The sequence below is a fragment of the Flintibacter sp. genome (assembly GCF_046973065.1).
This window is the reverse complement of record NZ_JBKVXZ010000011.1, coordinates 1-56,940: the sequence shown is the minus strand read 5'-3', so window position 1 is coordinate 56,940 and position 56,940 is coordinate 1. Positions and strand designations below refer to the sequence as shown.

Below are 56,940 nucleotides of genomic sequence, written 5' to 3'. Positions count from 1 at the left end.
TCCTTGGCAATGAGGCCGGTGACAGTGGCCACAGTAGCCTGCCAGGTGCCGAAGCCCAGGGGAGCGAAGATGAAGGCAACTGTCTTGCCGATGGAGGCCAGCAGGGAATCGTTGTTGTCGGCTACCATGCCAAAGCCGTCAGCGGTGAAGCCAAAGCCCTGAAGGAACCAGAGAATGATGGAGCTGAGCAGGATGACGGTGCCGGCCCGCTTAATGAAGGACCAGCCGCGCTCCCAGGTGGCGCGAAGGACATTGCCACGGGTGGGGACATGATAAGCGGGCAGCTCCATGACAAAGGGAGCGGGCTCGCCGGCGAAGGCTTTGAACTTCTTCAGCATGACGCCGGAGATAATGACTGCTGCCACACCGATAAAGTAGGCGGAGGTAGCGACCCAAGAGGAGCCGCCGAACAGAGCGCCGGCAAACAGGGCGATGATGGGCATCTTGGCGCCGCAGGGGATAAATGCGGTGGTCATAATGGTCATCTTCCGGTCGCGGTCCTGTTCAATGGTCCGGGAGGCCATGATGCCGGGGACGCCGCAGCCGGTGGCCACCAGCATGGGAATAAAACTCTTGCCGGACAGGCCGAAGCGGCGGAAGATCCGGTCCATGATAAAGGCGATACGAGCCATGTAGCCGCAATCCTCCAGCAGAGCCAGCAGGAAGAAAAGCACCAGCATCTGAGGCACAAAGCCCAGAACAGCGCCCACACCGCCCACAATGCCGTCCAGCACCAGGCCGGAGACGACCTCGTTGCAGCCGATGCTGTTGAGGAGGTTCTCGACCAAGACAGGGATGCCAGGTACCCAGGTGCCATACTCCGTGGGATCGGGCTCCTCAACGGTAAGGGCCTCTTCAAAGTGGGAGAGGTCCACGGCCTCGGTGGTGGTGACGCCGGTCTCATCGTCATAGAAGTAGACGTCGGTGGTGAGATCAGCGGTCTGAGCGGCAAAGGCCTGGATCATAGCATCGTCCAAGGTGCCATCTTCCCGGGCGGCAGTAAACTCACTGGTGTCCACGCCGGCCTTTTCCGCCGCGGCCAGGAATCCCTCGATCACAGTATTGGCTTCCTCGTGAGCACCAGAGGCTTCTTCCCAGGCCTCCGTGTCTGCGGTGAAGGGGACAAACCAGCCGTCTCCAAACAGACCGTCGTTGGCCCAGTCGGTGGCGTGAGTGCCAATGGAGACTGTCCAACTGCCCATGGAGATAGCGTAAACCAGAGCCATGACCACCACAAAAATGGGCAGGGCCAGGATACGGTTGGTGACGATCTGGTCAATACGGTCGGAGGGAGTCAGGCCGGTGCGGGCCTTTTTTACTACGCTGCCAATGATGGAGGTGATGTACTGATAGCGCTCATTGGTGATGATGGATTCACCGTCATCGTCCAATTCTTCTTCGCAGGCAGCGATAGTTTCCTGAATCTCAGTGGGCAGCTTCATGCGTCCCTCAAGGGAAGCCAAGACCTTTTCATCTTTCTCAAACAGTTTGATAGCGTACCAGCGCAGCTGGCTGGCATCCACATGGCCGGAGATATTATTTTCAATCACTTCCAGTGCCTGCTCCACCCGCTTCTGGAACGAATGAACCGGACGGAAGGGCTCCTTTAGAGAGGCCACCTCAATCGCCTTGTTATACAGCTCCTTCAGTCCGGAGCCCCGCAGCGCAGAGACCTCAATGACCGGGCAGCCCAGCTTTTCTGACAGCTTGATGCTGTTGATCTGGTCGCCACGCTTTTTGATGACATCCATCATGTTCAGCGCGACCACCACAGGGATCCCCAACTCCAGGACCTGAGTGGTGAGGTAGAGGTTGCGCTCAATGTTGGTAGCGTCCACCAGATTGATGATCACATCAGGATGTTCATTGAGCAGGTAGTTTCGGCTGACCACCTCTTCCAAGGTGTAAGGGGAGAGGGAGTAGATGCCGGGCAGATCAGTGACAGTGACATCGGGATGTCCTTTCAGTTTGCCTTCCTTCTTTTCTACTGTAACGCCAGGCCAGTTGCCCACATATTGGTTGGCTCCGGTCATGGCGTTGAACATGGTGGTTTTGCCGCAGTTTGGGTTGCCCACCAGTGCCATGCGAATGGACATGATTGCTTCCTCCTTTTAATTAGCTTATGCTAATCCATAGACAAAAATAAAAGCGGTCAAACAGAACCGGTGGAATTACTCCACCAGGATCATATCTGCATCCGCCTTGCGCAGAGAAAGCTCGTAGCCTCGGACGGTCACTTCGACCGGATCGCCCAGAGGAGCCACCTTGCGCACAAAAATGCTGGTACCTTTGGTGATTCCCATGTCCATGATCCGGCGCTTGACGGGGCCTTCTCCCTGCAGCTTTTGTACGGTGACGGTTTCACCGCACTTGACCTGCTTGAGTGTCTTACTCATCGCTGTGTTCTCCTTTCCAACCACATCCAAAGCACGTCATACCATAATGCGGTTTGCCATGCTCTGGCTGATAGCCACCCGGCTATCCTTTACATTAACGATCAGATTTCCATTGAGCTGAGCGATTACTGTAACGGGCTGCCCAACGGTAAAACCCAGATTCTCCAGAAATCGACGGGTCTCATCCTTGCCGCGAATGGCCTTGATATTGGCCACGCAGCCAGTTTGCGAGAGGGAGAGGGGCATAATAGGAATCACTCCTTTCTCAGTATAGATATTTTAGAGTTTGCAATGTCTAACCAATTAACAGGGTAAGTTTACCACCGCTAACCATGGTTGTCAATAGCTAACTGAATTTTAAGTATCTGTTTTCATTGACTTTTTTTCTGCAGTTGGGTATGATTATATGTGCTGAGTATAGGGGTCAGCAGCTGTAGAATATCATCCAAAGGAAAAGTTGATATGCGGGTATGGCGGACTTGGCAGATGCGCAGGATTTCGGTGCTGTCACCTCAGTGGAGAATTACCGTTCCATTTCTGGTGCCCGCGATCTTTAAACTGAATATGCGCCTGTGATGGAATTGGTAGACATGCGAGATTTAGGTTCTCGTGCAGCGATGCGTGTGGGTTCGAGTCCCTTCAGGCGCACCATGACGAGTGTTCTTATAGCATTTGAAGCGCTGTAAGAACGCTTGTCTTTTTTTGTTATTTTTATTCAGCAACTTTGGCTAGGATGTAGTTAACGAATGCGTCTTTTCAGACCGGATTTTAGAGAGAACTTGGTTTACAGTACGTCTGAGAAATGTTTTGGCTGGTCAATCAATGTGAATATCCATTTCAGTCTAATCGTACCGAGACGGGTGTCTGCATTCGTAGTAAGTCAATTTTAAGCTCTATTTTATGGCCCTATTTTTCCAAATAATATCAAGAAAAATTATTTCGCGCTGTATGGTAGGAAGTTTCTCCAAAGCTTTTTGGATAGAAACGGCATCAAGAACTATGTCGTCAAGCTATGGAGAGAAATTGCTTTGCTCGTTTGATATGGTATCAACCGATAGAGTTCGGTTGTGAAATCTAAAGTCGCCCATACACTTATTGTGTGCGATCGTAAAAATATTGCTATTGAATTTTTCCAAGGATGATAGCTTCCTATGTTTTGTATCACAGCAACAAACACATCTTGGATGATATCATAAGCATCTTGTTCATGCCCAATCATTTTAAAAGTATATCCGTAGATACGGGAATACCAACGCCGTATCAAAATATCCAGTGCACTTCTGTCACCAGATTTGATGCCACGTATTAAATCAAAGTCGCTGTATTCCATCGACTCACCACCTTGTACATAAGTATAACGAAATGGTGCTAAGAAAAGGATGAACACTTTTCAGAGAAATCCAAAATAGAAGGTGACCGTAGGACAAGGGCAAATTACCTACAACACGCCTTTGCAAAGTTGATTCTGTCATGGCGTTTGTGGTATAGTGAGACAATAGGACGGCCTGCGGGTCGAACTGTCAGACCAATGGATGGGCGGGATCATGAAGATGAGCGCAGAGATCATGATTGTGGACGATGAGGCAGCCATTGCCGACTTGGTAGATGTCTATTTGAAAAATGAAGGATACACAGTCCACAAATTTTATACTGCCACACAGGCGCTGGAATGTGTGGAGCAGAAGCGGCTGGATCTGGCCATTCTGGATGTGATGCTTCCGGATATGGACGGATTTACGCTCTGCCAGAAGATCCGAGAGAGTCATCTCTTTCCTATCTTGATGCTCACCGCGAAGGTGGAGGATATGGACAAAATCACCGGCCTCACCCTGGGGGCAGATGACTATATTACAAAGCCCTTCAATCCTTTGGAGTTGGTAGCGCGGGTCAAGACCCAGCTGCGGCGCTACACCCGCTACAACCCAAGTAGTGGCTGTGGAGAGGAGGTCCCCCAGGAGTACGACATTCGGGGACTGCAGATTTCCAAAGCCAATCATAAGTGCTTTCTTTTTGAGGAAGAGCTTTCCCTTACACCTTTGGAATTTTCTATCCTTTGGTACCTGTGCAGCCGGCAGGGCCAGGTGGTGTCAAGCGAGGAGCTTTTTGAGGCAGCTTGGGGCGAAAAGTTTATGGACAGCAACAATACTGTTATGAGCCACATCGCCCGCTTGCGGGAAAAGATGCACGAGAACAGCCGCAAGCCGAAATTTATCAAGACGGTTTGGGGGGTGGGATATACCATTGAGTAAACAGCGGATTCAAAAAGAGCGGGAAGAGCGGGGAAAACGGGCTGGCCTGCGTACCTGGGCGCTTTACCTGCTGGCTCTGGCTGCCTGGGTGACGGCGGTGATCGCCCTGGCTTTGCTGGGCTTCTTGGTGTGCTCCCGATTTACCTGGTATGAGAACAATCCCCTCTATCAATTTCTTGACTGGGTGCGGGATTATATCATGTTCGTCTGCATCGTGGTGGTATTGGCGGGTTGGGTGGTCATCAGCTATTATTTTATTGCACGCTCTGCCCGGGATTTGGAGTGGCTGCTCTCCGGGGCGGAGGAACTGGCCCATCCTACAGATGCTCCGATCCGTCTGCCGCAAGGACTAAAAAATGCCGAGGACCAGCTGAATCTGGCCCGGGAACAGGCTCTGCGGGCCGCTCAGGCGGCCATAGATGCCGAGCAGCGGAAAAGCGACCTGGTGGTCTACCTAGCCCACGACCTAAAAACGCCCCTTACCAGCGTCATCGGTTACCTCACCCTTCTGCGGGACGAGCCAGAGCTCTCCCCGGCCATGCGGGCGCGCTATACCGGTGTGGCTCTGGAGAAGGCCGAGCGGCTGGAGGACCTCATCAATGAATTCTTTGATATTACCCGCTTCAGCCTTACCCATTTGGAACTGGAGAAGGGAGACACCGATCTGAAGCGGATGCTGGAGCAGATGTGCAGCGAGTTTGGACCGGTCCTGGCCCAGAGGGGGATGACCTGCCAGCTGGACCTGCCTGGGGAGCTGCGGGCGGTCTGTGATCCGGACAAAATAGCCCGGGTTTTCGACAATCTGCTCAACAACGCCTGCCACTATGCCTACTCCGATTCAGTTCTTCGAGTGGCAGCCCGGGCAGAAGAGACAAAAATCGTGATGACTTTCTGCAACGCCGGCCCTACTATTCCCCCGGAAAAGCTTGCCCGGATGTTTGAGCAGTTTTTCCGTCTGGATACCTCAAGGGGCACCCGCACCGGAAACGCCGGACTGGGTTTGGCTATTGCCAAAGAGATCGTGGAGGCTCACGGTGGCACCATTACCGCCCGGAGTGAGGGAGAAGAGATGCTCTTCACGGTTACTTTGCCTCGGTAAGAAAATCGTAAGAATTTCCACAAGAAATTGCAGTAATTTTAAAAGAGAGTGTTCATACACGCGGCGCCTTGTTTTGTTACCATTTTGGTAGCGAAACAAGGCGCTTTTTGATAGGAGGTTTTTGTGTATGAACCGTATTTTGATTTTCTTTGGCGGTTGCTCCACCGAATACGGTGTGTCTCTCCAGTCGGCCCATGCGGTACTGACCCACCTGGATCGGAGTAGATTTGAGCCCCTGCTGGTGGGCATCACTCAGAGCGGCGGCTGGCTCTATTACACTGGCGCACCCGATGCCATCCCCGCTGATCGCTGGCAGGGAACTGAATGTGTCCCTTGTACCCTGGTCCTCAGCCGAGGAGTGTCCCACCTGCTCCTGTTGGACGGCAGTGGCACCCAACTATCTTTTGACGCAGCTTTTCCGGTGCTCCACGGCAAGAACGGGGAGGATGGCACCCTCCAGGGGCTGCTGGAGTTGGCAGGGATCCCGGTTATCGGCTGCGGCGCGCTGTCCTCTGCCTTGTGTATGGACAAGGACCGGGCCCACAAGCTGGCCGCTCTAGCCGGAGTGAAAGTGCCCCGAAGTGTAGTCTTCCGCCGAAGTGCGGGGATGGATGAAATCAAAGCGGCAGCAGCGAAACTGGGCTATCCCCTTTTCGTGAAGCCCGTCCGGGCTGGGTCCTCTTTTGGTATCACCCGGGTCACCGGCCCAGAGGGGCTGCCCGGGGCGGCCGCCGCCGCTTTTGCCAACGACCGGGAACTGCTGCTGGAGGAGGCTATCCCAGGTTTCGAGGTAGGCTGTGCCGTACTGGGTACCGATGAGCTCACTGTGGGCGCGGTGGATGAGATCGAACTCTCCCAGGGCTTCTTCGACTTTGAAGAAAAGTACACCCTGAAAACCTCCGCCATCCACTGCCCCGCTCGCATTCACCCCCTAAAGGCGGCGGAGATCCAGGCGGCGGCCAAGGCCATCTACCGTGCACTGGACTGCAAGGACTTTGCACGGGTGGACCTGTTTCTTACACCGGCAGGGGAGATCGTATTCAATGAGGTGAATACGATTCCCGGCTTCACCGCCCACAGCCGCTATCCCAACATGATGAAAGCGGCGGGGCTGGATTTCACCACCCTCATCACCCGCATCATCGAGGCGGAGGTGGGCGTATGAGAACTCTTACACGGACCACCGGTGCTCTGTTGCTGGTAAACGCTGCCCACTCCATGGTAACCTCCGCCTCGCCGGACTTGGTCTGCGTGGATCCTCGTTGGCCGGAGGTTCAGCTGGAGCGGCGGGCGGCGGGGTTCCTCAACGCCTGCATCCGGGCCGTGGGAGGAGAAAAAGACATCGTCCCTGTTTCCGGTTGGCGCAGCCAAGAGGAGCAGCAGGCCATCTGGGATGATACTCTGGTCAAGGAAGGAGAGGCGTTTACTCGGCAGTATGTGGCCCTCCCCAGGTGCAGCGAACATCAAACCGGTCTGGCCATCGATCTGGGCTTGGCATCGGAGGAGATCGACGTTATCCGCCCCAATTTCCCCTATAGCGGTGTGTGCGCTGCCTTTCGGAAGCAGGCGGCAGATTATGGCTTCATTCTGCGTTATCCCGCCGGAAAAGAGGCGGTCACCGGTATTGCCTACGAGCCATGGCATTTCCGCTATGTGGGCGTGCCCCATGCGAGGTTCATGGCTGAACAGGGGATCGTTCTGGAGGAATACATGGAGATACTGCGTCGGGATTATTCCCAGCGGCCTCTGACTGTCTGCGCAGCCTCCCACATGTTCCATATCTGGTATTGTAACGAGGCAGTCCGTGAGGATCTGCTCTCAGAACTCGGAAGCTACTGTCAGGTGTCGGAGGACAACTGCGGCGGCTTTGTGGTTACCACTTGGAGGTGAGAGGTCGTGTCTTTGCGGGAATTTTTTACTGACTGGTCCAAAGGAGACCGAATGACGGGCTTCTGGTGCCTTTACCGCCTGCGGAACCGGGCAAAGCGGAAGATGATCCGGGATATTTTAACTTTTTTCTACAACCGCAGCGCCCGACGGCACGGAGGCTATGTGGGGCCCGGCGCTGTGATTTTGGGAGAACCGCTGCTGCCACACGGACTCCACGGAGTCTATATTTCCCGTTTCGCCACCATAGGCGCGGGATGTCGGATCTATCAGAATGTCACCATCGGGGAGGTAAAGCGTCGTGCCCCTGTTGTGGGAAATGGGTGTCTCATCGGAGCGGGTGCAGTGCTGGTGGGGAATATCCGTATCGGCGACGGAGTAAAGATCGGCGCAGGAGCGGTAGTGTGTCAGGATATTCCGGCGGGATGCACCGTAGTGGCCCAGCCGCCCCGGATTTTGGAAGGGGGAGCGGGATATGCGTGAGGAAACAAGTCGGGCCTGGCGGGAAGTGGATCTGAACGCTCTGGCCCACAATGCCCGGGTGCTTCAGGGTGCACTGGCCCCTGGCTGCCGTTTAATGTCGGTAGTGAAGGCTGATGCATATGGACATGGGTCAATCCCTGTGGCCCGGCGGTTGGAAGCAGAGGGAGTGAAAGCATTTGCAGTGGCCTGCCTGGAGGAAGAAATCGCTCTGCGGAGGTCGGGTATCCAGGGAAAAATCCTGATTCTGGGCTACACTCCGCCGGGTATGGCATTCCAGATTTGCCGGTGGAAGCTCGTCCAGACGGTAGCAGATGAGGATCACGGCCGAGCGCTGGCCGCCCAAGGTGTGCCGCTCTCAGTCCACTTGGCTTTGGATACCGGTATGCATCGCCTGGGGATTCCGGCGGAGGACCATAAGGCTTTGCAACATTTATATGAATTGCCAAATCTGAATATCGAGGGGGTATTTTCCCATTTGTGTGTGTCGGACAGCCTGGAAGCGGAGGATATGTCCTTTACCTGCACGCAATTAGAACGATTTTACGCAACAGTTCGATGGCTCAAGACCCACGGCCTGGACACGGGAGCAATCCACATCCAGGCAAGCTACGGCATCTGGAATCTGCCGCCTCAGCCATGTTCCTGGGCACGGGCAGGAATCGCCCTTTACGGTGTCTTCAGCAATGATGCCCACACAGAACGAAAGCTGGATCTGAACCCAGTGCTTTCCCTGCGCGCCCGGGTAGCTTCGGTGCGCACCCTCCTGCCCGGCGAGGGAGCAGGATACGGCTTGGCCTTTTGGGCGGATCAAATGCGGAGGTTGGCAGTGGTTACCATCGGCTATGCCGACGGCCTGCCTCGCAGCCTGTCCCAGCAAGGGGGAGAGGTACTGCTTCACGGAACGCGCTGTCCTATGGTGGGGCGAATGTGCATGGATCAGCTGATGGTGGATGTGACCGATGTGCCTTGCGTGAAGCCCGATGATGTGGCAACAATCATTGGAACAGATGGAGGAGAAGTGATTCGGGCAGAAGATGTGGCTGGGCAATGCGGTACGATCACTAACGAACTCCTTTCCCGACTGGGACAACGTCTGCCGATTGTTGCAGACTGACGGAACCATATCGGTTCATAGAATTGTTGTTTGTCACTGGGGTGACATCACCTTTAGGTTCCTGTGAAGCGATTCGTGTGGGTTCGACCCCCACTACCCGTACCACGTCGGAGCAAGCTTTATAGCGCTTGCTCCGACTTTTGTTACAAAAGTCAGAGCGCGCTCATGCCGTTGCTCTTCCTTTCCAAATCGAACCCGCTTCGCTGGGCTTCAATTTAGTTTTGGGTGCAAACTTGGAAACTGCGGCATCTATACTGTTTCAATATTCCAAAAAGAGAGACACACCAAGCGGTGTGTCTCTCTTTTTGGTGATGCAGATCCCAACGGGATCTGCATCACCTGCGGACAGGTTTTGTCGAATGTGAGAGAGACTTTGGAGGAAGGTGAACTGGAGCCGCAAATATATTGACACAGGTACAGGTTTCTGTTACAATATCGTGCGTTAGGGATAGCTAACCGCGTTGCGGTTAGCTATTATTATGATTATCAGTTAGCTATCGCTAATGAAATGAGGTCTAAACGGATGATTAACAACCGGCTGATACACATCATGGGTAAGAGCAGAAAATATGTGTCGGCACAGGTGCTTTTCCAGTGGATTTCTTTACTTTGCAATATTGTATTGATGTCTGGAATTGCGCTTTTCTTAAGCCAGCTTTCTGCTGGGGGAAACCCGGAAGTGTGGAAAAAAATGATATGGATTCTTCTGTCTGCCCTGGTCATACGGTACGCATGTACAACCCTGGCAAGCCGGATGAGTCATCGCGCCGCAAAGCAAGTAAAAGAACAGCTGCGTATCCCTATATGATCTTTGCCAATATGCAGAAGCTGGGTGTTACCTCAGTTCGAACTGTGGTGAAGGTGGGAGATACCATCTCCGACGTGAAAGAGGGCGTCAACGCCGGTGTTTGGACGGTGGGCGTCGTTGAGGGCAGCTCGGAGCTGGGGCTGAGCCAGGAGGAATTTGAGGCTCTGACTCCCCAGGAGCGGGAGGCTGCCTGCCGGAAGGTCGAGGAGAGCTTCCGGGAAGCGGGAGCCCAGTTTGTGATCAAAAATTTGTCTCAGCTGCCGGAGCTGATCTGTGCGCTGGGAAATTAAAAAACAGAAGTAAGGGCCGCATTGCAGTCGGAATGTTCCGGCTGCAATACGGCCCTTTCGGCATTTGCATGGGATAACGTTTAAAGACTATTTCAAATTGACACGGAACCCAATCAAGCCCTCTTTTTTATAGGCGGTAATAGTTCCACGATGGCTTTTGACAATGGATTGGGCGATGGACAGACCGACCCCAAAGCTGCCGGAAAAAGTACGTACCCGATCGGCGCGATAGAATCGGTCAAACAGTCGCTCCAGCTCCAGATTGTCTACCTCAGCGTAGGTATTCTCCACCGTCAGGATGGGGTGCCGCCGCTGGTAGAGCCGGACTTGGATTTTGCCGCCGGCGTCGCAGTATTTTATTGCGTTGTCCAGCAGAATGGCAGCCAGCTTGCGAATGAGCGCTTCATCTCCGTGGTAAGAGAGGGAGGGGGCAATGTCGCTGAAAAGGATATGGCCCCGCTCCTCAGCCAGATATTGAAATTCAGAGACGGTATCATTGATGGCACCACTCAGATCAAAATCAGCATAGAGAAGGCGGGCGTCGCTCTCATCCATACGGGACAGAGTAACCAGTTGGTTGATGAGCAGGCCCATACGCTCCCCCTCGCTGCGGATATCATCCAACCATTCATTTTTTCCATATTCCGCTTCCAGAATATCCAGATTGGATAAGATCAGCGTAAGAGGAGTTTTCAGCTCGTGGTTGGCATCAGTGATAAACTGCTTTTGTTTTTCATAGCCTTCCGCCACCGGACGTACTACCCGCTTGGAGATGATGACCGTCAAAGTCAGGATCAATACGGCACTTCCCAGCAGGATAAGAAATATCGTGAACAACATAAGGTTTGTTGTATTCTTGTACATGGTCCCGTTGACGAATACCAGAATCGCTCCATCTTCCGTAGAGGTGATTTTATAGCGGTATTCTGATACCCAGCCCCGCTCTTTTGTGCTGTTCATTGCCTGCGATGCGTAGTGCTCCACTTCCGACTGGGAAATCGTAGAAACGGAATCTATATTGACGTCGGTTACTTCATGCTGCTCGTTGAGCCAAACCGTAAAAAAGCGGGTGCTGAACCGGGTCTCTTCCGTAATGGCGTCGGTATAGAAAAATCGGGAAGGAGTATGCGGTTTAGAGGAATCAAACTCTGGGAAAAAACCGTTGTTTGCTGCGATGGTATCGGTGAGCGTGTCCAAAGTCTGGTTCATCTGGACCCGGGTAAGCACTAAAAGCAGAGAAAGGATGATGGAAAACACCGCGAAAATGGAGATGGTGCTGATGCATATGAATTTTTTGCGCAGACCTCCAATCACGGCTTGACCTCCAGTACATAGCCGGCGTTGCGTATAAAGCGGATCTCCATGGGCGCTCCAATGGCGCTGATTTTCTTGCGCAAATTAGAGATGTGGACCCATACAACGCTGGTGTCGACATTCGTATCCCATCCCCAGAGATGGGTGATAAAACGATCTGTTGGAATAATGGTCCCGGGAGCCTGCATCATCATTCCCAGGATTTGAAATTCCTTGCCGCTGAGCGTCTGGATCTTGTCCTGAAAGACCAGCTGGTAGGTGGAGCGGTTCAGGATAACGGAACCAATAGCAAGCAGATCGGGCAGATAGGTGTCCTTTCGACGGAGCATGGCCCGGATCCGGGCCAAAAGCTCGGCGGTGGAAAAAGGTTTGGGCAGGTAGTCGTCTGCTCCAGCATCCAGACCCTCTACCCGCTGCGAAATTTCTGTGCGGGCGGTCAGAAACAGAGCTGGGGTTTTGATTCCGTTCCGACGCAGAGTTTGCAGTACCTGCAGCCCGTCCAAGCCGGGCATCATAATGTCTAAAATCAGTCCGTCATACTCGCCGGTCTGTCCGTACTCCAGGGCGTCTTCTCCGTTAGATACGCCGTCTACACTGAAGCGATTGTGTTCCAAAATATGGACCAGCGATTTCAAAAGCTTGGGATCGTCTTCTGCTACCAGCAACTTCATGTTCTTCACCTCCGGTTGATAATGACATATAAACATACTCCGCTAAAGACAAACTAAAGATGGGCACGGAGAGGAAGCTCCCAGGACAAAAATCATGCAGCACCCGAGGCAAAAATTTGAGGGAATCTTTAGCGGCACTTTAGGTTCATTTGATATTTTGAATAAGCGGAAATGGGCACCCTGGCCGGAAAGACATAAGGCGGGGGCGGTAAAACTTATGCCTATTATATCTGCAAACGCGGCGGCTGTGCAACCAGGAACGAAACGTTGATGCCATATCTTCTGTATGAAGCGGACATGCATCGGAAGAGGAAAATAATTGGCCCCTGCCGCGGCAGAAGGGAGAACCGTGATTTGAGTGAGGTCTGTTTTGAAATTCTGATCTGTTTTTTGGCCGGAGCAGGCGCAGGGTTGGGAACCGGATTTGCCGGACTGAGTGCCGCCACAGTAATCACCCCGATGCTGGTGGCTTTTTTGCATCTTCCCGCTTACCAGGCCATTGGAATTGCGCTGGCCAGCGATGTGCTGGCCAGTGCGGCAAGTGCCCGAACCTATGCAAAAAACGGCTGTGTTGACATAAAAAACGGAATGGTCATGATGGCTGGGGTGCTGAGCATGACAGTAGTGGGAAGCTGGTTGTCCTCCTATGTGGAGAGCGGTACTCTGGGGGGCTTCTCCATTTTATGACCTGGATTCTGGGAATAAGATTTTTGTTCTTTCCCATCTTGGAGCCAAAAAATACCATGCTCCGGCGTTCCAGTATGCAGAAAGTATGTGCGGGGGCAGCCGGAGGGGCGTTGGTGGGATTGATTTGCGGCTTCTTCGGAGCGGGCGGCGGAATGATGATGCTCATGGTCCTAACCATGCTGTTGGGATATGAACTGAAAACAGCGGTGGGGACCAGTGTGTTTGTCATGACATTCTCTGCGCTGACAGGAGCAATCAGCCATTTTGCACTGGGGGATACTCCGCCAATCAGATTGCTGATTTTATGTATGATTTTTACCTTGATCTGGGCGCAGGCATCTGCTAAAATTGCGGCCCGGTCCAGTCCTCTTGCACTGAACCGGTGGACGGGAATGATCCTGACCTCGTTGGGAACGCTCCTTCTGGTAGTCAATGTTCTTTAGAGTGAAGCGAAAGGTGAAGCTTATGTTGACAAAGAAAAAGAGAACCATCTTTCTGGTGGTCATTGCAGCTGTGGCATTACTGGTCGTTTTGATTCCTTTTTTGGTCATGAAGATCTCCAAGGCCTTTACCGCACAGGAACAGGCGGTGCGTACAGACTGGTCCTTTGATACCGGCAATGTGGTCGACCAGAGCGCAGAGTGGAATGTTGACATTACGCAAGCCAATCTTGGAGACGGGCTAAACGCCCTTCAGCTGGTGCCTCAGGATATCCAGTCCGAAGGATTTACTTACTATGACCTGGGGGTGCAGCAGCGTCTGCACCAGGTAATTGAAGAACTGAAATCTTTGAACGATGTCACCTGGTCAGCTTCCCAGCCCTTGACCATCTTAAATCCCTATGGAACTGGGAGCAATGGCCTGTATTTCTATTTTGAAACGGAAGTGGAGGCGAAAATCAACTATACCATTCACGTGCCGGACAGTGATGTCCCGGACTATACGGCTCAGGCGGCCGATATATCCGGTGAGGAATACTCCAAGACCCATGAGTTTCAGATGATTGGGCTTGTGCCCGGAGAGATCAACGAGGTTACTCCCAGGCCCAGGAACAGTTGGGATGGCAGATGGAGCAGTTTGAACAATACCAGCAGATGTTCCCGGATGAGTTTCCAAATCAGCAGACACAGCCGGATGAGGACAGGCCGCAGGAGAATGACACAGCCCAGGACGGTGCAATGGGAGAGAGACCGTTTATGCCCTTCCAGGGAACGGAGAATCTGCCGTAATACACCTTTGGCAGAGGACAAAATCAAAGGACAAAGGAGCACAGTAATATGGCTAGAATCATCGGGATAGATCTGGGCACCACCAACTCTTGCGTGGCGGTATGTGAGGGAACCGAGCCGGTCATTATCCCCAATGCACAGGGAGGACGGACTACACCTTCCATCGTTGCCTTTTCCAAGACGGGAGAGCGGCTGATCGGTGATCCGGCAAAGCGGCAGGCAGTAACCAATCCGGAACGGACCATCCAGTCCATCAAACGGGACATGGGAACCGACCGAAAAATCTATGTGGACGGGAAATGCTATACACCGGAACAGATCTCTGCCATGATCCTGCAGCAGTTGAAGGCAGATGCGGAAAGCTATCTTGGCGAGCCGGTGACAGACGCTGTCATCACAGTGCCCGCTTATTTTACCGATTCACAGCGGCAAGCGACAAAAGACGCCGGGACAATTGCCGGACTCAATGTGCAGAGAATCATCAATGAGCCCACTGCCGCCGCGCTTGCCTATGGGATCGATAAGGAAGAACCCCAGATTATCATGGTATATGACCTGGGAGGCGGGACCTTTGATGTATCCATTCTGGACATCGACGGCGGAGTTATCGAGGTCCTTGCCACTTCAGGCAACAATCATCTGGGCGGCGATGATTTTGACCAGTGTATCAGTGACTGGCTGGTAAAAGAGTTCAAGAAAGAACATAAAATCGATCTCTCAAAGGATATGCTTGCCATGCAGCGCATCCGGGAAGGGGCAGAGAAAGCAAAGATTGAGCTGTCCAGCATGGTAACCACACAAATCAGCATTCCCTTTATCGCCACGGGAAAACAGGGACCGGTCCATCTGGAGCAGACTCTGAGCCGGACAAAATTTAATGAGCTGACAGATCATTTGGTTCGTCAGACGATGGAACCTGTGAAAGCGGCTCTGGCGGACTCCAATCTGTCTGTGCAGCAGATCAGCAAAGTGTTGATGGTGGGCGGTTCCAGCCGTATTCCTGCGGTGCAGCAGGCAGTCAAAGATCTCATTAGGAAAGAACCATTCCGAGGAATCAATCCGGATGAGTGCGTGGCGATGGGAGCCTGCCTGCAGGGCGGCGTGCTGATGGGGGCGGTGAAGGGACTGCTGCTGGTAGACGTTACGCCCCTTTCACTGGGAATTGAAACAGTGGGCGGTGTGTGTACCCGCTTGATTGAGCGCAATACCTCCATTCCCATTACCAAAAGTCAGATTTTTACCACGGCAGCCAGCTTTCAATCCTCAGTAGAAATCCATGTTCTGCAGGGAGAGCGGCCCATGGCCCGGCAAAATAAAAGCCTGGGAAAGTTCAAGCTGCATGGTATTCGCCGGGCTCCGCGGGGAGTTCCACAAATCGAGGTCACTTTTGCTATCGATGCCAATGGAATTGTCAATGTGTCGGCAAAAGACCTAGATACCGGGAAGCGCCAGGAAATTACCATTCAAGGGTCGGGTAATTTGAGCCGGGAAGAAGTTGAGCGCTGCGTCAGAGAGGCACAGCGCTATGCGGAGGATGACGCCCGGGCCAGGACTGAGGTTCAAGCAGCTGAGCATTTGGAAACATTGATGTATCGCAGTCAGGAGATTCGGAAGAAGGCTGATAAAGAGCAGAAAAAGCGGTTGGATGAATTGGTAAAAAAAGAAAAACATGCGTTAAAGCATAAAGATTCTCAACAGATCAAAGAAATCGCTTGTGAACTGGAAAAATTTTTGAATGAGGTAGGCCGCGCTTAGAGGTCTCCGTTCCTGTAATGCGATTTAAAGAGGGCCGCACAATTTGTGCGGCCCTCTTTAAATAAGTGGTCAAACGGTCTTTTTACTTGTGGGCAGACCAATGGTCCAGAATGGTCTGCTGGATACCAGAGGCGGAGATATCTCCCGCCATCAAAGGAGGCGTGCTGCAGTGGGGGGCCAGAGCTTGGGCGGTGACCGGACCGATGCACACACAAGCGGGACCCTCTGGGATGGAACCAAAGGTTTTTAGAAAGAAGTCCACCCCGCTGGCACTGGAAAACACAAGATAGTCACTTTGTTGGACCTGTGAGCACAAAACAGTACAGTCCAGCTCCGGGGCGCGGAGAGTGTATAGGGGGATGTCCTCTGTGTGGGTGTGCTCCGCGAGACGGCGGTACAGCTCCGGAGAGCCCAAAGCAGAGCGAAACAGATATACCGGCTCACCCTGGGGGACGGTGTCCACCAGAGCCTGGGCCAGAGCCTGCGTGGTGTGGACCGGGGGACAAAGGTCAGCATGAATGCCATGGCTAGCCAGGGAGGCTTCGGTAGCCTTGCCAATGGCGGCAAAACGGCAGGCGTGGAGCTTTCTTAGATCGATGTTCTGTTCCTCCAAACGGCGGAAGAAACAGTCCACTCCGTTCTGGCTGGTGAGCACCACCCAGCGGGGGGCGCCGTCACACAAGATGTTCAGGTCAAACGAGCAGGGCAGTTCCTCCAATTGAGAGGTCAGAGCAGCAAAGGAGCGGGCACCCAGTGGAGAAAGAGCGTCGTTCAGCCGCTGCTGAAGAATGGGAGTGCCTACCAGCGCCACCTGCACTCCCTCCAAAGGCCGGGCGGAGGAAAAAGTAAGATCCAGTGCGGCGGTTTCCCCTACCACGATCACCGCTGGAGGCTGGACGTTTGCCTGTTCCGCGGCCGCAGCAAGTTGTCCCAGCGGGGCACGGACCGTAGCCGGGTGAGGCGCGCAGCCGCCGGAGACCACAGCGGCAGGAGTTTCCGGAGAGCGGCCGGCAGAGATGAGTCCCTGAGCGATCTCTCCAAGGTGGGATAGTCCCATCAAAAACACAAGGGTGCCCTCCAGATTGGCCAGACGGTCAAAGTCATCCCGACCTCCCTGGGCGGTATGGGCAGTGACCACGTGGAAACCGCGGCTCATCCCCCGGTGGGTCACCGGGATACCTGCCAGGGCGGGAATGGCGATGGAGGAGGAAATACCAGGCACCACCTGGAAGGGGATGCCTGCTGCCTGGAGAGCCAGCGCCTCCTCACCGCCCCGGCCAAAGACAAAGGGGTCGCCTCCCTTGAGCCGGGCCACCCGCAGGCCCTGTTTGGCCAGTTCCACCAGAGTTTGAGAAATCTCCTCCTGGGGAGCGGAATGGCGGCCAAGCCGCTTGCCCATGTAGATGCGCCGGGCCTGGGGCGGAGCGGCCTGAAGCAGCTCGTCAGCAATGAGATCATCGTAGACCACTGCATCGCACTGGCGCAGCAGTTCCAGTCCACGCAGAGTGATCAAGTCGGCCTGGCCGCAGCCTGCGCCGATGAGATAGACGCAGCCGGTAGATTGGCTCATGGAAGTTCCTCCGTTTCAAAGCTGAGTAAAGATTGCGTCTCTTCCCGGGTGAGTGGACCGCCGGCCTGGAGGGCGGCGGCAAAGAGCCGGGAGAGGCAGGCGGAGCGCTGAGGTTGGGACAGTGCGCTGCCTTTCAGTTCCTCCCGGACACCATCCATCCAAAGAAGAATGTCCTCCAGATTGCCGGGAAGCAGCCCTTCGATCTGCTCTTTCAGATAGTGGGCTGCGGAAGGACTTTTGCCGCCGGTGGAGATGCCCACGGTCAAAGGTCCCCGCCGGACCACAGAGGGGAAGAGAAAGGTGCTCTCCGTTCCAGGGTCGGCCACATTCACTGGAATATTCCGCTCTCGGCACAGTTGGGCAATGCGGCTGTTTAATTCCCGGTCATCGGTGGCGGCAATCACAAAGAAAGCACCCTCCAGCAGGGCAGGGGAGAAGGGTTCCCGCCGCACGGTCAAACCGGGCAGAGCCTCCAGCTCCGGAAGAACTGAGGGAGCGCACACGGTGAGGTGAGGGCCGTAGGGCAGCAGGGTGCGGATCTTCCGGGCAGCTACCGGACCGCCTCCCACCACCAGCCCGTGTTTCTGGTTCAGGTCTATGAAAAGTGGAAAGTAGGCCATGGACGGGCCTCCTTTCAGTCGTAGTAATAGCGCCAGCCGTTCGGGGTATCCACCCGGCGGATATGAGCCTGGAACACCTGGTCCAGGGCACCGGACTGGAAGACTTCCTCCGGTGAGCCCTGCTGTACCATTTGCCCTTCCTGGAGCAGAACGCAGCAGTCGGAGAACCGCAGGGCCAGACACAGGTCATGAAGGACCAGGACCACCGCGGTGCCCTGCCCGGCCATCTGTTGGGCTACGGCCATAAGACTCAGCTGGTGCTGAATGTCCAGATAGGTGGTGGGCTCGTCCATCAGGATGGTCTGGGTCTCCTGGGCCATAGCCATGGCCAGATAGACCTTCTGGCGCTGGCCGCCGCTGAGACTCTGTACGGGGCTGTCCGCCAGTTCCCAGGCGTCCGAGCGCTCCATGGCGCGCCGGGCGGCCTCATAATCTTCCTTGCGGTAGCGTCGGGGATAGGAGAGGTAGGGAAAACGGCCGTGGAGCACCATCTTCCGGGCAGTGATGTTGGGGATGGTGCGGGATTGAGGCATATAGGTGATTTTCTGGGCCATCTGGCGGCGGGTCAGCTCCTTGACCGGTACACCGTCCACGGTGATCTGACCGCCGGCCATGGGATGGAGCCCGGCAATCGTGCGCAAAAGGGTGCTCTTCCCGCTGCCGTTGGGGCCAAGCAGAGTAAGCACCTGACCGGGGCGCAGGGCGAGAGAGATGTCCTCTACTACCAATTTGGAGCCGTACCCGGCGCTGACATGTTGAAGCTCAATCATGGATGCGGCCTCCTCTCTGCCGAAGAAGCAGCCAAATAAAGAATGGCCCTCCTGCCAGGGACAGTACGATGCCTACCGGGACCTCAAAGGGGGCAAAGAGCAGCCGGGCGGCCAGGTCGCACAGGGTGAGCAAAGCCGCACCTCCCAGGGCACAGGAGAGAAGCAGCGGACGGCTGTCTTCCCCGATACAGCGGCGCATGATGTGGGGCACAATAAGTCCCACAAAGCCTAAAAGGCCGCAAAAGCTGACAGCAGCTCCTGCCAGGGCGGCAGCCAGGGCCAGAAAGAGCAGACGAAGCTGTTTGACCGGAAGTCCCAGGCTGCGGGCTGTATCGGAACCCAGGGCGAGAATGTCCAATTCGCTGGTCAGAGACAGCAGCAGGATCATGGCAACCAGGATGACCCAGAAAGCGGGGCGCAGCTTGTCAAAGGACAGATTGGTCAGGCCGCCGATGCGAAAGTCGGAATAGCCCAGGACCGCATCGGGAAAGAAGGTGATCACCGCGTCAATGCCTGCGCTGAAAATGTTGGATACCGCCACACCGGCCAGTACCAGGGTGATGCGGCTGGCTCCTGTGCGCTCTGCGATGAACAGAACCACCAGTACCCCCACCAGGGCTCCAAAAAAGGCGGCCAGAGGGGTCAGCCACAGGGCATAGGGGGCCACAGCCCCCACCAGTACCACCATGAGCCCGGCCCCGGAGTTTACCCCGATAATGTTGGGGGCGGCCAGGGGATTGTGCAGTACGCTCTGGATCACGGCACCGGACACCGCCAGGGCCATCCCAGCCAGCAGGCACCCGGCGGTGCGGGGCAGGCGGGCCAGCAGTACGATTTTGGCCTCCGTTGTACCGGTCAGCTGTCCCAGCAGGATTTTGGGCAGCAGAGCAGGGGAGACAAACACCGGACCAAAACAGATGCTGGCCAGAGCGGTCAGCACCGTGAGCAGGATCAGAAATCCAAATACCTTGACGGTACGGGAATTACTGCGGATAGAGAATGTCTGCCAGTTTTTCATAGGCTTCCCCCCAGCGCGCGTTGGGTTTCAGATTGTACAAAGAGTGCTCCAACGTATAGAACCGTCCCTCCTGTACCGCACGCAGGCTCTGCCAGGCGGGATTGGACAGAAGCGTGCGTTCCAGAGTCTGCTGGGCGTCGGTGGGATCAGAGCCCTGGAGGACTACAAAGATGTAGTCGGGATCGGCGGCCATAATGGCTTCCAGGCTCAGGTCCTCCAACAGAGCGCTGTCCTGGTCGGCCACATTGATGCAGCCCAGGTCGGCCAGCATTTCGCCCAGCAGAAAGTCCGTGCTGCCCTTCACTTTACAGCTGGAGCCGGTGGCGCGCATACAGAGAATGGTGGGCTGAGAGCCGTCCTGACGGGCCACCGCCTGATCGATTTCCTTGCCGATCTCCTCGCCGTACTGGACATACCGCTCCGGGCATCCGGTGAGCTGGGTACAGATCTCCAGCATGCGCAGATAGTCGGTAAAATTCTGAATGTCAAAATAAGCAACCGGAATGTTGGCCTTCTCCAGGGAATCCTTCATGTCCACATTGGCCGTAGTGTTGCAGCTGGCCAGGACAAAATCGGGCTGGGCAGAGAGAAGCACTTCAAAGTTTGGCTCCTTGATGGCACCCAGGTCCAAAACCGACTCATCCAGTCCCAGGTCAAAGGAAGTCCAGGCGTCGTTGGCAGTGGCCACCAGGGTGGATTGTCCTCCGGCCAGACACCAGATATCGGCGAAGCTGCCGATGAGAGCGGCCACTCGCTGGGGATGATCCACCGTGACCGTGCGGCCCAGATCATCGGTAAAGGTGACAGCCTGGGATTGAGAGGAAGAAGTATTGGAAGTGGAGCTGTTGCTCTGGGCGCTGTTAGATGAAGCAGGAGCGCAAGCAGTAAGGGAGCAGACTAACAGGATAGCCGCCAGGGGGCGAAGTACAGTTCGATTCATGAAGAGGCCTCCTAATGTGATTTCGGTTCATTTGATCACAGTGGGAGCATGGCCCCCTCTTCTGTGTCACTCACAATACTACTATATTTTTGTTTGGTTCGTCAATTTTTCTTTTCTAATCAGTAGGATTTGAATTTCAGAAGGAAACAAAAATCCCCGGAAGATACGAAAACAGTATCTTCCGGGGACAAACAGATTATTTCCGAGCAGAGTGCTGGTAGTAATTGATGAGACAGCCGTCGGCTAGGATCTGGCGCTCGGGTGCCGTGAGATGGCCCAGGGAGACGTGGAAGGAAGTAACCGTTCCGTCATGAACGGCGTAGGCGGTGGCCTCCTCGCCGCCCTCCAGCAGTACTTTGCGGATACCGGGGACAAAGACCCAGTCGCCGTTTTCCACCACATCGGCGGACTTGACCAGGAAGGGCAGCATGCCCCAGTTGATGCAGTTGGAGCGGTAGCGCTTGGTAGCGTACTCCAGAGCCAGGTTGGCTCCGGCGCCCAGCACCCGTTGGCAGGAGGCAGCCTGCTCCCGGGCAGAGCCGTCACCGGGCTTGTTGGCATAGATGGTGCTGGCGATGACGGTGTTGGCGGGATCGACATTGAGACCAGAAGTTTTCAGGGCCTCGTAGACAGAGGCAACCTCGTCGCCCGTGGCCTTGCCGGCTTCCCGGTTTTTTTCCAGAGCAAGGATAGCCTTGGCACGGCCTACATACTCCGGGTCCTTCCGGGACAGGGTGAACTCAGCTAGGCGCAGGGGGTTGGAGCGGTAAGAGGAGGTCTCGCCGGAGGGAATGAGCTCGTCGGTGGTGGTGACGGGGTCGGTGATGTGGCTGACTACCTTCAGCAGGATGTCGTCGCTGAGGGCAGGCATCTTGGGCCAATCCTTGATGTTGGGGCCAAACTTCAGTTCAGCCTCTGGTTCCGACTTGCCCCAGCCGTTGTACACCCGCTTGGCATACACGCCGCCGTCAAAGTGGTAGGCGGGGATAGAGTAGTCCACATCCAGCTCGGTGGCGGCAGTGAGGCGGCCGCCGTTGCGGGCGGTGGCGGCGATGGAACGGGCGTCCATCAGGGCGACCCCGGCCATCTGGCCCTCGCCGGGCTTGGAGCCTTCCCGGTTGGGGAAGTTGCGGGTGGTGTGGCGGATGGAGAACTCGCCGTTGGCGGGGGTGTCGCCCGCACCGAAGCAGGGACCGCAGAAGCACTCCCGGATGATAACGCCGGACTCCACCAGCTTGGCAATGGAGCCATTCTTCACCAGTTCCAGATAAGCGGGCATGCTGCCGGGGTAGACGCTCATCTTGAACGTGCCGTTGCCGCAGCTCTGACCCTCCAGAATGTTGGCCACGGCGCACACGTTGTCATAGGTTCCGCCGGAGCAGCCGGCCACGATGCCCTGGTCCACGTAGATGTGGCCGTCGGCGTGGAGCTTGCTCATAAGATCCAGATGGGCGGTCTTGGCGATCTGGCTGTTGGCCCGCTCCTCCACCAGGTGAAGAATGTCGGCGGCATTCTCCTGGAGTTCTCTAATGGTGTAGGTGTAGCTGGGGTGCATGGGCATAGCGATGGTGGGCTCCACGGTGGACAGGTCCACATATACGCAGCCGTCGTAGTAGGCCACATCGGCGGGGGTAAGCTCTTGATACGCCTCAGGGCGGCCGTGGAGAGTAAAGTAGTCCTTCACCTTTTCGTCGGTGGTCCAGATGGAGGACCAACAGGTGGTCTCGGTGGTCATCACGTCAATGCCGTTGCGGAACTCCACAGGCAGGTTTTTGACGCCCGGTCCCACAAACTCCATCACCTTGTTTTTTACATAGCCGCACTCGTACACCTTACCGATGATGCTCAGGGCCACGTCCTGGGGACCGACCCCATTTTTGGGCTCGCCAGTGAGATAGATGGCGACGACCTCCGGATAGGCAATGTCGTAGGTGCGGCCTACCAGCTGCTTGGCCAGCTCGCCGCCGCCCTCGCCCACAGCCATGGTGCCCAGGGCGCCGTAGCGTGTGTGGGAGTCGGAGCCCAAGATCATCCGTCCGCAGCCGGACATCATCTCTCGGTTGTAGCTGTGGATGACGGCTAGGTTGGTGGGGACGTAGATACCACCGTACTTTTTGGCGGCGGACAGGGCGAACATGTGGTCGTCCTCGTTAATGGTGCCGCCTACGGCGCACAGGGAGTTGTGGCAGTTGGTGAGCACATAGGGCAGGGGGAACTCCTTCATGCCGGAGGCCCGGGCGGTCTGGATGATGCCCACATAGGTGATGTCGTGGCTGGTCATGGAGTCAAACTTCAGGGAGAGCTGCTCCATGTCATCCACGGTGTTATGGGTCTTCAGGATGGAGTAGGCCATGGTGCCCTTCTTGGCCTCATCTTTGGAAGGAACGCTGCCCAGGCGGCCGGTGAGCTGCTGATGGTCAGTCTCATCTATCACAGTCTTGCCATGGAGCAGGTACACGCCGTGTTCGGACAACTGGATCATAAAAATTTCCTCCTCACGCAGTGCTTTTTATGGGAATCTGGTCCGCTTTGTGATCAAAATTATAACAACGGCGTTGTAAAGAATCAAATTGGGGTTTATAATACAAAATATAGGTTAGACCAATGCAATTCGTTATTATCAATAAAGATATGCTATGTAAGGAGAGAGCATGGAACTGGAATTTAAGGATATTGAGTACCTGTGCGCCGTGGAGCAGCAGCGGTCCATTACCAAAGCGGCACAGTCCCTGTTTATTACTCAGCCCACCCTCAGCCAGTATTTAAAGCATCTGCAGGAGAGGTTGGATATGGCGCTTTTCCATGTGGAAGGCAGAAAGATTCGATTGACTCCGGAGGGTGAAGTACTGGTCCGAGAGGGGAAAAAGCTGCTGCACCAGCGGGAAGAAATGATGGCAGCTATGAACAGTGTCAATGAGACCGGTTGCGGTCTGCTGCGGCTGGCCGTGCCGGTAGGCCGGGGAAGCCACATCATCCCCACCTGCATCCCGCCCTTTCACTGGCGTTTTCCCAAGGCGGAAATTCGGCTGACTGAGGGGCACTCCAAGGAGCTGGTCAATCAGGTACAGGCGGGGGCCTGCGATCTGGTGATCATCAACAAACCAAGCTTTCCCATCCATCTGGAGTATGAGACGCTGGGCTACGAAAAGATGATGTTGGTGGTGGGCAGCGATACCCCTTGGGCAGACTATGTCCGCTACGACCGGGATGGCCAGGCTCACATCGGGCTGGAGCGGTGTGCGGATATGCCCTTTGTGCTCCATCTGCCCAGCCAGCACACCGGACAGATCGAGCGCCAGCTTCTTCATAATGCGGGAATCAAGCCAAAGGTGATTTTGGAGACCCAGAACCTGGAGGCCTCCTACCGTCTGGCGGCCTGCGGCTATGGAGTAACGTTTTTGTCAGAATATCATATCAATCGCCTGACAACAGGAGGAGAAACCTGCAACTGCGTTTTGGATGATCCACTCAGCCAGATGGAGATCATCATTGGATACCGGCGCAAGGAGGATCTGTCCTTCCTGGCCAGGGAGTTTTTGAACACTGCCCGACAGGCGTTGGCGCGTCCCAGGCTACGGGATCAAGGTGTCTGATAGTATTGCTTTAAGGTGTCGGCCAGGGCGAGGGCGGCTCGGGAGCGATAGTTCCCAGGGGGAAAGGCCAGTCCCAGATCCAGAAAGACCCCTTCCGCTCCAATAGAGTAGTACTGCGTGTGGGGGTAGTCCTCCCGGCAGGAGCGGTAGGTAAATGCAATGCCCAGACCAGCCCTGGCCATGGCGGCGGCAAAAGGAGCGGTGAGATTGCCGTTTCGCACCTTAGGTACCAGTCCGCGCTGGGAGAAAGCCGCCCGGCTCAGGGAGCCAAGAATGGTGTCATAGTCGCTGAGGATGTAATCGTAGGCCATGGTATCTTCCACATCAACATAGCGGCGTACCTCTCCGGTATCCAGCACACATTCCCGACTCAATGCGTTGACAGGGTGGTCGTGGGAGACCACCAGAAGGATCTCATCCTGCAGCAGCAGATCCACCTGATCTTTGAGCTTCACCGGGGGGAGGGCAATCAGCGCCAGATCCAGCTGCCCCTCAATGAGCAGCTGTTCCAGTGCCATGCTGTTTTCCTCCCGAATCTCCACCTGGATATTGGGATAGCGTTGGCAGAAGCGGCACAGGGCAGGAGGAAGCAGATAGCCGCCCCGGAAAGTGCTGATGCCAAAATCCACCCGGCCGGCCTCCAGATTTTCCATGTCCTGGATCATCTGCTGCGTTTGGTGATATTCACCCAGTATTTTCTGTGCCCGCTGGATCATCAATTCTCCTGCCTGGGTGGGGCGCACTCCGGTGGAGGTGCGGGTAAAAAGCTTGCCGCCCAGCTCGTCCTCCATGAGACGCAGAGCCTGACTGAGGCTGGACTGGGACATAAACAGTCCCTGAGCGGCCTTGGAGATGCTCTTTGCCTGGGCAATGGCAAGGAGATAGTGCAGATCTCGAAATTCCATAGAAGTTCCTTTCTTAGCTCCCATCGGTTTTTCCGATGGGAGCTATTAAATTATAGCCGCTTCCGAAATAACAGATGTAGTATATACTGAAACATAGAAGAAACACAAGGGAGAATTCGAGTGAATTTGCCCAAAAATAATTTACAGGGAGAGGAAGCGGACACATGAACAAAGTATCTCTGCAAGGCGTTATCGACATGCACGTGCATACCAATCCGGATCTGCGCCACCGGGCTTACGACGACTTTGAGCTCACCGATGCGGCAGTGCGGGTGGGAGCCAGAGCCATTGTCATCAAAACCCATCAGGGTATGACCATGGACCGGGCTTACCTGTGTAACGCCTACAACCAGCGCGTCAACCACGGCAACAACAACTTTACTATGTTCGGCAGCATTACCATGAACAAGGTCATCGGCGGAATCAACCCCGTGGCGGTGGAAACTGCCTTGAAGCTGGGCGCCAAAGTAGTTTGGCTGCCTACCGCTTCCGCCCGCAACCACATTGAAAAACTGAATCTGGATATGAAGAAGTGTGTGGAAGTCGTCCGGGACGGAAAAGTAGTTCCTGAGATGAACGATGTGTTCCAACTGGTCAAGGACTACGATGCGGTGCTGGGCACTGCCCACGTCTCTCCGGAGGAGTGCTTTGTGGTGGTGGAAGCCGCCCGTAAGGCCGGAGTCAAGAAGATCGTGGTCACTCACCCGGAGTGGTGGCTTGTGAACATGAGCGTGGAGGATCAGGTGCGTATGGTCAAGGACTACGACGTCATCCTGGAGCGCTGCTACGCCCAGAACATGGGCGGCGGCAAGTACAAGAGCAACCTGCCCTCCAACCTGGAGATCATCCAGACCGTGGGTTATGAGCACGTGATGGTGGATACCGACGGCGGCCAGGTGGAGAACCCCCACTGGGAACTGGCGCTGCAGGAGTACATGCAGTATCTGGTGGACCACGGCATCCCCGAGGAGCAGGTTTACCATATGACTCATACCATTCCCGCCGGGCTGCTGGGCCTGGAGGACTGAGAAGAAACAGGGAGGTAATTTGCTGTGAGTATTTTGATCATTGCAGCCATCGCCCTGGCCGTAGTGCTGGGGTATAAGACCAAGATCAACACCGGCTTTTTCTGTATCGCCTTTGCCTATATCATCGGTTGCTTCATGCTGGGCATGAAGACCAAGGAGCTGATCGCTGAGTGGCCCACCAGCACCATGTTCGTGATCCTGGCGGTCTCCCTGTTTTATAACTTTGCCGCCGTCAACGGAACGCTGGAGAAGATGTCCAGCAGCCTGCTGTACGCCTGCCGCCGCTTCCCCGGGATGCTGCCCTACGCCCTGTTCCTGGTGGCTGTGGTCCTGTCCGTAATGGGTGCGGCCTACTTTACGGTTCTGGCCTTCCTGGCTCCTATCACCATGGCCATCTGTGAGGAGTCCAAAATGGACAAGCTCACCGGCGCGGTAGCCATCAACTGCGGCGCTCTGGCCGGCGGTAACTTCCCCACCGCGGCTCTGGGTGTGGTGTTCCGCGGCCTCATTGATACCGCCTACGAGGCGGACCCCTCTCTGACTCCTCTGGACTCCTTCTCCACCGAGATGACCATCTTTGGCTTTGCCATCGTATTCTCTCTCATTCTGATTACCATTTTCCGCTTTGGCTTTAAGGAGAACCGGAATATCGGCAAGGGTATTACCTTCCGCAAGCCTGAGCCCTTTGAGCCCAAGCAGCGCACCACTCTGAACCTGATGATCCTGATGATGGTGGTGGTTCTGGTCTTCCCCGTGCTGAAGATGATCCTGCCCTCCAACGAGCTGATCGCTTCCATCAGCGGCAAGATCGATGTGGGTCTGGTGGCTATGATCTTTACCGTTATCGCCCTGCTGCTGGACCTGGCTCCTCAGAAGGAGATCATTGCCAAGGTGCCCTGGAACACCATCCTGATGATTGCCGGTGCCGGCATGCTCATTGCAGTCGCTGTGGAGGCCGGTACCATTGAGCAGCTGTCCGCCTGGATCGGCGACAACGTGCCTGTCTTCCTGGTGCCCATTGCCTTCAGCATCGTGGCCGCCTTCATGAGCTTCTTCAGCTCCACCACCGGCGTCGTCACCCCCGCTCTGTTCCCCCTCATCCCCGCCCTGGCCGCCTCTACCGGCCTGAGCCCCGCTGTTCTGTTTGCCTGCACCGTTCTGGGTGCCCAGAGCAGCGCCATCAGCCCCTTCTCTTCCGGCGGCAGCCTGATCCTTGGCTCCTACGGCAACGACGAGGAGCGCAACAAGCTCTTTAACCGCCTGCTGTTTGTGGCTGTGCCCATCAGCGTGTGCGTCAGCGCGGTATACAACTTCGCTGTGGCTATGATCCTGTAAAATTACTTCTAAACTATTGGAGGTTTGACCATGAATAAGATCCAGATGACCACCCCTCTGGTGGAGATGGATGGCGACGAGATGACCCGAATCCTGTGGAAGGATATCAAGGACATTCTTCTGCTGCCCTATATTGACCTGAAAACCGAGTACTATGACCTGGGCCTGCCTGAGCGGGACCGTACCAATGACCAGGTGACCGTGGACTCTGCCCTGGCCACCCAGAAGTACGGCGTGGCGGTGAAGTGCGCCACCATCACCCCCAACGCCCAGCGCATGGACGAGTACAAGCTCCACCAGATGTGGAAGTCCCCCAACGGCACCATCCGGGCCATTCTGGATGGCACCGTGTTCCGTACTCCCATCATGGTCAAGGGGATCTCTCCCGTGGTAAAGAACTGGAAGAAGCCCATTACCATCGCCCGCCATGCCTACGGCGATGTGTACAAGGCCACCGAGTACCGGGTGCCCGGCCCCGGCAAGGCCGAGCTGGTTTTCACCGACGAGCAGGGCAAGGAGCTCTCCCGCCAGACCGTCTATGACTACGAGTGCCCCGGTGTGCTCCAGGCTCAGTACAACAAGGACTCCTCCATCTACTCCTTTGCCCGCTCCTGCTTCCAGTTTGCTCTGGACAGCAAGAAGGACCTGTGGTTTGCTACCAAGGACACCATCTCCAAGAAGTATGACCACACTTTCAAGGACATCTTCCAGGAGGTGTTTGACAAGGAGTACAAGGAGAAGTTTGACGCCGCCGGCATCACCTACTTCTACACCCTCATCGATGACGCAGTAGCCCGGGTCGTGCGCTCCGAGGGCGGCTACATCTGGGCCTGCAAGAACTACGACGGCGACGTGATGAGCGACATGGTCTCTACTGCCTTTGGTTCTCTGGCCATGATGACCTCTGTGCTGGTCTCTCCCGACGGCAAGTACGAGTATGAGGCCGCCCACGGCACCGTCACCCGCCACTACTACAAGTACCTGAAGGGCGAGACCACCTCTACCAACCCAATCGCCACCATCTTTGCCTGGACCGGTGCTCTGCGCAAGCGGGGTGAGCTGGATGGGCTTCAGGACCTGTGTGCCTTTGCCGACAAGCTGGATGAGGCCTGCATCGCTACTATCGAGGGCGGCACCATGACCAAGGACCTGGCCGGCCTGTGGGAGGGAGATATTCCCGCCAATCCTGTGGACAGCCGGGCCTTCCTGGAGGCCATCCGGGATCAGCTGGAACAGCGGCTGTAAGAAACATAAAAAATTGGGACGGAAGCATTGCTTCCGTCCCAATTTTTTATGTCGATATTATGCTTCAAATTCCAGGCTGCCTACCGCAATGCACTGGCCGCTCTTGCGGTCAAAGAGCATGATGTTCTTGCCCGAGATGGACAGGGGAGCCTTGGCACCGATGGTGAACAGGGAACTGCCAAAGATGACGCCGGTGAGCAGGAAGTCATCAATGCGCACCTTGATGGTGGATTCCATACCGGTGGGCATGGCGCCGTAGATCTCACCTTCCAGACAGCTGTCATCCACGATGTCCAAAAACTCTGGCCGGATGCCCAGTACCAGGTCCTCGTTGGTGAGCACCGGCTCCTCACGCAGGGAGTCATCGTACTCTACCACCGTGGAGATGTGGTAGCGGAAGGTCTCGTCCTTGTTTCCCTTTTCCACGTAGGACTTCTGGGCGGCTTTTTCTTTGTGTGCAGCTTCCTGGGCGGCCTGCCGGGCGTCCCGGTCCAGGAACCACTGGTTGAGGTCCAAGCTCTCCTTGGGATGGAAGGTGGCCTTCCGTCCGGCAAACACGGTCAGATCTACCGCGCCGTCGGGGCGCTGGGCTCCCTTGGCCTCCACAAAGTTGATGGAGGGGTTGCCCACAAAGTCGGCCACAAACAGATTGTTGGGCCGGTTGTATACGGTGAGGGGAGCGTCGTACTGCTGGAGTACGCCGTTATTGATCAGGCAGATCTGGGTGGCCAGGGTCATAGCCTCCATCTGGTCGTGGGTGACGTAGACGAAGGTGGAACCGGTCTCCACGTGCAGGCGCTGCAGCTCGTAGCGCATCTCCAGGCGCAGCTTGGCGTCCAGGTTGGAGAGAGGCTCGTCCATAAAGAGCACGGTGGGCTTGGGGGCCAGGGTGCGGGCGATGGCCACGCGCTGCTGCTGGCCGCCGGACAGCTCCGCCGGGTAGCGGTCCATGAACATGCCGATTTTCACGATGCGGGAGACCCGGCGCACCGCCAGGTCGATCTCCTCCTTGGAGAGCTTGCGGACCTGGGTGACCACCTGACCGTTCTGCATGACCTCAAAGTTTCCGTTAAGGGTCTGGGACTTCCGGGCAGAGTCCACTTTTGCGCGGAGAGAGGCGATCTCGCCGGACATATCCTTGCCCTGCTCCAGGTGATAGCCGTAGAGCTTTTTGGCGGTGTAGATGGACAGAGTAAAGGCATCGATGAGCTTGATATAAGCTTTCTTCTCATCGATCTTGCCCTTCTTGTCCCGGCAGTCCTCCAGGATCTTAACTACCTCACCGGGATTTTCCAGAATTTCCGCCAGGCGGGCAGCGTTTTTGGATTCAAAGTCCACGGTGGGGAGTTCTTCCTTTATGTTGGACAGACCAAAGGCGATGTTGTCGTACACCGTCATGTTGGGCCACAGGGCATAGTTCTGGAAGAGAAAGCCCACTTTGCGCTTGTTAGCCGGGACGTTGATGCCCTGCTCGCTGTCAAAGACCACTTGGTCGCCGATGGTGATGCGGCCGCTGGTGGGGGTCTCCAGGCCGGCGATCATACGCAGGGTAGTGGTCTTGCCGCAACCGGAGGGACCCAGCAGGGTGACGAAGGAGTTGTTTTCAATGACCAGGTCCAGGTCGTCTACGGCGTAGAATTTGCCCCAGCGCTTGGTCACGTGTTCTAATTTGATCTCAGGCATGGTTTAACCTCCTATTCCCTTATCCAGGCTGGCCCCGGTAACCTTGTTGACGATGGTGTTGCACACCAGGATGGTGACGATCAAAATCAGGTTGATGCCGCTGGAGAAGGCGTACAGACCCATCTCGTCGAAGTAGTCCAGGGTGGTGGAGAGGATGAACCCCTGCACGCACAGCAGCATGAACAGAGACAGCTCACGCAGACAGGTCATAAAGGGCAGCAGATAGCCGCTGATGATGGACGATTTCTGGATGGGGATGATGATGCGGGTCATTCGCTTGATCCAGGGAATGTTCTGGATGATGGCTGCCTCCTCAATTTCACCGGAGAGCTGAAGCATGGAGTTGAGGGAGCTGCGGCTGGCAAAGGGGATGTACTTGATGGTGCCGACGATGATCAGAATGGTATACGTGTTGAACAGGTTGATGTGTTCGTTGGAGAATAGGATAAAGAAGGCCACACCCACCGCAATGGAGGGCATGAGATAGGGGAGAAAGGCCACGGAATTTACATAGTTGGCCCATTTACTTCGTCGGTTTTTGGACACGGCGTAACCGATGAGAGTACCGATGGTGCCCGCCAGCAGAGCGCAGCACACGCTGACCCAGATGGTGCCCTTAAAGGCGTTCCAGATGGTCTCGTTGTGGAGGATACCCTTCTGGCCGTACATGCCGTTTTCGGTGATATTTTCATCGGTGACCCACCACTTGGTGGTGAGGTTATCCGTGTCGCCGGTGTAGAGAAAGGAGTAGTCGCCGGGGTTAGGCAGGAAGGTCTCAAAGGCGAAGGAGACGATGGGGAAGATGCTGGTGAAGAAGGTGACGACGACCAGCACCAGGGCGATGACGTATTTTCCTACCCGGCCCAGGTTGATCTTGGAGATCTGACCGGACTTGCCGGTGACGGTGGTATAGTTTTTGCGGCTCTGGAGGCTCAGCTGGTTGAGCAGCATAATAGCCACGCCGAAGACCATCATGATAATGGCCAGGATGCTGGCCTCGCCGGTGTACTTGGAATTGAGGGAAATATACTTGGTAGCCAGGGTGGTCAGGCCCAAGTAATGGGGCACCGGGTAGGAGCCCATGGCACTGCCGAAGACCAGCAGGATGGTGGAGAGGATGGCGGGCTTGACCATGGGGAGGGTGATGCGGCACATGATGCGCCACTTGGGGGTGTCCAGAATGGTGGCCGCCTCTTCCAGGTTGGCGTCCATGTTGCGGAAGATGCCGCCAATAAGGATGTAGGCGAAGGGGGCGTAGTGCAGGCCCAGCACCACTAGGCTGGGGAACAGGCCTTTGCACCACCACAGGGGCATGTTGATGCCCAGGGTGGCGGCCAGCAGGCCGTTGGAGGTTCCGGTGACGGCGTTGGAGTTGAACATGTTCTGCCAGACTACCGCCAGAGTCCACTGGGGCATGATGTAGGGGAAGATGAAAATGGAACTGAGGTATTTGCGCCAGGCCAGATTGGTGCGGGTGACCAAAAAGGCGAACAGGCCACCGAATACAATGGATACCACGCAGGTCCCCACTGCCAGCCAGATCGTGTTGAGCAGGGGGGTCCACAGGTTGATCATGGCCTTATCGCTGGTGAACAAGTCGATGTAGTTGACCACCGTATACCCCGAAGCCTTTCCGGTGAGGTAGGCGTCGATGGTGCCGGGGTGGATTTTAAAGGTGTCCTCCACAATGGCGATGATGGGGGCCACCGTGCTGAAGGTGAGCACGATGCCCATCAGCAGCAGGATCACGTTGTGGGGTTTGGAGAAAAAGGTTTTGATTTTATTCCGACGCACGGCGGACCGATTGGTCCGGGCAACGGTGATCTGATCCATAACAGGCTCCTTTCTGCCGGGATGGAAAGCGCCCTTGGATGCGGCGGATGTCACGCGCGTCCAAGGGCGCCTTGATCTGCTTTTACATTACCGTTTGGGGAAGCAGGGCCCGGACAGGCGAATGGTTCCGGGAGAGAAATCAGCCGGCACTGTACTTATCCAGCATCTCGATCCAGCTGCCCACGGTGAAGGAGACAGAGGCGCAGTACTCGGGGTCCTCCAGCACCAGCTTGCCGTCCTTGGTCCACCAGTCGTAACCCGCGTCGTTGAGGGCTGCGAACTCCACGGTGGTGCCGTCCTCGGCCATGCCGCCGGTCTGGTGGTGATAGATCTCCTCGTTCTCAGCCGCCACGGTGGGGTTGGAGGAGTAACCGCCGATGTCCTTGCCCCAGGCAGAGAAGCCGTCCTCGGTGCAGGTCATGTAGGCGATGAAGGCGCAGGCGGTCCAGGGCAGAGGGCTGTTGTCGGTGACAAACAGGTAGTGGCAGTAGCCAAAGCCGCCGATGCCGGTGTAGCCGTCGTTGTAAGCGGCCACGGTGATGTTGTTCTTGGAGACGGAGGCGGACTCCTCCACGCTTCTCAGCTTGGAGTACACCAACAGGCCGAACTGATCGGTGGCGGACTTATCAACCAGCGTGGTGCAGATGGGGCCGTCATCGGTCTGGGCGTTGTAGCTGCCAACCCAGAGCTTGATCCAAGCCAGAGCGTACTTGCCGTTCTCGCCCAGGTTCAGGCTCTCAGCCTCAGAGGCCATGGCGTCGATGGTGGGCTGGAAGTAGGCCTGCTCGTCGGCAGAGAGGGCATCAAAGGCCTCCTTCAGCCAGGTGGCGTAATCGTCCCGGGTGAGCATGTACAGGAAGTTCTTGCCCACGATCTCGGAGTCGATGTCCATGAACAGACCGTGCTCGCCCTCGGCCACGAAGTCCCAGCAGTTGTCGTAGGTCTTGGAGCCGGTGTTATTGTACATGAAGATCTTGTTCAGAGTCTGCAGGGGCAGGAAGCCTTCATACTCCTCGGCGGTGGTATTGTTGGCCTCGGCCCATTCCTTGGGAATGAAGGTGTCCAGAATGCCGGTCTGGACCATCTTGGACTCGATCTGGTTACCGTCCTGAATGAGGGTCATGGCAAAGGTGCCGGTATCCTTCAGCGAGTCAGAGGTGAGCTGATCGAAGATCTTGTTGTTCTTGGGCTGCTGCCAATCAAACTCCATGGTGTAATTGGGGTCGATGGTCTGCAGGTACTCAATGAACAGGGGAAGGGCGCTCTTGCCGCGGCTGGAGTTGCCCACGCCGTAGAAGGTCTTGCCGTTGGACTCCTCGATAGCCTTTTTGGCCAGTTCCTCCAGGGTCATGCCCTGGGCCTCCTGAATGATCTTCTGAGTCTCGGAGAGCTCTGTGGGAGCTTTGGAGCCGGAGCCGGACCCGGAAGTGCCGGAATCGTTGGTCTTACCGCAGGCCACCAGACTTAGGCTGAGGGACGCGGCCAGAAGCAGGGACAGTGCTCGTTTCATGATGTTTCCTCCTTTGTAAAAAATAACAAAAACACTTGGCTTACCGCCACGTTCTATGGTACTTTTATTGTATTCGGGGCGAGTCCAAATGAACAGGGGACAAAACTGCGTTTTTTTATGAAGGACTGAGAATCTTGTGAAAATTTAATGAAAGAGCCTGGAAAAACGTGCTATAATTAGATGAATTTCTAAAAGGGGAGGGCCTGCAGGTGAATAGGAGACGAACCGGCGCCCTATTGGCGGCGCTGCTGTGCCTGCTTACAGGGTGTGCCGGAAGCACGACACCGGCGGATACCTCATATATGCCGCCGGAGGAGGAGCGCCTGGTTATCTATACCTCCCACAAAGAGGAAGTGTGGTGGCCCATCGTCAAGGAGTTTGAGGAGCGCACGGGAATCTGGGTGGATGTGGTCACCGGCGGCAGCAGCCAGCTTCTGGAGCAGATCCGGCAGGAGCGGGAGGCTCCTCGGGCCGATGTGATGTTTGGCGGCGGCGTGGAGAGTCTGGAGTCCTATTCCGACTGTCTGGAGCCCTACGCCTGTTCGGAAAAAGCGCAGATTCCGGAGCGATACCGTTCGGAGAAGGACCTTTGGACGCCGTTTTCTTCCCTTCCTGTGGTGCTGATCTATAATACCAAGCTGGTTGACCCGACTTGGCTCACCAGCTGGTCCGATCTGCTGTCCGACCGGTTTCGGGGGAAAATCGCCTTTGCTGACCCCAGTGTGTCCGGGTCCAGCTTCACCAGCCTGGTGACCTACCTGGATGCCATGGAGCAGCCTCCGGAGAAATGTCTGCCTCAGCTGGCGGCCAGCCTGGAGGACCGGCAGCTGGACAGCTCGGGAGATGTGCTCAGCGCGGTGGCCCAGGGCAGCGACTGGGTAGGCATTACTCTGGAGGAAACGGCCCTGCAGTGGATCGCAGCAGGGGAGGACCTGGGGATGGTCTATCCTTCCGACGGGACTAGTTCCGTTCCCGACGGTTCTGCCCTGGTGGCCGGGGCGCCCCACCGAGAGAATGCAGAGAAGTTTTTGGATTTTACCGTCAGTCTGGACGTACAGCAGCTGCTGGCCCGGCAGTTTTACCGCCGTCCGGTGCGTGAGGATGTGGAGACTGGGAAAACCCTGGTTCCTCTGTCTGAACTTAAGCTGGTGGACTACGATGTGGAGTGGGCCAGCCGGGAGCGGGAATCCCTGCTCATGAGCTGGGCTTTCTATCTGGGTGGGGAGGAGGAGTTATGAGAACATCCATGCCCCATTCCTTCCGCCGACGGCTGTTTGTGGCCTTTTTAGCGGTGTCGCTGGTACCCCTGCTGCTGTGCTCGGCTATGCTGCTGCAGATCTTTCGCCTGCGGATGACCGATGCGGCCCAGGCGGAGGCGGCGGGCTATCTTACCGGAGCGGCCCACATTCTGGACACGACCTACGAGGGACTCTCCAAAGCGGCCAGCCAGATCCGGGGGGACCGGGTTTTTGTCCAGATGCTGCAGGAGCAGGACGCTCAGGATACCCAGGTGTACAGCCGCCTGTTCAGCGCCACCCAGGAGAGCCGAAGCTATGCCCGCTTTGATCTGTATGACGCCCAGGGAACCTGGCGCTATTCCACCCACAATGCGCCCGATCAAAAGCAACTGCCCACCAACTGGGGGGTGCTTCAGCAGGCGCGGGAGCAAACAAAGCTGGAACTCATCGCCTGTCAGGATGTGACCCAGACCAACCAGCCCATGCTTCAGGGGGCAGTATGTCTGGAGGACCGGGACGGTCAAACGGCGGGCTATTTGGTAGTCAGCCTGTACCAGAGCGGTCTGCGCCAGCTGATGGAGGGAGCCTATGGAAATCAGAACGACCTGATCCTGCTCAGTCATTACTGGCGGCCGGTGTATTGTGCCCAGCCCAGTCTGGCCAGCTCTCTGGCCCCTGTTTTGCGTCAGCGGCTATTGGCGGGGCAGCCTCTCAGCGGCAGCGGGGATGAGTTCTCCTATCAGGTGGAATACCACCAGCCCACCGGACTCTATTTGGTGTTGCGAACGCCCCAGGCCCTGAACCGCACCACCATGGGCCTGCTGTATACTGTCAGCGCCTTCTGTGCGCTGTTTTGTATCGGAATCTCTGTGTTGATGAGCCTAAAGCTCAGCCGCCAGATGTTCCGCCCCATCCAGCGTCTGCGCACCGCCATGGATGAGGTGGTGCAGAATAATCTGAACGTTCAGGTGCCGCCCGGCCGGGATGACGAGCTGGGCGAGCTGGCCCGGCGGTTTAACGGAATGGTGCAGGCGTTAAAGCGCAACCAGGAAGAACTGGTGGAAAACCAGCGGGAGCTTAACCAGGCGCAGATCCGCATGCTCCAGGCTCAGCTCAATCCCCATTTTCTCTGTAACACCCTGGACACCATGAAGTGGATCAGCAAAATCAACCAGGTGCCCCAGGTGGCCCTTATGTCCACCAGCTTAGCGGATATTTTGCGTTTTTGCATTTCGCCCGACGAGTTTGTCCCTCTGCGCCGGGAGGTGCAGATCGTAGAGCGGTACATTGAGATCCAGACCATCCGCCTGTCCGGAGGGTTTCAGTTCCATACGGATATTCCGGAAGAGCTGGAGGACTGCCTGTTACCTAAGATGATGCTGCAGCCCATCGTGGAAAACGCCATTCTCCACGGCCTGGAGGAGAAAAAGGACGGAAGCATTACTGTGCGTGCCCGCCAGTGTTCCGACACCATGCTGGAACTCACCGTAGAGGACAACGGCAAGGGGCTGCCGCCTGAAATGGCGGGAGCCTATGCACACCGGGACCGGGAGCTGTCCCGAGGCCATTTGGGCCTTTATAATGTGGATACCATTTTGCGTAAGTATTACGGGGAGGAGTCCGGGTTGTATCTGTCCTGTGGCCCGTCGGGCCAGGGCGCGGTGATCTCCGCTACCCTGCCGCTGCGAAGGGAGGAAGAAACGTTATGATGAAGGTGCTGGTCGTGGAGGACGAGGAGATGATCCGCAAGGGCATCGTGTTGGCAGTGGATTGGGCCGCTCTGGACTGTGTGGTAGTGGGCGAGGCCTCCAACGGAGAAGAGGGACTGCAGGCCGCTGAGCGCTACGCCCCCACCCTCATTATCACCGATCTGAAGATGCCCAAAATGGACGGAATCGAAATGCTGCGCCGTCTGCGGGAGGCGGGAAACAACGCCTTTGTCATCATACTCACCGCCTACGACAGCTTCGCTTACGCCCAAAGCGCCCTGCGCCTGGGAGCAGTGGACTTTCTTCTCAAGCCGTTTCATGATGGGGAGCTGGAGCAGGCCGTGCAGGCTTTGCGCCGCCGTATGGAACCATCCCAGGGGGAGCCGGCCATCCCGGGGCTGAAAAAGGGAGACAAGAGCAAATATGTGCTCCAAGCGATGAGCTATATCGGAGAGCATTACGACAACCCCAACATTACGGTGGCGGAAATTGCCCAGTCCATCGGCATCAGCGAGGGACATCTGAGTCATACCTTTAAGAAAGAGACCGATTACACTTTGCTCAATTATCTCACCCGCTACCGCATCCACAAAGCGATGGAGCTGCTGCGGGACTGCCGGGTCAAGGTATATGAGGTGGCCCAGCAGGTGGGGTACAAAGATATCACCTATTTTTCCGCCACCTTCAAAAAGGTGGTGGGCATCAGCCCCTCGGAATATCAGGATACCAGCCATTAAAAAAACAGATCGGGCAAAAGCCCGATCTGTTTTTTAAAACAAACCTTATTGATTTAAAAGCTCCAGAATTTGCGCGGCATTGGTGTCCGGCTTGACCTTAGGCATAACTGCCTGGATCATGCCCTGCTCATCGATGAGATAGGTGGAGCGTACCACTCCCATGCTCACCTTGCCATACATCTTTTTCTCCTGCCACACGCCGTAGGCCTGGAGCACCGTGAGCTCTGGGTCGGAGAGGAGCGTGAAGGGCAGGGTATACTTATCGGCAAACTTCCGGTGGGAGGCGGTGGAGTCCTTGCTCACGCCAATGACCACGGTGTTCAAAGCCTTGAACTGGCCAAATGCGCCGGCAAAGGCACAGGCCTGGCGGGTGCAGCCGGGGGTGTTGTCCCGGGGATAGAAATAGAGCACGACCTTCTTGCCCAGAAAATCAGACAGGGAGACAGGATTGCCATCCTGGTCAGGGAGGGTAAATTCGGGGGCTTTCGTTCCAACTTCCAACATTGGGTTTATTCTCCTTCCGTATAAAAAATCAGTTCGGTGGGGGTAGAGGCGCTCGGGTCAAACCGGTAGCCCAGCCCCTGAAAGGCGGGCAGGTCTTCCCGGCGGGTGATCTGGTTTTGAGCCAGCCAGCGGACCATCTCGCCTCGGGCCATTTTACATTGTGTGCCTCGCTCGGCCAGCTTGCCGCCCTTCCAGATGCCGAAACGGCAGGTGATTAGTTCCGTCCCCTGGGGCAGGTGGGGGGCAACGGCGCGACTATACTCCTTGGAGGCCAGGTTCAGCACCCAGCCGTCCTCCTCAGCCAGCGTTTGTGCCAGACGGTCGCCCCAGAATTCATACAAATTCTTTGCCCCTTCCACAGCCAGCTTGGCCTGCATCTCCAGCCGATAGGGGGTGACGCCGTCAAAGGGACGAAGCACCCCGTAAAACCCGGAGAGGATACGCAGATGCGCCTGGAGGTAGTCCAGAGCCTGGGATTCCAGCACGCCGGGGGCCATGTACTGGTACTGGATCCCCTGGTAGGAGAGAATCGCGGGGGTGAGGTCACCCTCCAGCTCCATGGTCTCCAGCCGCTGGACATTGAGACGGGCGATAGCGTCGTTGCAGCCCCAGAGACGCTGGAGTTCCTGGGGCGACATGGCCCGCAGGACCTTCAGAAGTTGTTTGGTCTGGGGCAGAAACTGGGGAACTGAACGGGGAGCCAGGCTGTCCCGGTCCTCCACCATTTTTTTCGCAGGTGAGATGATAATTTGCATATGTGGTCCTCGTAGTGTTGGGATAACAGACGGCTGTGCGCCTTGCCAAGGCGGCCGGTCTGCCCTATACTGGATATAACTCAGCGCCGGAAGCCTTTGATCTGGCAAAACTGATACGCCTGGGAGAGCCAGTCCAGCAGTTTGCCGTCAATCTCCTCCGGTTGGGAGACCACCACATGGTGGGTCCAGCGGTTTGGGTAGGGCTCCACCGCTACGGCGATGCGGGGAGAGATCACCTGCCGCTCCAGGCCGAAGGTCACCAGCAGACATTCCCGGGGCCAGTCCTTTTTCCGGCGTACCGAGATAGAGGCAGCGGCAAACAGTTTGGGGCAGTAAAAGCTGATTTGGCTTTTTTGTACCTTGACCGAAGCGTCGGGGAAGGCCTGTTCCACGGATTCAAATAACCTCTGATAGAGGGAGAACTCCCGTGGTTTGCCGTCAAAGTAGAACAGCAGATCACTTTCGTAGTGCTCCGGACGGTTCATCCCATATGCCTCCTTTGTCCCGGGCTGTTGGAGCCATTGTACCACAGAACGCAGGACATGGGAAGCAGATAAAAGAGTCCATATTATTGGACTTGATCTTTGCTAAACTAAAAGCAACGATACCGTACAGCAGATGAGACGGGAAGAAAGGCAGGGAGAGGCATGGCCCGCGCACCCTTTCAAAAGTTGAAAATCTTATATATTATGGACTATCTTCTGCGTTATTCCGATGAATACCACCCGGTCACTGTGGCACAGCTCATTGAGGAACTGGGGAAACGGGGCATCTCCGCCGAGCGCAAAAGCATCTACGACGACCTGGAGGCCCTGCGCACCTATGGATTGGACCTGGTGCAGACGGGACGGGGAAGAAACAGCGGCTGCTATGTGGCCGGACGGGATTTTGAACTGCCTGAGCTGAAGCTGTTGGTGGACAGCGTACAGTCCTCCAAGTTCATCACGCAGAAAAAGACCATGAGCCTCATTAAAAAAATCGAGGGGCTGGCCAGTGTCCACCAGGCCCGGGAGCTCAACCGGCAGGTGTTTGTGAAAAACCGGATCAAGACCATGAACGAATCCATCTACTACAACGTGGATGAGATCCACCGGGGCATCGCCGCCAACCGAAAGATCCGCTTTCACTACTTTGAGTACAACATGGAAAAGCAGCGGCAGCTGCGCCGGAATGGGGACTGGTATGTGATCAGCCCCTACGCCCTTACTTGGGATGATGAGAACTACTACCTGGTGGGCTTTGACTCCCAGGCCGGGATCATTAAGCACTTCCGGGTGGACAAGATGGCTCAGATCGGCACCACCGAGGAGCCAAGGGATGGCCAGGAGGTCTATGCGGCCCTGGACATGGGACTGTATGCCCGGCAGGTATTTGGCATGTTTTCCGGAGAACCCGTGTGGGTACGCCTGCGTTTTGATCGGGGGCTGGTGGGAGCGGTGCTGGACCGGCTGGGCCAGGAGGTCATGCTGGTGCCCGAGGATGAGGAGCACTTCACCGTACGGATTCAGGTGGTAGTCAGTCCCCAGTTTTTCGGTTGGCTTTGCGGTTTCGGGAAGCGGGCCAAGGTGCTGGAGCCTGAGAACGTTGTGAACACCATGGCAGAGTATGTAGAGAACATCAGCCAGATGTATAAGATGTAAGACAGACGCGGCGCGGAGATTCTTCTCCGCACCGCGTTTCTGTGTCAATATTCAAGAGAGGGCATTACGCCTGCTTCAGCAGAGCCTCTCCGGCCAGATAGATGTCTCCTGCGCCCACAGTAATCAGCAGGTCGCCGGGCTGGGCCAGCTCCTTGAAGCGGGCCGTCACATCTTCCAGCGTGGGGCAGAACTCTGCATTGGGGATGCGGTCGGCCAGGTCCTTGGAGGAGATGCCCAGAGTGTCGGTCTCCCGAGCGGCAAAGATCTCAGCCAGCAGTACTTTGTCGGGCAGCTTGAGCACCTCCACAAAGTCGTCAAAGAGTTCCTTGGTGCGGGTGTAGGTGTGGGGCTGGAATGCGCAGATCACCCGCTGATAGCCCAGAGTCTTCACGGTGGACAGCAGCGCTTGGAGCTCATGGGGATGGTGGGCGTAATCATCATAGACCACCGCGCCGTGGTACTCGCCCTTGTGCTCAAACCGGCGGCCTGCGCCGCCGAAGGCGTACAGACCCTCCCGGATGGCCTCCACGGGGACATTCAGCTGCAGAGCGGCCCCGGCGGCGGCCAGCGCATTGCGCACATTGTGGATGCCGGGCACACGCAGAGAGATGGAACCCAGAGTCTCACCCTTGTAGATCAGATCAAAGGTGGGCAGCCCCTTGTTCCAGGTGAGGTTGGCCGCGTGGATATCCCCCTGCTCCAGTCCAAAGGTGAGCATGGGTTTGTCCAGATCTTTCAGGGCGTCCATGGTGTTGGCGTCGTCCCCATCGGCTACCACACAGCCACCCTGGGGCACCAGCTGAGCAAAACGGCGGAAGGAGTGCTTCACATCCTCCAGATCCTTGAAGAAGTCCAGGTGGTCAGCATCCACGTTGAGGATGACCGCTACGGTGGGGAAGAAGGAGAGGAAGGAGTTGCAGTACTCACAGGACTCCAGAATGATGGTGTCTCCTTTACCTACCCGGTGACCCGCGCCCAGGGCGGGCAGTACGCCGCCGATCATGACGGTGGGATCCCGCTGGGCGGCCAGGAAGATGTGGGTACACATGGAGGTGGTCGTGGTTTTGCCGTGGGTGCCTGCCACGCACAGGGCGTTCTGGTAGTGGCGCATAATGGCGCCCCAGGCCTGGGCTCGTTCAAAGACGGGGATACCGGCAGCCCGGGCGGCGGCGATCTCGGGGTTGTCGTCGTGGACGGCGGCGGTACGGATGACGCAGTCTGCTCCCTGTACGCTCTCGGGCAGGTGGCCAATGACCACGGGGATGCCCAAAGAGCGCAGATGGGCTACGGTTGCGCTCTCGTGGAGATCGGAGCCGGTGATGTTTACCCCTGCGCCGTGGAGCACCTCGCCCAGAGGGGACATGGACACGCCGCCGATGCCCACCAGATGAGCGCGCTTGCCGGGACGGATATAATCATGGATATCAGGGTTCATAGAGAAACACCTCAAAAAATACAAATTTCAGCCCGCATACTCGGTGCGGACGCCAACGCACAGCTATTATAATACAGTAAACCGGGAATCACAAGGGGAAAGCCGGGGAAGGCCAGGAAAAACGCCCGATGGTTTCACATCGGGCGTCTTTCCAAAGGAGAAACTCACGCAGAGATAGTCAAAGAATCAATGATAAAACCAAACATGGTGTCCCGGGGGCTCAAGGTGGACTGGAAGGTGTACAGGGTGCTGCCATCCTCCAGAGCGGTCATCCGGCCGGAGAGGATTACCTGTCCATTGTCCTGGGTCTGAGTGTCATCCACCGTGACCTGAATGAGAGCCTCATCGCCCCGCGCCAGATGATAGGAGTCATCGGAAGCGAAGTAAGCGATCCGCTGGGAGATGGGAGTGGGGATCTCGGGGAGCTGAGCCACATCGGGGTAGAGCGCGGCAGCATAGTCCCGGACCATCTCAGAGGGGAGAATCATGGTGTCGTCGGTGAATTCTGCCCGCTCATCCATCTGGCCATAGAGGCTGAGCATGTAGTACAGGCTGGTCCACAGAAACTCACTGTCGCTGGGATCGTAGTCCAGGTGGTTTTCCGTCATAGCCAACACCAGAGCGTGGACAGCGGGGGTCATAGCCTGAGCCGCATTGGTCTGGGCGGGCACGTTGCCGTGGACCTCTTCGGTAGACACGGCGGGGAGGGATTCCTGCTGAGACTGGGTCAGAGCGGCAGCGCCCAGGGGGAAGATAAGAAGGGAAACAATAGTCAGGGACAGGATCAGCTTTTTCACAGCGGAACCCTCCTTTCATTCTTTGGATTATAAACAGTATATCAAATAGGGCTGTCATGGTGGTTTCGAAGCGATTACATGGGAATGAAAAAAGAGTTACAAATTAGTTGCAAAATGTGGGCTTGTCCGGGATGTAGGAAAGCGTCGATGCAGGATGAGGATTCTTATCCTGCAATATCAGAACTTTCAATGGAAGTATATGCCCGGGAAGGACAAACCATACCAAAAAAATGCGAGGAAACCAAAGCGCGGCACACGGTTGACCCGGGGACGGGTTTTCGGTACAATGAAGGACACGAATTATCTTATAAAGACAGGACGGATCACCATGCTGGATCATCAACAGGAACAACGTTTTGCTGCCGCGCGCCGCGCGGCCATTGCCCGGGACTTTGCCCGCCTCAACCCGGAGCAGCAAAAGGCGGTACTTACGACCCAGGGACCTCTGCTGCTGCTGGCAGGAGCGGGCAGCGGAAAGACCACGGTACTGATTAACCGCATTGCCAACCTGATGCGCTACGGCCGGGGTTCGGACAGTGCGGAAGTGCCCGAATGGGTCTCTCCGGAGGACCTGGACTTCTTGGAGACCTACGCTAAAACCGGAGAGGGGGACCGGGACAGAATGGTCTCCCTGTGTGCCCTGGACCCTGCGGCTCCCTGGACGATTTTGGCCATTACCTTTACTAATAAAGCCGCCGGGGAACTGAAGGACCGCCTGTCCGCCATGCTGGGCCCTGAGGCGGAGGACGTCTGGGCCTCCACCTTCCACTCAGCCTGCGTGCGCATCCTGCGCCGGGATATTGAGCGGCTGGGCTTTGCCTCCTCCTTTACCATCTACGACACCGACGACTCCCTGCGGGTCATCAAGGACTGCCTCAAGGAACTGGAGTTGGACGACAAACAGTTCCCGCCCCGGTCGGTCCTGGGCTACATCTCCCGGGCCAAGGACCAGATGCTGCTGGCAGAGGACTACGCCGCCCAGAGCGAAAAGAGTGGAGACTACCGCCTGAATAAAATCGCCAAGGTGTATACCCACTACCAGCACCGGCTGTGGGAGGCCAACGCCCTGGACTTTGACGATATCATCCTGCACACGGTGCGGCTGCTTCAGCAATTTGAAGAGGTGCGCGCCTATTACCAGCGGAAATTCCGCTACGTCCTCATTGACGAGTACCAGGACACCAATAATCTGCAATATCTGCTGGCCTCCACCCTGGCGGGGGGTTATGAGAACTTCTGCGTGGTGGGCGATGACGACCAGTCCATCTACCGCTTCCGGGGAGCCACCATTGAGAACATCCTCTCCTTTGAAAAGCAGTACCCCCGCTGCCGCACCATCCGTTTGGAGGAGAACTACCGCTCCACTAAGCACATTCTGGAGGCATCCAATGCGGTCATCCGCAACAACCAGGGCCGAAAAGGCAAAGAGCTGTGGACTAAGGCTGGGGAGGGGGAGAAACTCCAGGTCTACACTGCCATGAACGAAAACGACGAGGCGCAGTACGTAGCCAATCAGATTTTGGATGATTTCGGAAAGGGCCGTGTCTGGAAGGACCACGCGGTACTCTACCGGATGAACGCCCAGTCCAACCAGTTGGAGACCGCCTTCAAGCGCAGCGGCATTCCTTACCGCATTATCGGCGGCACCCGGTTCTTTGACCGGGCCGAGGTCAAGGATATGACGGCCTATCTGGCGGTGCTAAACAACCCGGAGGACGATCTGCGCCTCCAGCGTATCATCAACAACCCGCCCCGGGGCATCGGAGCCAAGACCATTGAGACGGCCCAGGCCATCGCCCAGCGGGAGGGGGCCTCTCTCTACGCTGTCATCGATAACGCCCGGATGTATCCGGAACTGGAGCGGTCAGCGGCCAAGCTGGCGGCCTTTACCAACCTGATGGGGGAGCTGACCGGGCTTCTGACTACTCTGCCTCTGGACCAATTCTATGAGGAGATGATGATCCGCACCGGCTACGCGGCCATGCTGGAGACCAAGAACACGGTGGAGGACCGTACCCGCCTGGAGAACATCCGGGAGCTGCTGACCTCCATCCGGGGATATATGGAGAACGCCGGGGACGAGCCCACTTTGGCAGGCTTTTTGGATGAGATCGCTCTGTATACCGACCTGGACAGCCACGACCCGGACCAGGACTGCGTGGTGATGATGACCATGCACTCGGCCAAGGGCCTGGAGTTCCCAGTGGTCTTTGTGGTGGGAGCTGAGGAGGGCATCTTCCCCGGTATCCGGGCCATCGGAGAGCCCGACGAGATGGAGGAGGAGCGGCGTCTGTGCTACGTGGCCATGACCCGGGCCAAGGAGAAGCTCTACCTCACCTGTGCAGGCCAGCGCATGCTCTTTGGCCGCACCAGCGCCAACCGTCCCTCCCGCTTCCTGGAGGAGATTCCCCCGGAGCACCTGGAGCGCTCCGGCCGGAATTTCCTGGATCGGGGCGACAGCTGGGGTGGGATGCCCTCCCGCACCTCTGGTTATGGCGGATATGCCAAGCCGGAGCGCAGTCCCTATGACCAGCGGCCGGAACCCCGGGCGCCTCAGCGCCGGGACTACGGCGGATTCTCCCGGGCTATGGGTGCCTCGGCTGCACCCAAGGGCGGTGCCGACCTGTCCGCCTTCCATAAGGGAGATATGGTGCGTCACAAGGCCTTTGGCCAGGGCATGATTCTGTCCATCCAGAAAATGGGGGGCGACGCCCTGGTAGAGATTGCCTTTGACAACGTGGGCACCAAGCGGCTCATGCTCAAGTCCGCCGCCGCCCATATGACCAAGGTGTAAGCAGACAATTTGTTAGAAAAACCGGCGATGTAAGCTTTGGTTGACAAAAAGGAAGGGAGATTTGGTTGCCGATTCCCTTCCTTTTTGCTACCGTCAAACCAGAGAGGAGGGACAAGATCATGACATTAGGAACGCGGATCGCAGCCCTGCGCCGGGAGCGGGGGCTGTCTCAGGAGGCCCTGGGAGAACTGGTGGGAGTATCCCGCCAGGCGGTAAGTAAGTGGGAGAGCGACAGTGCCCTACCCGATGTAAATAACTGTGTGGCTCTCAGCCGAGCCTTCGGCATTACCCTGGCCCAGCTGCTGGAGCTGGAAGAGGAGACCGCGCCCAGCCGGGAGCTGACCCAGGAGTAGCTGGAGATGGCCGAGACGATTGCAAAGAAGTATCTTGAGTCCCTGCCCCGTCCTAAGGGTTGGCGGCAACGGCGGAAATGGCCCTGGGTGCTGGCGGCAGCGGTGGTACTGGTGCTGGCCTCGGTGGCTGCCCAGTGGGTCCGGGATCTCAACCATACTGTCAGCCATATGACGGATGAGATGATGACGATTCAAAACACGGTGAGCGACGCGGTGGAGCAGCAGGTGAATGCCGCCCTCCAGCAGGTCACCAGTCTGGTGGAGTCATTCGACTATACAGCGGTAGAGGTAAATCTGTGGGAAAATACGGCTACGTTTGACCTGAACGTCCAACTGCGACAGCGCACAGCGGACACTCCAGTGATTTTGGCTGCCCGCAGCGCGGGAGAAACGGTCTCTGTTCAGGCGGAGAACCAGGGGGGCGAGACCTTTTCTGCCCGGATTACCTGTCCTCTCAGCGACGCCATTGACTTCTCTCTCACCTTCCAGATAGACGGAGAGAATCGCACTCAGACGGTGGGGCAGGTCATTCAAATGCGGAAGGGATACTCTTTGCAGCCCGAGCATCGGGTACTCTACGCATCCCCCTATACGGACAAAAAGCTGGAGAAAGGACATTTGCCCAAGGGAACCGTAGTGCCGCTGGAGTACACCGTGACCTTCGACCAGATGTCTCTGCTCACAGAACCCATCTACGTGAACGCCCAGCTAGGCGTCTTTGTCAACGACAAGCTGGACCATTGGGTGGAGGACATCCCCAGCGCCAGTGTGGAGAATGCAAATGATACCTATTTTTCTATGTACTGGAGACCGGAGGTGGACCTGAGCGGTCTGAATTTAAAGGTGGGAGATCAGATCACTCTGGCTCTTTCTCTGAAAGACAGCTACGACCGGTCACTGAGCCAGGTGCTGTGGCGGGGGAGTATCGGTGAGAACGGCTGCATTCAGGAACAACCCTGGGGTGAAGAGGAGGCCTACTCTCCGGTGGAGGAGGCCAGACCGGAATGAAAAAACAAATGATTCCTGCCTTGGTGGGCTTCTGGGCGGGACACGTAGTGACCAGTGTTCTGCTGTTCGGCTGGATGATGCTGGGGATCCTGTGGTATTTTATGGGCACCAGCGATTTGTGGTATGACGTAACAGCCATTATGATAGCGCTGCTCATTCCCTTGATGGCTGGCGGCCTGACCCGGAAGAAGCAACCTTATATCCCCGTGAAATCTTTGTGGATGGCCGCGGGAGTGGATGTGATTCTCCTGGCCCTGATACTGGCGGTGTATCACGGAATCGTTGCCTGTGGGAATTGTGGCCTGGGGGCTACGGTGTTCCAGAAACTATTGCTGGATGGAACCATACTGGCCACAGGGGTTCCTCTTTTGCTGGAGAAGATTAGTGGAATTACCTACGCTGCCCGTGAGGCAAGTCAGGAGATCATGGGACTGTTTCTGCCGCCCCTGGCCTTCACCGTAGGGTACCTGCTGGCCAAGCGCCCGGAATAAAGTTTGAAATATGAAGAGCCGCCTGCGTTTTTGCAGGCGGCTCTTTTTAACCAATGGTAATGGTACAGGGAGTAGTCAATCCGCTGTCTAGGGGGAAATAAGAGGTATGGACAGCATCTTCCTCGCTGGGGGTCAGGGCGGTGTAGGTGATGCTGCCGTCGTCGGCCTGCTCCGAAACCAGAGCGTAGGCGGCATGGTCCTCCCAAGTGAGGTCCAGAGCATCCTGGCCCGCCAGTACCTGCTGGAGGGAGATGGTTTGGGTGGTGATGGATTGCTGGTCCTGCGTAAACTGCTCTACGGTGACTTGCTTCAGGTGTGGGACGTAGGAGAAGTTGACGGTGATATCCAGAATATTTTCCCGAGTTACTTGATCGTCGAGCGTTTCGGAATATTTCGTATTCAATGTGATACCGCCCGCACCGGTTGTGCCGCCTCCTTCGTTGACCAGATAAACAATCCCATCGGAACTCTGATAGACGTAGTAGGGACTCCAACTCTGATCTTCTATACGAGCGAGGGGGGTGGTGTAGTGAAGGGTACCGGATAAAATGTAGGACGTGCTGTTTTCTGTGACATTGATTCCGTGCTCGTAGCGATCCTGAGATAGGTCAGAGTGCAGCTCAACCGTTGCCTCGGGATTGCCGTCCACCATGTTCTGTTCCTGGACCAGGAAGAAACGGCGGCCTTCCGGGCCGGGAAAGCGGTATTGCCCATCCTCGTCTTTCTGGGCTTTCAGAACAGTCTAGGGCAGAAGGATGCGTTCTAAGCCATTGATATAGGCTATGCGGGAACTGTATTCCTCCCAGCCGTTTTCTGCAGATTCCCAGTTGGGGGGCACCAGTTCGTCTGGCAGCAGATAATAGCCGACCAGACGGGCTTCTTCTGGGACGGTTTGCTCCGGCTGAGCCAGAGGGACCCGACTGAACAGAGCCAGCAGAAGAATGGGAATCAGGAGAGGGATGGTCCTTCGCAGAAACTTTTTCATTGTTCTCCTCCTATGATCCGTGAACACGCAGAATCTGGCCTGCGCGGCAGCAAGTGAGGAACGGGAGCGCGGCGGTCAGGGCTCCAGCGTAAGAAACAGGGGGATGGTCAGCCCGCTCTCCTCCGCCGCCCAGCAGGTGTGGGAGACGGGGGCATCCTCCCGCTCCAGCAAGGTGCGCTGCATGGTGCCATCCGCATAATGCTCACAGATAAGGGTGTACGCGGCATTGCTTTCCAGAGAAATGGAGAGCTCAGACAGGCCGTTTAACACCTCTTGAGCGGGAATGGTTCTGGAGGCCACAGGCTGGTTGTCTGAGGTAAATTGCTCCACTGTGACCTGCTCCAGGCGGGAAATGTAGCGAAAGTTGATCGTGAGGTCCAGGGTGTTTTCCTCTGTGGTCTGCCCGTTGCGGGCCTCCTGATAAGTAACCGTCTTGGTCATGCTGCAATCCAAAGTGCCGCCATAGCTGTTGCCGCCATCCTCCAGGTAGACGGTGCCGTCTGGTTCCTGCCAGACCTGATAGGCAGCCCAAATCTGGTTGTCCTCTGTCCAGGCCGGATCATTAAGGGGAGCGGTGTAGTAGAGTGTGCCGGAGACGGTGTGGTTGGTCCCCAGGTCGGTGACTTCCATGTGAAGGCCTTCCGATTCCAGGTCGGAGTACAGTCGGTAGGCAAACTCCTCCAGGTTGCCGGGGTTATAATACTCCTTCGCCAAGAAAAAGCGTCGGCCCTCCAGATTGGGAAAGTACAGCTCTCTCTGTTCATCGGTTTTGGCCTTGAGAATCATATCTGGAATGGAAAAGGTGAGACCGTTGGCGTGGACGGAGCTGCTTCCTTTTTCCTCCCAGCCGGCCTTGGGATCGCCGATGGAGGTTGGGCCGGAATTCATGGTCTCCCGAACCAGATAAAAACCCACCAGATGGTTTTCCCAAGCGTGAGTTTCCTCCGGCTGGGCCAGGGAGATCTGACTGAGCAGAGCCAGCAGGATAACGGGAATCAGAATCAAAATGCCTGTCCGAAACCGTTTATTCATCGTCCTCCTCCAATCGTCCGTCGAAGCGCAGGATATCTCCCACGTCACAGTTGAGGTAGTAGCAAATTTTGTTGATGGTGTGAAAGCGCACGCCGCTGGCCTTGCCGGAGCGGAGAATGGACAGGTTGGCCTCGGTAATGCCGACCTTGGCACATAGCTCCTTGGAGGTCATGTTCCGCGCCTTCAGCACTTCGCTGAGATGAACCGTAATTGCCATGGCTGTCCCCTTATATAATAGAACGGTTGTCATCCAGAAGTGCCTTGCCCTGCTGAATACAGCGGCACAAAAGGAACAGAGCGGCAGCCAGAGCCAGAGTGGAGAGGGGAAGGGAGAGGGAGTACTCCTGGCTGGTGAGGAGGGAACTTACCATCAGCTGGAAAAGATTACTTCCAAGGGAGAGCAGGACGGCGGTCTGGATGACCTGACGGCAGCCGCGGGCGGTTTTTTCACATTGAGCCAGGGATTCCGCTTCAAAAGGCTCGTGGACCATGATGCGGGCCAGATCACTGCCCCAAAGCAGAACGATTCCTCCCAACAGACTGGGGATGGCATGGAGCAGAGCCAGCAGGCCGTGGATCCAAATGGTGGTTTGAGCAGCGGCGGGTGCACCGGTATTTCCCTGCTGAATCGCCTGGGTTTTTGTGAGAAGGGAGAAGGTGGACTGGAAAGCAACGGCAAAGACCAGCACCAGGGCACAAGCGGTGAGCAGCGCCGACAGCAGTCGGGCCAGATCGGCAGTATCCTGGCGGTCCAGAGGCTCCAGCAGCCGCAGCACCAGCCAGCAGACCAGCGCACACAGGGCGCCGCCTGCCGCTCCCAAGATCCGGTACTCAGGCAGTGGATTGCTGAGCAGGGTGGGGTTGACAGAAAAGAAGAGGGCTAAAAAAATCAGCAGGGAACTGAGGGGGAGCAGAGTATCAGTCCCGGTGAGTGCGCCCCGTCCTTTGGGAAGCTTCAGTAGGAGCAGCGGCAGAGAACTCACAGCCAGTATGATGGCCCAGGCAGACAAATTGCCCAAAAATCCGGTGAGGGACAACGCCCGCAGTCCCTCGCCAGCCTGGGTGGACAGGGAAAATAAGGCCTCGCCAGTCCCGCTTCCACCCCAGAATCCGGCCAAAATACCCAGAACAGCGGCACAGATCAGCCCGGTTATACGGCGTGCTTTCATGGTATGCACCTCCATGATTATTGTTATTCGATAATTCTAACTTATAGATACCATATAAATTATTGTTTGTCAATAATTTTAAAATGCGATATAATGAATAATAATTCTAAACAATGGAAATAAACGGATGAATAAAACAGAAAATATTCATTTTTATACGTTATGCACTGAAAGAACAATGAAAATACCGAATAATTATACCAATTCAATCTTGCATTTTTATTCTCTCGGTGGTAGACTATTGCCAACACAAAGGAAGGCCCCTCCGATGGGCCAAACCAAAGAATTGGGAGGAAGAAGATCATGAGTGAGATTAAAAAAGTAGTGCTGGCCTATTCCGGCGGTTTGGATACGTCCATCATCATCCCCTGGCTGAAGGAGAACTACAATAACCCCGAGATCATCGCGGTTGCCGCTGACGTGGGTCAGGGCGACGAGCTGGAGGGACTGGAGGAGAAGGCCATCAAGACCGGCGCTTCCAAGCTGTACATCGAGGACCTCACCGATGAGATGGTGGACGATGTCATCGTTCCCTCCATGATGATGGGCGCCAAGTATGAGGAGTACCTGCTGGGTACCGCCTTTGCTCGGCCCATCATTGCCAAGCGGCTGGTTGAGATCGCCAAGAAAGAGGGCGCCGACGCCATCTGTCACGGCTGCACCGGCAAGGGTAACGACCAGGTCCGGTTCGAGCTGGGCATCAAGCGCTTCGCTCCTGAGATGAAGATCATTGCTCCCTGGAGAGAGTGGGACATCAAGGGACGTGACGAGGAGATCGACTACGCCGAGGCTCACAACGTGCCCCTGAAGATCAGCCGGGAGACCAACTACTCCAAGGATAAGAACCTGTGGCACCTGAGCCACGAGGGCCTGGATCTGGAGGATCCCGCCAACGAGCCTCAGTACGACAAGCCCGGCTTCCTGGAGATGGGCGTGTCCCCTGCCATGGCTCCCGACAAGGCCACCTATGTGACCCTGGACTTTGAGAAGGGCTGGCCCGTTGCCATCGACGGTGAGAAGATGAAGGCCAGCGATATCATCCGCAAGCTCAACAAGCTGGGCGGCGAGAACGGCATCGGTATCCTGGATATCGTGGAGAACCGGCTGGTTGGTATGAAGGACCGGGGCGTGTACGAGACTCCCGGCGGCACCATCCTCTATAAGGCTCACGAGGTGCTGGAGATGATCACCCTGGACAAGGACACCAAGCACATGAAGAGCAAGCTGGCGGTTGACTTTGCCGACCTCATCTACAACGGCAAGTGGTTCACCCCCCTGCGGGAGGCTCTCACCGCCTTTGCCTTCGACACTCAGAAGCATGTTACCGGTACTGTAAAGCTCAAGCTCTACAAGGGCAACATCATCACCTCTTCCGTCACCTCTCCTGAGACCCTCTACTCTGAGAATCTGGTCACCTTCGAGGAGAGCGACTACAACCAGGACGATGCCACCGGCTTCATCAACCTGTGGGGCCTGCCCGATACTGTTCAGGCCATGCGGGAGCAGGGAAAGCTGAAGTAAGCGTCTGGGCCGTCACGCATAGACGAAACGGAATAATATGAGTCCGAAGGCGAAGTTACTTCGCCTTCGGACTGCTTAAAAATTTATTTCTGCTGCGGCGGAAATTCTGCGAGGCGAATGGCCGCAGGTCATTCGCTCTTCGCATATCAAAGGAGAGAATGTTATGAAGCTCTGGGCTGGTCGGTTCCAGAAGGAGACCGATACTCTTGTCAATGATTTTAACTCTTCCATCCAGTTTGATGCCCGGCTCTATAAGCAGGACATCGCCGGCTCCATCGCCCATGCCCAGATGCTGGGTAAGCAGGGCATCATCGAGGAGCATGAGGTGGAAGCGATTGTGGACGGCCTGAAGGCCATCCTGGAGGATATTGAAGCGGATAAGGTGGAGTTCTCCGTGGACAACGAAGATATCCACATGAACATCGAGACTCTGCTCACCCAGCGCATCGGCGATGCCGGCAAGCGGCTGCACACCGCCCGGTCCCGGAACGACCAGGTGGCTGTGGATACCCGCCTGTACGTGAAGGAGGAAATCCCTGTTATCATCGGGAAGATCCTGGATCTTGAGCAGGTGCTGGTGGAGAAGGCCAAGGAGCACACCGATACCGTTATGCCCGGCTATACTCACCTGCAGCGGGCTCAGCCTACCACCTTCGGCCACTACATGATGGCTTACGCCAACATGTTCAAGCGGGACGTGACCCGGTTGGAGGACTGCCTGGAGCGGCTGGACGAGTGCCCTCTGGGTGCCGGCGCTCTGGCCACCACCACCTATGATATCGACCGCTTTGCCACCGCTCAGGCTCTGGGATTCAAGAAGCCCACCGACAACTCCATGGATTCCGTCTCTGACCGTGACTACGCCATCGAGCTGCTCTCCGCCCTGTCCATCCTGATGATGCACCTGTCCCGGTTCTCTGAGGAGATCATCCTGTGGTGCTCCTGGGAGTTCAAGTTTGTGGATCTGGACGATGCCTACTCCACCGGCTCCTCCATCATGCCCCAGAAGAAGAACCCCGACGTGGCCGAGCTGGTCCGGGGCAAGACTGGCCGGGTGTATGGTTCCCTCATTACCCTGCTGACCATGATGAAGGGTCTGCCTCTGGCCTACAACAAGGATATGCAGGAGGATAAAGAGGCTCTGTTTGACGCCATCGACACGGTGGAAATCTGTCTGCCTGTGTTTGCGGCCATGGTGAACACCCTGTCCGTGCGGCGGCACAACATGGAGCGGGCGGCTGACGGCGGTTTCATCACTGCCACCGACTGCGCCGATTACCTGGTGAAGAAGGGTCTGCCCTTCCGGGAGGCCTATATGATCGTGGGTCGGCTGGTCAACCTGTGCATCAAGAACCACGAGACCCTGGATACCCTCACTCTGCGGGACTTCCGGGCTATCTGTGACCTCTTCGATGAGGGCGTGTACGAGGCCATGGCCCTCAAGCACTGCGTCAACGGCCGTACCGTCTACGGTGGTCCTGCCAAGGAGTCGGTGCTCAAGCAGATTTCTCTGATCGAGGAATTTATCCAGGAGCATCAGCCCCAGAAGTAAAAAAGGCTCTTGTGGTCAGGAGGGACGGGGGGTACAATGGGGAACGGAGAGGGCCCCGCCCCTCTTACACCACTTAAAGGGATGATCCTCATGGGCAAGAACCCAAAGGTATTTATTGACGGAAAGGGCGGCGTGGTAGGAGCGCGGCTGTATGAGCAGCTGTCCCGCCGCAGCGACCTGGACTTTTTGATTATTGACCCGGAGAAACGCCGGGATGTGGAAGAGCGGCGCAAGCTGCTCAACGAGGCGGACCTGGCTATTCTGTGTCTCCCGGAGGAGACGGCGGCCCAGGCGGTGGAGCTGGTGGATAACCCCAACACCCGCATCATCGATACCTCTCCAGCCCACCGTACTACGCCGGGCTGGGTGTACGGCTTTGCCGAACTGCTCCCCGGTCAGCGTCAGCGTATCCGCTTTTCCAAGCGGGTGGCAAACCCCGGGTGCCATGCCTCAGGCTTTCTCTCCACGGTAGCCCCGCTGGTACAGATGGGGATGCTGCCCCCGGACTATCCGGTGTCCTGTTTCTCGATTACCGGCTACTCGGGTGGGGGAAAGGACATGATCGCTGAGTTTGAGGATCCCAACCGGGATCCGGCTTTGGCGGCCCCGGCTCTCTATTCTCTGGAGCTGCGCCACAACCATCTCAATGAGATGCAGCATATCGCCGGGCTGGAGTATCCCCCGGTGTTTGTCCCCATTTTAAGCGACATGTACAGCGGTATGGCCACCTCGGTGACCCTGCAGAACCGGCTGCTGCGGGGAACGCCCACGGCCCAGGACATCTGTGAGATGCTCCAGAGCTACTACCAGGATCAAGCGCTGGTATCGGTGGCACCCTTTGGAACACAAGGCCCCCGGCTGGTATCCAACACCATGGCGAACACCGACCGGTTGGAGATCACCGTCTGCGGCCGGGAGGAGCAGACCCTGCTCACCGCCCGCTTTGACAACCTGGGCAAAGGGGTGGCTGCGGCGGCCATTCAAAATCTGAATCTGATGCTGGGTTTCCCGGAAACCACCGGCTTGAGGGTGGAGTGACCGGGCCCGGCTCATACATAAAGAGGGAGGAACTTATTATGGATGCAAATCTGGATCGTGCAAAAGTGCTTACCGAAGCCCTGCCTTACATCCAGCAGTATAATGGAAAGATAGTAGTTATCAACTGCGGCGGCGTACCCATGACCGACCCGGAACTGCGGGAGGCGGTGATGTCGGACATCATCATGCTGCGCCTGGTGGGTATCAAGGTGGTGCTGGTCCACGGCATCGGCCCTGAGGCCAAGGAGGCTCTGAAGGACGCTGGAATGGAGCTGCAGTACAAGGATGGCTATCCCTGTGTGAGCGACGACGCTTTGGACGTTGTGCAGCAGGTGCTGTGCGGCAAGGTGAACAAGGGCCTGGTATCCGCTCTGAATCAGAAGGGCGGCAAGGCCATTGGCCTGTGCGGCATCGACGGCGGCCTGCTCTCCGCCAAGACCATCAGCCCCTCCTACGGCCGCACCGGCGAGGTGGTGAAGGTAGATGTGACGATGGTGAACAGCTTCCTGAATCAGGGCTATATCCCCGTCATCGCTACCGTGGCTCAGGGAGCGGACGGTCTGGCTAACGTTTATTCTGTCAGCGCCAATGTGGCGGCTGCCAAGCTGGCAGTGGCTCTGGGTGCGGAGAAGCTCATCCAGCTCACTGACAAGGAGTCTATGCTGCAGAATCCCGATGCTCCCAGCGCCCCCATGCCCGAGCTGCATCTGTCCAAGGTGCCCGCTCTGATCCGCTCCGGAGCAATCTCTCAGATCATGGTGCACAAGGTGAACTGCAGTGTGGAGGCGGTGCGTTCCGGCGTCAAGTCCGCCACCTTCCTGGACGGCACCGTACCTCACGCCATTCTGCTGGAGCTGCTGTCCGACGAGGGCATCGGCACCATGCTGACCCACTGATTTTCGCTGGAGAGGGGAATAGACGATGAAAAAAGACCTGTTGAAGCTGCTGGACCTGACCGGCGAGGAGATCCTGAAGATCCTGGACACCGCCGACCAGCTGAAATTTAGCCAGAAGCATGGTATTGCTCACGATAAGCTCAAGGGTAAGACCTTGGCCATGATTTTTGAGAAGAACTCCACCCGTACCCGTGTCTCCTTTGAGACCGGCATGTACCAGCTGGGCGGTCACGCCCTGTTTCTCTCCAGCAAGGAGAGCCAGATCGGCCGGGGCGAGCCGGTAGAGGACACCGCCCGGGTGCTGCTGCGCTACTGCGACGGCATCATGATCCGTACCTTTGCCCAGGAGGAAGTGGAGACCCTGGCGGCCCACGCCAATATCCCTGTCATCAACGGCCTGACCGACTTCTGCCATCCCTGCCAGGTGCTGGCCGACCTGATGACCGTCCGGGAGCATAAGACGGTGCTGGAAGGGCTGAAGATGTGCTACATCGGCGACGGCAACAACATGGCCAACTCCCTGATCGTGGGTGGCCTGAAGACCGGCATGGAAGTGGCAGTGGCCTGCCCCGAGGGCTACGATCCCCATCCCGATGTGCTGGCTTTTGCCAAGAGCGACCCCAACTTTAAGTTTACCCTCTGCCGCGATCCCAAGCAGGCCGCTGTGGGCGCTGACGTGGTGTTCACCGATGTGTGGGCCTCCATGGGCCAGGAGGAGGAGAAGGCCATCCGTGAGAAGGCCTTTGTGGGCTATCAGGTGAACAAGGAGCTGATGGCTCTTACCAACCCCGGCTGCATGGTGCAGCACTGCCTGCCCGCCCACCGGGGTGAGGAGATCACTGCCGACGTGTTTGAAGAGCACGCGGAGGAAATCTTTGACGAGGCGGAGAACCGCCTGCACGCTCAGAAGGCAGTTATGTACCTGCTTATGGGCGGCGAGGACTAAGTTTTTCTTTGGGGGAACATGTGCTTTTTGGGTGCCTGTTCCCCCAAAAAAGAAAAAATGAAAAAATTGAAAAAAGATGTTGACAGAAGGGAAAACATCTGGTAATATATCGTTGTTGTCCGTTGCAGGACATACCACTTGGGGGTATAGCTCAGCTGGGAGCGCCAGCAACCGCATGTGACGACCCCTCAACGCGAGGAAATGACAATTTAATCAAAACCCCGGAAACTCAGTAAAATCAAGGGTTTCCGGTTATATGGGGGTATAGCTCAGCTGGGAGAGCGCTTGAATGGCATTCAAGAGGTCAG

The 56,940-nt window shown here is 56.5% G+C and carries 53 protein-coding genes, 1 tRNA gene and 1 pseudogene (1 of these 55 only partly in view); 29 read left to right on the top strand and 26 right to left on the bottom strand.

Features of this window, described 5'->3' with window-relative positions; all coding sequences use genetic code 11:
- The 3 genes from feoB to ACLTXB_RS06290 form a co-directional block, all read right to left on the bottom strand.
- A protein-coding gene (gene feoB / locus ACLTXB_RS06300) for a ferrous iron transporter B (protein ID WP_428226429.1) crosses the window boundary here: on the bottom strand, positions 1–2,096 show its 5' portion. Its footprint begins 388 nt before the window's first position; only the first 2,096 of its 2,484 coding nucleotides appear in the window; the start codon lies at positions 2,094–2,096; its stop codon lies beyond the left edge, outside the window.
- 75 nt (positions 2,097–2,171) lie between these two features.
- Positions 2,172–2,396 carry a FeoA family protein gene (locus ACLTXB_RS06295; protein ID WP_020989522.1) on the bottom strand — a complete coding sequence of 75 codons (225 nt, stop codon included), beginning with the start codon at positions 2,394–2,396 and terminating at the stop codon, positions 2,172–2,174.
- Between the two features lie 36 nt (positions 2,397–2,432).
- On the bottom strand, positions 2,433–2,642 hold the full coding sequence (locus ACLTXB_RS06290; RefSeq protein WP_008980245.1) for a FeoA family protein: 210 nt from the start codon (positions 2,640–2,642) through the stop codon (positions 2,433–2,435).
- Positions 2,643–2,962: 320 nt separating this feature from the next.
- Here ACLTXB_RS06290 and ACLTXB_RS06285 point away from each other — a divergent pair.
- Positions 2,963–3,047, top strand: a tRNA-Leu gene (locus ACLTXB_RS06285).
- Positions 3,048–3,393: 346 nt separating this feature from the next.
- Here ACLTXB_RS06285 and ACLTXB_RS06280 read toward each other — a convergent pair.
- On the bottom strand, positions 3,394–3,726 hold the full coding sequence (locus ACLTXB_RS06280; RefSeq protein ID WP_428226428.1) for an RNA polymerase sigma factor: 333 nt from the start codon (positions 3,724–3,726) through the stop codon (positions 3,394–3,396).
- Between the two features lie 220 nt (positions 3,727–3,946).
- On the opposite strand from ACLTXB_RS06280, the gene vanR reads away from it, so the two are divergent.
- From vanR to ACLTXB_RS06240, 8 genes are all read left to right on the top strand, one after another.
- A complete protein-coding gene (gene vanR / locus ACLTXB_RS06275) occupies positions 3,947–4,645 on the top strand; it encodes a VanR-ABDEGLN family response regulator transcription factor (protein ID WP_020989524.1) in 699 nt (232 codons plus the stop codon).
- On the top strand, positions 4,638–5,744 hold the full coding sequence (locus ACLTXB_RS06270) for a sensor histidine kinase (RefSeq protein WP_428226427.1): 1,107 nt from the start codon (positions 4,638–4,640) through the stop codon (positions 5,742–5,744). Before vanR ends, ACLTXB_RS06270 begins: the two co-directional genes overlap by 8 nt.
- A gap of 127 nt (positions 5,745–5,871) precedes the next feature.
- Positions 5,872–6,909, top strand: a complete 1,038-nt coding sequence (gene vanG / locus ACLTXB_RS06265) for a D-alanine--D-serine ligase VanG (RefSeq protein WP_428226426.1) — start codon at positions 5,872–5,874, stop codon at positions 6,907–6,909.
- Positions 6,906–7,634: a M15 family metallopeptidase gene (locus ACLTXB_RS06260; protein ID WP_428226425.1), complete on the top strand. Its 729-nt coding sequence runs from the start codon at positions 6,906–6,908 to the stop codon at positions 7,632–7,634. Before vanG ends, ACLTXB_RS06260 begins: the two co-directional genes overlap by 4 nt.
- Positions 7,635–7,685: 51 nt before the next feature.
- Positions 7,686–8,114 carry a serine O-acetyltransferase gene (locus ACLTXB_RS06255; protein WP_428226424.1) on the top strand — a complete coding sequence of 143 codons (429 nt, stop codon included), beginning with the start codon at positions 7,686–7,688 and terminating at the stop codon, positions 8,112–8,114.
- On the top strand, positions 8,107–9,228 hold the full coding sequence (gene vanT, locus ACLTXB_RS06250; protein WP_428226423.1) for a serine racemase VanT catalytic subunit: 1,122 nt from the start codon (positions 8,107–8,109) through the stop codon (positions 9,226–9,228). The genes ACLTXB_RS06255 and vanT overlap by 8 nt, the downstream gene beginning before the upstream one ends.
- Positions 9,229–9,751: 523 nt before the next feature.
- Positions 9,752–10,036: a hypothetical protein gene (locus tag ACLTXB_RS06245; RefSeq protein ID WP_428226422.1), complete on the top strand. Its 285-nt coding sequence runs from the start codon at positions 9,752–9,754 to the stop codon at positions 10,034–10,036.
- Positions 10,033–10,326, top strand: coding sequence for a hypothetical protein (locus tag ACLTXB_RS06240; RefSeq protein WP_428226421.1), 294 nt, complete (start codon positions 10,033–10,035; stop codon positions 10,324–10,326). Before ACLTXB_RS06245 ends, ACLTXB_RS06240 begins: the two co-directional genes overlap by 4 nt.
- Positions 10,327–10,413: 87 nt before the next feature.
- Here the strand turns inward: ACLTXB_RS06240 and ACLTXB_RS06235 are convergent, their stop codons facing one another.
- Complete coding sequence (locus tag ACLTXB_RS06235) at positions 10,414–11,640, bottom strand: sensor histidine kinase (protein ID WP_428226420.1); 1,227 nt, start codon at positions 11,638–11,640, stop codon at positions 10,414–10,416.
- On the bottom strand, positions 11,637–12,311 hold the full coding sequence (locus ACLTXB_RS06230) for a response regulator transcription factor (RefSeq protein ID WP_428226419.1): 675 nt from the start codon (positions 12,309–12,311) through the stop codon (positions 11,637–11,639). The genes ACLTXB_RS06235 and ACLTXB_RS06230 overlap by 4 nt, the downstream gene beginning before the upstream one ends.
- 354 nt (positions 12,312–12,665) lie before the next feature.
- Here ACLTXB_RS06230 and ACLTXB_RS06225 point away from each other — a divergent pair.
- From ACLTXB_RS06225 to dnaK, 3 genes and pseudogenes are all read left to right on the top strand, one after another.
- A pseudogene (locus ACLTXB_RS06225) lies at positions 12,666–13,441 on the top strand (sulfite exporter TauE/SafE family protein).
- 1 nt (position 13,442) lies between these two features.
- Positions 13,443–14,297: an aryl-sulfate sulfotransferase N-terminal domain-containing protein gene (locus ACLTXB_RS06220; RefSeq protein WP_428226418.1), complete on the top strand. Its 855-nt coding sequence runs from the start codon at positions 13,443–13,445 to the stop codon at positions 14,295–14,297.
- On the top strand, positions 14,276–15,982 hold the full coding sequence (dnaK, locus tag ACLTXB_RS06215) for a molecular chaperone DnaK (protein WP_428226417.1): 1,707 nt from the start codon (positions 14,276–14,278) through the stop codon (positions 15,980–15,982). The genes ACLTXB_RS06220 and dnaK overlap by 22 nt, the downstream gene beginning before the upstream one ends.
- 82 nt (positions 15,983–16,064) lie before the next feature.
- Here the strand turns inward: dnaK and cobA are convergent, their stop codons facing one another.
- The 6 genes from cobA to ACLTXB_RS06185 form a co-directional block, all read right to left on the bottom strand.
- Positions 16,065–17,552 (bottom strand): uroporphyrinogen-III C-methyltransferase, encoded by a 1,488-nt coding sequence (cobA, locus tag ACLTXB_RS06210; RefSeq protein WP_428226416.1) that lies wholly within the window; start codon positions 17,550–17,552, stop codon positions 16,065–16,067.
- A complete protein-coding gene (locus ACLTXB_RS06205; RefSeq protein ID WP_428226415.1) occupies positions 17,549–18,172 on the bottom strand; it encodes a precorrin-2 dehydrogenase/sirohydrochlorin ferrochelatase family protein in 624 nt (207 codons plus the stop codon). The genes cobA and ACLTXB_RS06205 overlap by 4 nt, the downstream gene beginning before the upstream one ends.
- 14 nt (positions 18,173–18,186) lie before the next feature.
- Positions 18,187–18,942 carry an ABC transporter ATP-binding protein gene (locus ACLTXB_RS06200; protein WP_428226414.1) on the bottom strand — a complete coding sequence of 252 codons (756 nt, stop codon included), beginning with the start codon at positions 18,940–18,942 and terminating at the stop codon, positions 18,187–18,189.
- Positions 18,935–19,960 (bottom strand): FecCD family ABC transporter permease, encoded by a 1,026-nt coding sequence (locus ACLTXB_RS06195; RefSeq protein WP_428226413.1) that lies wholly within the window; start codon positions 19,958–19,960, stop codon positions 18,935–18,937. The genes ACLTXB_RS06200 and ACLTXB_RS06195 overlap by 8 nt, the downstream gene beginning before the upstream one ends.
- Complete coding sequence (locus ACLTXB_RS06190; RefSeq protein WP_428226412.1) at positions 19,926–20,900, bottom strand: ABC transporter substrate-binding protein; 975 nt, start codon at positions 20,898–20,900, stop codon at positions 19,926–19,928. The genes ACLTXB_RS06195 and ACLTXB_RS06190 overlap by 35 nt, the downstream gene beginning before the upstream one ends.
- A 196-nt stretch (positions 20,901–21,096) precedes the next feature.
- Complete coding sequence (locus tag ACLTXB_RS06185) at positions 21,097–23,382, bottom strand: hydratase (RefSeq protein ID WP_428226411.1); 2,286 nt, start codon at positions 23,380–23,382, stop codon at positions 21,097–21,099.
- Between the two features lie 169 nt (positions 23,383–23,551).
- On the opposite strand from ACLTXB_RS06185, the gene ACLTXB_RS06180 reads away from it, so the two are divergent.
- A complete protein-coding gene (locus ACLTXB_RS06180) occupies positions 23,552–24,493 on the top strand; it encodes a LysR family transcriptional regulator (protein WP_428226410.1) in 942 nt (313 codons plus the stop codon).
- Here the strand turns inward: ACLTXB_RS06180 and ACLTXB_RS06175 are convergent.
- Positions 24,481–25,398: a LysR family transcriptional regulator gene (locus ACLTXB_RS06175; RefSeq protein ID WP_428226409.1), complete on the bottom strand. Its 918-nt coding sequence runs from the start codon at positions 25,396–25,398 to the stop codon at positions 24,481–24,483. The two genes, ACLTXB_RS06180 and ACLTXB_RS06175, sit on opposite strands and share 13 nt — an antisense overlap.
- A gap of 164 nt (positions 25,399–25,562) precedes the next feature.
- Here ACLTXB_RS06175 and ACLTXB_RS06170 point away from each other — a divergent pair, with 164 nt between their 5' ends.
- Genes ACLTXB_RS06170 through ACLTXB_RS06160 form a run of 3 tightly spaced genes read left to right on the top strand, consistent with a single transcriptional unit; the run spans position 25,563 to position 29,006 of the window.
- Positions 25,563–26,426: a DUF6282 family protein gene (locus ACLTXB_RS06170; protein WP_428226408.1), complete on the top strand. Its 864-nt coding sequence runs from the start codon at positions 25,563–25,565 to the stop codon at positions 26,424–26,426.
- A 24-nt stretch (positions 26,427–26,450) separates the two neighbouring features.
- The gene (locus ACLTXB_RS06165) at positions 26,451–27,761 is read left to right on the top strand and encodes an SLC13 family permease (RefSeq protein ID WP_428226407.1); all 1,311 of its coding nucleotides are present in this window, start codon (positions 26,451–26,453) and stop codon (positions 27,759–27,761) included.
- 30 nt (positions 27,762–27,791) lie between these two features.
- Entirely contained in the window at positions 27,792–29,006 is a 1,215-nt protein-coding gene (locus tag ACLTXB_RS06160; RefSeq protein ID WP_110440951.1) for an NADP-dependent isocitrate dehydrogenase, read from the top strand.
- A gap of 57 nt (positions 29,007–29,063) precedes the next feature.
- On the opposite strand, the gene ACLTXB_RS06155 is transcribed toward ACLTXB_RS06160, so the two are convergent.
- The 3 genes from ACLTXB_RS06155 to ACLTXB_RS06145 form a co-directional block, all read right to left on the bottom strand.
- Positions 29,064–30,689 (bottom strand): ABC transporter ATP-binding protein, encoded by a 1,626-nt coding sequence (locus tag ACLTXB_RS06155; protein ID WP_428226406.1) that lies wholly within the window; start codon positions 30,687–30,689, stop codon positions 29,064–29,066.
- Between the two features lie 3 nt (positions 30,690–30,692).
- Positions 30,693–32,522, bottom strand: a complete 1,830-nt coding sequence (locus ACLTXB_RS06150; RefSeq protein ID WP_008980279.1) for an ABC transporter permease — start codon at positions 32,520–32,522, stop codon at positions 30,693–30,695.
- Positions 32,523–32,661: 139 nt separating this feature from the next.
- Complete coding sequence (locus tag ACLTXB_RS06145) at positions 32,662–34,032, bottom strand: hypothetical protein (protein WP_151075552.1); 1,371 nt, start codon at positions 34,030–34,032, stop codon at positions 32,662–32,664.
- Positions 34,033–34,241: 209 nt separating this feature from the next.
- Between ACLTXB_RS06145 and ACLTXB_RS06140 the strand changes: the two genes are divergently transcribed.
- Genes ACLTXB_RS06140 through ACLTXB_RS06130 form a run of 3 tightly spaced genes read left to right on the top strand, consistent with a single transcriptional unit; the run spans position 34,242 to position 37,716 of the window.
- The gene (locus tag ACLTXB_RS06140; protein ID WP_428226405.1) at positions 34,242–35,270 is read left to right on the top strand and encodes an ABC transporter substrate-binding protein; all 1,029 of its coding nucleotides are present in this window, start codon (positions 34,242–34,244) and stop codon (positions 35,268–35,270) included.
- Positions 35,267–36,979, top strand: a complete 1,713-nt coding sequence (locus ACLTXB_RS06135; RefSeq protein WP_428226404.1) for a sensor histidine kinase — start codon at positions 35,267–35,269, stop codon at positions 36,977–36,979. Before ACLTXB_RS06140 ends, ACLTXB_RS06135 begins: the two co-directional genes overlap by 4 nt.
- Entirely contained in the window at positions 36,976–37,716 is a 741-nt protein-coding gene (locus ACLTXB_RS06130; protein WP_110440947.1) for a response regulator transcription factor, read from the top strand. The genes ACLTXB_RS06135 and ACLTXB_RS06130 overlap by 4 nt, the downstream gene beginning before the upstream one ends.
- Before the next feature lie 45 nt (positions 37,717–37,761).
- Here ACLTXB_RS06130 and bcp read toward each other — a convergent pair whose 3' ends face one another.
- From bcp to ACLTXB_RS06115, 3 genes are all read right to left on the bottom strand, one after another.
- Entirely contained in the window at positions 37,762–38,220 is a 459-nt protein-coding gene (gene bcp / locus ACLTXB_RS06125) for a thioredoxin-dependent thiol peroxidase (RefSeq protein ID WP_008980284.1), read from the bottom strand.
- A gap of 5 nt (positions 38,221–38,225) precedes the next feature.
- On the bottom strand, positions 38,226–38,975 hold the full coding sequence (gene yaaA / locus ACLTXB_RS06120) for a peroxide stress protein YaaA (protein ID WP_428226403.1): 750 nt from the start codon (positions 38,973–38,975) through the stop codon (positions 38,226–38,228).
- Positions 38,976–39,055: 80 nt separating this feature from the next.
- A complete protein-coding gene (locus ACLTXB_RS06115; RefSeq protein ID WP_428226402.1) occupies positions 39,056–39,460 on the bottom strand; it encodes a DUF5655 domain-containing protein in 405 nt (134 codons plus the stop codon).
- A gap of 204 nt (positions 39,461–39,664) precedes the next feature.
- On the opposite strand from ACLTXB_RS06115, the gene ACLTXB_RS06110 reads away from it, so the two are divergent.
- Positions 39,665–40,615, top strand: a complete 951-nt coding sequence (locus tag ACLTXB_RS06110) for a helix-turn-helix transcriptional regulator (protein ID WP_428226401.1) — start codon at positions 39,665–39,667, stop codon at positions 40,613–40,615.
- Positions 40,616–40,679: 64 nt separating this feature from the next.
- On the opposite strand, the gene murC is transcribed toward ACLTXB_RS06110, so the two are convergent.
- Together murC and ACLTXB_RS06100 are read right to left on the bottom strand one after the other, a co-directional pair.
- Positions 40,680–42,050 (bottom strand): UDP-N-acetylmuramate--L-alanine ligase, encoded by a 1,371-nt coding sequence (gene murC / locus ACLTXB_RS06105; RefSeq protein ID WP_302667733.1) that lies wholly within the window; start codon positions 42,048–42,050, stop codon positions 40,680–40,682.
- 164 nt (positions 42,051–42,214) lie between these two features.
- Positions 42,215–42,847: a hypothetical protein gene (locus tag ACLTXB_RS06100; protein ID WP_428226400.1), complete on the bottom strand. Its 633-nt coding sequence runs from the start codon at positions 42,845–42,847 to the stop codon at positions 42,215–42,217.
- A 328-nt stretch (positions 42,848–43,175) separates the two neighbouring features.
- On the opposite strand from ACLTXB_RS06100, the gene ACLTXB_RS06095 reads away from it, so the two are divergent.
- The 4 genes from ACLTXB_RS06095 to ACLTXB_RS06080 all read left to right on the top strand — a co-directional run bounded on the left by ACLTXB_RS06095 (position 43,176) and on the right by ACLTXB_RS06080 (position 47,493).
- Positions 43,176–45,641: an ATP-dependent helicase gene (locus ACLTXB_RS06095; protein WP_428226399.1), complete on the top strand. Its 2,466-nt coding sequence runs from the start codon at positions 43,176–43,178 to the stop codon at positions 45,639–45,641.
- Positions 45,642–45,760: 119 nt separating this feature from the next.
- Positions 45,761–45,994, top strand: coding sequence for a helix-turn-helix transcriptional regulator (locus tag ACLTXB_RS06090; RefSeq protein WP_428226398.1), 234 nt, complete (start codon positions 45,761–45,763; stop codon positions 45,992–45,994).
- Between the two features lie 6 nt (positions 45,995–46,000).
- Positions 46,001–47,002, top strand: a complete 1,002-nt coding sequence (locus ACLTXB_RS06085; RefSeq protein ID WP_428226397.1) for a hypothetical protein — start codon at positions 46,001–46,003, stop codon at positions 47,000–47,002.
- Complete coding sequence (locus ACLTXB_RS06080) at positions 46,999–47,493, top strand: hypothetical protein (protein ID WP_428226396.1); 495 nt, start codon at positions 46,999–47,001, stop codon at positions 47,491–47,493. Before ACLTXB_RS06085 ends, ACLTXB_RS06080 begins: the two co-directional genes overlap by 4 nt.
- A gap of 46 nt (positions 47,494–47,539) precedes the next feature.
- Here the strand turns inward: ACLTXB_RS06080 and ACLTXB_RS06075 are convergent, their stop codons facing one another.
- From ACLTXB_RS06075 to ACLTXB_RS06055, 5 genes are all read right to left on the bottom strand, one after another.
- On the bottom strand, positions 47,540–48,145 hold the full coding sequence (locus tag ACLTXB_RS06075) for a hypothetical protein (protein WP_428226395.1): 606 nt from the start codon (positions 48,143–48,145) through the stop codon (positions 47,540–47,542).
- Between the two features lie 90 nt (positions 48,146–48,235).
- Positions 48,236–48,478, bottom strand: coding sequence for a hypothetical protein (locus tag ACLTXB_RS06070; protein WP_428226394.1), 243 nt, complete (start codon positions 48,476–48,478; stop codon positions 48,236–48,238).
- A gap of 75 nt (positions 48,479–48,553) precedes the next feature.
- On the bottom strand, positions 48,554–49,510 hold the full coding sequence (locus tag ACLTXB_RS06065; RefSeq protein WP_428226393.1) for a hypothetical protein: 957 nt from the start codon (positions 49,508–49,510) through the stop codon (positions 48,554–48,556).
- Positions 49,503–49,727, bottom strand: coding sequence for a helix-turn-helix domain-containing protein (locus tag ACLTXB_RS06060; RefSeq protein ID WP_008980295.1), 225 nt, complete (start codon positions 49,725–49,727; stop codon positions 49,503–49,505). Before ACLTXB_RS06060 ends, ACLTXB_RS06065 begins: the two co-directional genes overlap by 8 nt.
- 10 nt (positions 49,728–49,737) lie before the next feature.
- On the bottom strand, positions 49,738–50,679 hold the full coding sequence (locus ACLTXB_RS06055) for a hypothetical protein (protein ID WP_428226392.1): 942 nt from the start codon (positions 50,677–50,679) through the stop codon (positions 49,738–49,740).
- Positions 50,680–50,982: 303 nt separating this feature from the next.
- Here ACLTXB_RS06055 and ACLTXB_RS06050 point away from each other — a divergent pair, with 303 nt between their 5' ends.
- The 5 genes from ACLTXB_RS06050 (at position 50,983) to argF (ending at position 56,632) form a co-directional block, all read left to right on the top strand.
- The gene (locus ACLTXB_RS06050) at positions 50,983–52,200 is read left to right on the top strand and encodes an argininosuccinate synthase (RefSeq protein ID WP_008980297.1); all 1,218 of its coding nucleotides are present in this window, start codon (positions 50,983–50,985) and stop codon (positions 52,198–52,200) included.
- Positions 52,201–52,363: 163 nt separating this feature from the next.
- Positions 52,364–53,752 (top strand): argininosuccinate lyase, encoded by a 1,389-nt coding sequence (gene argH, locus ACLTXB_RS06045; RefSeq protein ID WP_428226391.1) that lies wholly within the window; start codon positions 52,364–52,366, stop codon positions 53,750–53,752.
- Between the two features lie 36 nt (positions 53,753–53,788).
- Positions 53,789–54,790, top strand: coding sequence for an N-acetyl-gamma-glutamyl-phosphate reductase (gene argC / locus ACLTXB_RS06040; protein ID WP_020989543.1), 1,002 nt, complete (start codon positions 53,789–53,791; stop codon positions 54,788–54,790).
- A 38-nt stretch (positions 54,791–54,828) separates the two neighbouring features.
- Positions 54,829–55,686: an acetylglutamate kinase gene (gene argB / locus ACLTXB_RS06035; RefSeq protein ID WP_428226390.1), complete on the top strand. Its 858-nt coding sequence runs from the start codon at positions 54,829–54,831 to the stop codon at positions 55,684–55,686.
- A gap of 25 nt (positions 55,687–55,711) precedes the next feature.
- Positions 55,712–56,632 carry an ornithine carbamoyltransferase gene (argF, locus tag ACLTXB_RS06030; RefSeq protein WP_008980301.1) on the top strand — a complete coding sequence of 307 codons (921 nt, stop codon included), beginning with the start codon at positions 55,712–55,714 and terminating at the stop codon, positions 56,630–56,632.
- Positions 56,633–56,940 lie beyond the last annotated feature (308 nt).

Coding starts and splice junctions, on each gene's coding strand:
- ACLTXB_RS06295 (WP_020989522.1), bottom strand. CDS start 2,396: ATGAGTAAGACACTCAAGCAGGTCAAGTGCGGTGAAACCGTCACCGTA.
- ACLTXB_RS06290 (WP_008980245.1), bottom strand. CDS start 2,642: ATGCCCCTCTCCCTCTCGCAAACTGGCTGCGTGGCCAATATCAAGGCC.
- ACLTXB_RS06280 (WP_428226428.1), bottom strand. CDS start 3,726: ATGGAATACAGCGACTTTGATTTAATACGTGGCATCAAATCTGGTGAC.
- vanR (WP_020989524.1), top strand. CDS start 3,947: ATGAGCGCAGAGATCATGATTGTGGACGATGAGGCAGCCATTGCCGAC.
- vanG (WP_428226426.1), top strand. CDS start 5,872: ATGAACCGTATTTTGATTTTCTTTGGCGGTTGCTCCACCGAATACGGT.
- ACLTXB_RS06260 (WP_428226425.1), top strand. CDS start 6,906: ATGAGAACTCTTACACGGACCACCGGTGCTCTGTTGCTGGTAAACGCT.
- ACLTXB_RS06255 (WP_428226424.1), top strand. CDS start 7,686: ATGACGGGCTTCTGGTGCCTTTACCGCCTGCGGAACCGGGCAAAGCGG.
- vanT (WP_428226423.1), top strand. CDS start 8,107: ATGCGTGAGGAAACAAGTCGGGCCTGGCGGGAAGTGGATCTGAACGCT.
- ACLTXB_RS06245 (WP_428226422.1), top strand. CDS start 9,752: ATGATTAACAACCGGCTGATACACATCATGGGTAAGAGCAGAAAATAT.
- ACLTXB_RS06240 (WP_428226421.1), top strand. CDS start 10,033: ATGATCTTTGCCAATATGCAGAAGCTGGGTGTTACCTCAGTTCGAACT.
- ACLTXB_RS06230 (WP_428226419.1), bottom strand. CDS start 12,311: ATGAAGTTGCTGGTAGCAGAAGACGATCCCAAGCTTTTGAAATCGCTG.
- dnaK (WP_428226417.1), top strand. CDS start 14,276: ATGGCTAGAATCATCGGGATAGATCTGGGCACCACCAACTCTTGCGTG.
- cobA (WP_428226416.1), bottom strand. CDS start 17,552: ATGAGCCAATCTACCGGCTGCGTCTATCTCATCGGCGCAGGCTGCGGC.
- ACLTXB_RS06205 (WP_428226415.1), bottom strand. CDS start 18,172: ATGGCCTACTTTCCACTTTTCATAGACCTGAACCAGAAACACGGGCTG.
- ACLTXB_RS06200 (WP_428226414.1), bottom strand. CDS start 18,942: ATGATTGAGCTTCAACATGTCAGCGCCGGGTACGGCTCCAAATTGGTA.
- ACLTXB_RS06195 (WP_428226413.1), bottom strand. CDS start 19,960: ATGAAAAACTGGCAGACATTCTCTATCCGCAGTAATTCCCGTACCGTC.
- ACLTXB_RS06190 (WP_428226412.1), bottom strand. CDS start 20,900: ATGAATCGAACTGTACTTCGCCCCCTGGCGGCTATCCTGTTAGTCTGC.
- ACLTXB_RS06185 (WP_428226411.1), bottom strand. CDS start 23,382: ATGATCCAGTTGTCCGAACACGGCGTGTACCTGCTCCATGGCAAGACT.
- ACLTXB_RS06180 (WP_428226410.1), top strand. CDS start 23,552: ATGGAACTGGAATTTAAGGATATTGAGTACCTGTGCGCCGTGGAGCAG.
- ACLTXB_RS06175 (WP_428226409.1), bottom strand. CDS start 25,398: ATGGAATTTCGAGATCTGCACTATCTCCTTGCCATTGCCCAGGCAAAG.
- ACLTXB_RS06170 (WP_428226408.1), top strand. CDS start 25,563: ATGAACAAAGTATCTCTGCAAGGCGTTATCGACATGCACGTGCATACC.
- ACLTXB_RS06160 (WP_110440951.1), top strand. CDS start 27,792: ATGAATAAGATCCAGATGACCACCCCTCTGGTGGAGATGGATGGCGAC.
- ACLTXB_RS06155 (WP_428226406.1), bottom strand. CDS start 30,689: ATGCCTGAGATCAAATTAGAACACGTGACCAAGCGCTGGGGCAAATTC.
- ACLTXB_RS06150 (WP_008980279.1), bottom strand. CDS start 32,522: ATGGATCAGATCACCGTTGCCCGGACCAATCGGTCCGCCGTGCGTCGG.
- ACLTXB_RS06145 (WP_151075552.1), bottom strand. CDS start 34,032: ATGAAACGAGCACTGTCCCTGCTTCTGGCCGCGTCCCTCAGCCTAAGT.
- ACLTXB_RS06135 (WP_428226404.1), top strand. CDS start 35,267: ATGAGAACATCCATGCCCCATTCCTTCCGCCGACGGCTGTTTGTGGCC.
- ACLTXB_RS06130 (WP_110440947.1), top strand. CDS start 36,976: ATGATGAAGGTGCTGGTCGTGGAGGACGAGGAGATGATCCGCAAGGGC.
- bcp (WP_008980284.1), bottom strand. CDS start 38,220: ATGTTGGAAGTTGGAACGAAAGCCCCCGAATTTACCCTCCCTGACCAG.
- yaaA (WP_428226403.1), bottom strand. CDS start 38,975: ATGCAAATTATCATCTCACCTGCGAAAAAAATGGTGGAGGACCGGGAC.
- ACLTXB_RS06115 (WP_428226402.1), bottom strand. CDS start 39,460: ATGAACCGTCCGGAGCACTACGAAAGTGATCTGCTGTTCTACTTTGAC.
- ACLTXB_RS06110 (WP_428226401.1), top strand. CDS start 39,665: ATGGACTATCTTCTGCGTTATTCCGATGAATACCACCCGGTCACTGTG.
- murC (WP_302667733.1), bottom strand. CDS start 42,050: ATGAACCCTGATATCCATGATTATATCCGTCCCGGCAAGCGCGCTCAT.
- ACLTXB_RS06095 (WP_428226399.1), top strand. CDS start 43,176: ATGCTGGATCATCAACAGGAACAACGTTTTGCTGCCGCGCGCCGCGCG.
- ACLTXB_RS06090 (WP_428226398.1), top strand. CDS start 45,761: ATGACATTAGGAACGCGGATCGCAGCCCTGCGCCGGGAGCGGGGGCTG.
- ACLTXB_RS06085 (WP_428226397.1), top strand. CDS start 46,001: ATGGCCGAGACGATTGCAAAGAAGTATCTTGAGTCCCTGCCCCGTCCT.
- ACLTXB_RS06080 (WP_428226396.1), top strand. CDS start 46,999: ATGAAAAAACAAATGATTCCTGCCTTGGTGGGCTTCTGGGCGGGACAC.
- ACLTXB_RS06075 (WP_428226395.1), bottom strand. CDS start 48,145: ATGGTGGACGGCAATCCCGAGGCAACGGTTGAGCTGCACTCTGACCTA.
- ACLTXB_RS06070 (WP_428226394.1), bottom strand. CDS start 48,478: ATGAAAAAGTTTCTGCGAAGGACCATCCCTCTCCTGATTCCCATTCTT.
- ACLTXB_RS06065 (WP_428226393.1), bottom strand. CDS start 49,510: ATGAATAAACGGTTTCGGACAGGCATTTTGATTCTGATTCCCGTTATC.
- ACLTXB_RS06060 (WP_008980295.1), bottom strand. CDS start 49,727: ATGGCAATTACGGTTCATCTCAGCGAAGTGCTGAAGGCGCGGAACATG.
- ACLTXB_RS06055 (WP_428226392.1), bottom strand. CDS start 50,679: ATGAAAGCACGCCGTATAACCGGGCTGATCTGTGCCGCTGTTCTGGGT.
- ACLTXB_RS06050 (WP_008980297.1), top strand. CDS start 50,983: ATGAGTGAGATTAAAAAAGTAGTGCTGGCCTATTCCGGCGGTTTGGAT.
- argH (WP_428226391.1), top strand. CDS start 52,364: ATGAAGCTCTGGGCTGGTCGGTTCCAGAAGGAGACCGATACTCTTGTC.
- argC (WP_020989543.1), top strand. CDS start 53,789: ATGGGGAACGGAGAGGGCCCCGCCCCTCTTACACCACTTAAAGGGATG.
- argB (WP_428226390.1), top strand. CDS start 54,829: ATGGATGCAAATCTGGATCGTGCAAAAGTGCTTACCGAAGCCCTGCCT.
- argF (WP_008980301.1), top strand. CDS start 55,712: ATGAAAAAAGACCTGTTGAAGCTGCTGGACCTGACCGGCGAGGAGATC.